The 46766-nt window shown below is 71.7% G+C and carries 48 protein-coding genes and 2 pseudogenes; 29 read left to right on the top strand and 21 right to left on the bottom strand.

Annotation, left to right across the window (positions count from 1 at the left end):
• Positions 1 to 88: 88 nt before the first annotated feature.
• Positions 89 to 502 (bottom strand): VOC family protein, encoded by a 414-nt coding sequence (locus CG719_RS34545; RefSeq protein WP_100572658.1) that lies wholly within the window; start codon positions 500 to 502, stop codon positions 89 to 91.
• 242 nt (positions 503 to 744) lie between these two features.
• On the opposite strand from CG719_RS34545, the gene CG719_RS34540 reads away from it, so the two are divergent.
• The 8 genes from CG719_RS34540 (at position 745) to amaP (ending at position 6301) form a co-directional block, all read left to right on the top strand.
• Positions 745 to 2343, top strand: coding sequence for an ABC-F family ATP-binding cassette domain-containing protein (locus CG719_RS34540; RefSeq protein WP_100572657.1), 1599 nt, complete (start codon positions 745 to 747; stop codon positions 2341 to 2343).
• A 334-nt stretch (positions 2344 to 2677) separates the two neighbouring features.
• The gene (locus CG719_RS34535) at positions 2678 to 2899 is read left to right on the top strand and encodes a helix-turn-helix domain-containing protein (RefSeq protein WP_029385158.1); all 222 of its coding nucleotides are present in this window, start codon (positions 2678 to 2680) and stop codon (positions 2897 to 2899) included.
• Positions 2900 to 3030: 131 nt separating this feature from the next.
• Positions 3031 to 3834 (top strand): enoyl-CoA hydratase/isomerase family protein, encoded by an 804-nt coding sequence (locus tag CG719_RS34530; protein ID WP_100572656.1) that lies wholly within the window; start codon positions 3031 to 3033, stop codon positions 3832 to 3834.
• A 79-nt stretch (positions 3835 to 3913) separates the two neighbouring features.
• The gene (locus tag CG719_RS34525; RefSeq protein ID WP_199836894.1) at positions 3914 to 4405 is read left to right on the top strand and encodes an Asp23/Gls24 family envelope stress response protein; all 492 of its coding nucleotides are present in this window, start codon (positions 3914 to 3916) and stop codon (positions 4403 to 4405) included.
• A gap of 81 nt (positions 4406 to 4486) precedes the next feature.
• Entirely contained in the window at positions 4487 to 4669 is a 183-nt protein-coding gene (locus tag CG719_RS34520; RefSeq protein ID WP_100572655.1) for a hypothetical protein, read from the top strand.
• Between the two features lie 6 nt (positions 4670 to 4675).
• A complete protein-coding gene (locus CG719_RS34515; protein WP_100572654.1) occupies positions 4676 to 5050 on the top strand; it encodes a hypothetical protein in 375 nt (124 codons plus the stop codon).
• Positions 5047 to 5718, top strand: coding sequence for a DUF6286 domain-containing protein (locus CG719_RS34510; RefSeq protein WP_100572653.1), 672 nt, complete (start codon positions 5047 to 5049; stop codon positions 5716 to 5718). Before CG719_RS34515 ends, CG719_RS34510 begins: the two co-directional genes overlap by 4 nt.
• 4 nt (positions 5719 to 5722) lie before the next feature.
• Positions 5723 to 6301 (top strand): alkaline shock response membrane anchor protein AmaP, encoded by a 579-nt coding sequence (amaP, locus tag CG719_RS34505; protein WP_100572652.1) that lies wholly within the window; start codon positions 5723 to 5725, stop codon positions 6299 to 6301.
• 22 nt (positions 6302 to 6323) lie between these two features.
• On the opposite strand, the gene CG719_RS34500 is transcribed toward amaP, so the two are convergent.
• The 4 genes from CG719_RS34500 to CG719_RS34485 all read right to left on the bottom strand — a co-directional run bounded on the left by CG719_RS34500 (position 6324) and on the right by CG719_RS34485 (position 9268).
• Positions 6324 to 7079: an SDR family oxidoreductase gene (locus CG719_RS34500; protein WP_100572651.1), complete on the bottom strand. Its 756-nt coding sequence runs from the start codon at positions 7077 to 7079 to the stop codon at positions 6324 to 6326.
• Between the two features lie 58 nt (positions 7080 to 7137).
• Positions 7138 to 7929 carry an SURF1 family cytochrome oxidase biogenesis protein gene (locus tag CG719_RS34495; protein ID WP_100572650.1) on the bottom strand — a complete coding sequence of 264 codons (792 nt, stop codon included), beginning with the start codon at positions 7927 to 7929 and terminating at the stop codon, positions 7138 to 7140.
• Between the two features lie 49 nt (positions 7930 to 7978).
• On the bottom strand, positions 7979 to 8212 hold the full coding sequence (locus CG719_RS34490) for a hypothetical protein (RefSeq protein WP_100572659.1): 234 nt from the start codon (positions 8210 to 8212) through the stop codon (positions 7979 to 7981).
• Positions 8213 to 8290: 78 nt separating this feature from the next.
• A complete protein-coding gene (locus tag CG719_RS34485; RefSeq protein ID WP_100572649.1) occupies positions 8291 to 9268 on the bottom strand; it encodes a DEDDh family exonuclease in 978 nt (325 codons plus the stop codon).
• Positions 9269 to 9421: 153 nt separating this feature from the next.
• On the opposite strand from CG719_RS34485, the gene CG719_RS34480 reads away from it, so the two are divergent.
• Positions 9422 to 10132 (top strand): VIT1/CCC1 transporter family protein, encoded by a 711-nt coding sequence (locus CG719_RS34480; protein ID WP_100572648.1) that lies wholly within the window; start codon positions 9422 to 9424, stop codon positions 10130 to 10132.
• Between the two features lie 33 nt (positions 10133 to 10165).
• Here the strand turns inward: CG719_RS34480 and CG719_RS34475 are convergent, their stop codons facing one another.
• The 4 genes from CG719_RS34475 to CG719_RS34460 all read right to left on the bottom strand — a co-directional run bounded on the left by CG719_RS34475 (position 10166) and on the right by CG719_RS34460 (position 15918).
• Positions 10166 to 11173, bottom strand: a complete 1008-nt coding sequence (locus CG719_RS34475) for a CopD family protein (protein WP_100572647.1) — start codon at positions 11171 to 11173, stop codon at positions 10166 to 10168.
• A 155-nt stretch (positions 11174 to 11328) separates the two neighbouring features.
• Entirely contained in the window at positions 11329 to 12708 is a 1380-nt protein-coding gene (locus tag CG719_RS34470) for a CoA transferase (protein WP_100572646.1), read from the bottom strand.
• A 38-nt stretch (positions 12709 to 12746) separates the two neighbouring features.
• Positions 12747 to 14279 carry a S8 family peptidase gene (locus CG719_RS34465; protein WP_100572645.1) on the bottom strand — a complete coding sequence of 511 codons (1533 nt, stop codon included), beginning with the start codon at positions 14277 to 14279 and terminating at the stop codon, positions 12747 to 12749.
• 91 nt (positions 14280 to 14370) lie between these two features.
• Positions 14371 to 15918: a S8 family peptidase gene (locus CG719_RS34460; RefSeq protein ID WP_100572644.1), complete on the bottom strand. Its 1548-nt coding sequence runs from the start codon at positions 15916 to 15918 to the stop codon at positions 14371 to 14373.
• A gap of 260 nt (positions 15919 to 16178) precedes the next feature.
• Here CG719_RS34460 and CG719_RS34455 point away from each other — a divergent pair, with 260 nt between their 5' ends.
• The 3 genes from CG719_RS34455 to moaA all read left to right on the top strand — a co-directional run bounded on the left by CG719_RS34455 (position 16179) and on the right by moaA (position 19316).
• The gene (locus tag CG719_RS34455; RefSeq protein WP_100572643.1) at positions 16179 to 16535 is read left to right on the top strand and encodes a DUF485 domain-containing protein; all 357 of its coding nucleotides are present in this window, start codon (positions 16179 to 16181) and stop codon (positions 16533 to 16535) included.
• Positions 16532 to 18163: a solute symporter family protein gene (locus CG719_RS34450; RefSeq protein ID WP_100572642.1), complete on the top strand. Its 1632-nt coding sequence runs from the start codon at positions 16532 to 16534 to the stop codon at positions 18161 to 18163. Before CG719_RS34455 ends, CG719_RS34450 begins: the two co-directional genes overlap by 4 nt.
• A 163-nt stretch (positions 18164 to 18326) precedes the next feature.
• Positions 18327 to 19316 carry a GTP 3',8-cyclase MoaA gene (gene moaA, locus CG719_RS34445; protein ID WP_100572641.1) on the top strand — a complete coding sequence of 330 codons (990 nt, stop codon included), beginning with the start codon at positions 18327 to 18329 and terminating at the stop codon, positions 19314 to 19316.
• On the opposite strand, the gene CG719_RS34440 is transcribed toward moaA, so the two are convergent.
• Together CG719_RS34440 and CG719_RS34435 are read right to left on the bottom strand one after the other, a co-directional pair.
• The gene (locus tag CG719_RS34440) at positions 19313 to 19546 is read right to left on the bottom strand and encodes a hypothetical protein (protein ID WP_100572640.1); all 234 of its coding nucleotides are present in this window, start codon (positions 19544 to 19546) and stop codon (positions 19313 to 19315) included. The genes moaA and CG719_RS34440 overlap by 4 nt on opposite strands.
• 211 nt (positions 19547 to 19757) lie before the next feature.
• Entirely contained in the window at positions 19758 to 20156 is a 399-nt protein-coding gene (locus CG719_RS34435; RefSeq protein WP_100572639.1) for a DUF3099 domain-containing protein, read from the bottom strand.
• Positions 20157 to 20415: 259 nt separating this feature from the next.
• Here CG719_RS34435 and CG719_RS34430 point away from each other — a divergent pair, with 259 nt between their 5' ends.
• Positions 20416 to 20706, top strand: coding sequence for a GlsB/YeaQ/YmgE family stress response membrane protein (locus CG719_RS34430; RefSeq protein WP_100572638.1), 291 nt, complete (start codon positions 20416 to 20418; stop codon positions 20704 to 20706).
• A gap of 89 nt (positions 20707 to 20795) precedes the next feature.
• Here the strand turns inward: CG719_RS34430 and tyrS are convergent, their stop codons facing one another.
• The 3 genes from tyrS to CG719_RS34415 form a co-directional block, all read right to left on the bottom strand.
• Positions 20796 to 22064, bottom strand: coding sequence for a tyrosine--tRNA ligase (tyrS, locus tag CG719_RS34425; RefSeq protein WP_100572637.1), 1269 nt, complete (start codon positions 22062 to 22064; stop codon positions 20796 to 20798).
• Between the two features lie 77 nt (positions 22065 to 22141).
• Positions 22142 to 23536, bottom strand: a complete 1395-nt coding sequence (locus CG719_RS34420; RefSeq protein WP_100572636.1) for a TldD/PmbA family protein — start codon at positions 23534 to 23536, stop codon at positions 22142 to 22144.
• Between the two features lie 82 nt (positions 23537 to 23618).
• Positions 23619 to 25142 carry a TldD/PmbA family protein gene (locus tag CG719_RS34415; protein ID WP_100572635.1) on the bottom strand — a complete coding sequence of 508 codons (1524 nt, stop codon included), beginning with the start codon at positions 25140 to 25142 and terminating at the stop codon, positions 23619 to 23621.
• A 316-nt stretch (positions 25143 to 25458) separates the two neighbouring features.
• Between CG719_RS34415 and fabG the strand changes: the two genes are divergently transcribed.
• From fabG to CG719_RS34400, 3 genes are all read left to right on the top strand, one after another.
• Positions 25459 to 26178, top strand: coding sequence for a 3-oxoacyl-[acyl-carrier-protein] reductase (fabG, locus tag CG719_RS34410; protein ID WP_100572634.1), 720 nt, complete (start codon positions 25459 to 25461; stop codon positions 26176 to 26178).
• A 5-nt stretch (positions 26179 to 26183) separates the two neighbouring features.
• Positions 26184 to 26951, top strand: a complete 768-nt coding sequence (fabI, locus tag CG719_RS34405; RefSeq protein WP_100572633.1) for an enoyl-ACP reductase FabI — start codon at positions 26184 to 26186, stop codon at positions 26949 to 26951.
• A 209-nt stretch (positions 26952 to 27160) separates the two neighbouring features.
• On the top strand, positions 27161 to 27511 hold the full coding sequence (locus tag CG719_RS34400) for a hypothetical protein (protein WP_100572632.1): 351 nt from the start codon (positions 27161 to 27163) through the stop codon (positions 27509 to 27511).
• Here CG719_RS34400 and CG719_RS34395 read toward each other — a convergent pair.
• Entirely contained in the window at positions 27489 to 28181 is a 693-nt protein-coding gene (locus CG719_RS34395; protein WP_100572631.1) for a FadR/GntR family transcriptional regulator, read from the bottom strand. The two genes, CG719_RS34400 and CG719_RS34395, sit on opposite strands and share 23 nt — an antisense overlap.
• A gap of 82 nt (positions 28182 to 28263) precedes the next feature.
• On the opposite strand from CG719_RS34395, the gene CG719_RS34390 reads away from it, so the two are divergent.
• From CG719_RS34390 to CG719_RS34380, 4 genes are all read left to right on the top strand, one after another.
• Positions 28264 to 29613: a CynX/NimT family MFS transporter gene (locus CG719_RS34390; protein WP_442802768.1), complete on the top strand. Its 1350-nt coding sequence runs from the start codon at positions 28264 to 28266 to the stop codon at positions 29611 to 29613.
• A gap of 50 nt (positions 29614 to 29663) precedes the next feature.
• Positions 29664 to 29783 (top strand): SGM_5486 family transporter-associated protein, encoded by a 120-nt coding sequence (locus CG719_RS37270; RefSeq protein ID WP_267895383.1) that lies wholly within the window; start codon positions 29664 to 29666, stop codon positions 29781 to 29783.
• 253 nt (positions 29784 to 30036) lie between these two features.
• Positions 30037 to 30246, top strand: coding sequence for a hypothetical protein (locus CG719_RS34385; protein WP_100572629.1), 210 nt, complete (start codon positions 30037 to 30039; stop codon positions 30244 to 30246).
• Between the two features lie 120 nt (positions 30247 to 30366).
• Positions 30367 to 30885, top strand: coding sequence for a SixA phosphatase family protein (locus tag CG719_RS34380; protein WP_100572628.1), 519 nt, complete (start codon positions 30367 to 30369; stop codon positions 30883 to 30885).
• A 35-nt stretch (positions 30886 to 30920) separates the two neighbouring features.
• Here the strand turns inward: CG719_RS34380 and serB are convergent, their stop codons facing one another.
• Together serB and CG719_RS34370 are read right to left on the bottom strand one after the other, a co-directional pair.
• A complete protein-coding gene (serB, locus tag CG719_RS34375) occupies positions 30921 to 32129 on the bottom strand; it encodes a phosphoserine phosphatase SerB (RefSeq protein ID WP_100572627.1) in 1209 nt (402 codons plus the stop codon).
• A 157-nt stretch (positions 32130 to 32286) separates the two neighbouring features.
• Positions 32287 to 34113: a streptophobe family protein gene (locus CG719_RS34370; RefSeq protein WP_199836893.1), complete on the bottom strand. Its 1827-nt coding sequence runs from the start codon at positions 34111 to 34113 to the stop codon at positions 32287 to 32289.
• A 243-nt stretch (positions 34114 to 34356) separates the two neighbouring features.
• Between CG719_RS34370 and CG719_RS34365 the strand changes: the two genes are divergently transcribed.
• Entirely contained in the window at positions 34357 to 36897 is a 2541-nt protein-coding gene (locus tag CG719_RS34365; RefSeq protein ID WP_100572625.1) for an ABC transporter ATP-binding protein/permease, read from the top strand.
• An 82-nt stretch (positions 36898 to 36979) separates the two neighbouring features.
• On the opposite strand, the gene CG719_RS34360 is transcribed toward CG719_RS34365, so the two are convergent.
• On the bottom strand, positions 36980 to 37699 hold the full coding sequence (locus tag CG719_RS34360; protein ID WP_100572624.1) for a transglycosylase SLT domain-containing protein: 720 nt from the start codon (positions 37697 to 37699) through the stop codon (positions 36980 to 36982).
• Positions 37700 to 38172: 473 nt separating this feature from the next.
• Here CG719_RS34360 and CG719_RS34355 point away from each other — a divergent pair, with 473 nt between their 5' ends.
• The 3 genes from CG719_RS34355 to chpE all read left to right on the top strand — a co-directional run bounded on the left by CG719_RS34355 (position 38173) and on the right by chpE (position 40354).
• Positions 38173 to 39318 (top strand): GAF domain-containing sensor histidine kinase, encoded by a 1146-nt coding sequence (locus CG719_RS34355; protein WP_100572623.1) that lies wholly within the window; start codon positions 38173 to 38175, stop codon positions 39316 to 39318.
• Positions 39311 to 39952 carry a response regulator gene (locus CG719_RS34350; RefSeq protein ID WP_100572622.1) on the top strand — a complete coding sequence of 214 codons (642 nt, stop codon included), beginning with the start codon at positions 39311 to 39313 and terminating at the stop codon, positions 39950 to 39952. The genes CG719_RS34355 and CG719_RS34350 overlap by 8 nt, the downstream gene beginning before the upstream one ends.
• 156 nt (positions 39953 to 40108) lie before the next feature.
• Complete coding sequence (chpE, locus tag CG719_RS34345; RefSeq protein WP_100572621.1) at positions 40109 to 40354, top strand: chaplin ChpE; 246 nt, start codon at positions 40109 to 40111, stop codon at positions 40352 to 40354.
• Between the two features lie 114 nt (positions 40355 to 40468).
• Here chpE and CG719_RS34340 read toward each other — a convergent pair whose 3' ends face one another.
• A complete protein-coding gene (locus CG719_RS34340) occupies positions 40469 to 41257 on the bottom strand; it encodes a hypothetical protein (RefSeq protein ID WP_100572620.1) in 789 nt (262 codons plus the stop codon).
• A 155-nt stretch (positions 41258 to 41412) separates the two neighbouring features.
• Here CG719_RS34340 and CG719_RS34335 point away from each other — a divergent pair.
• The 3 genes and pseudogenes from CG719_RS34335 to CG719_RS34325 form a co-directional block, all read left to right on the top strand.
• Positions 41413 to 41943: pseudogene (locus CG719_RS34335) on the top strand (ABC transporter ATP-binding protein); the annotation flags it as partial.
• Positions 41944 to 42261: 318 nt separating this feature from the next.
• Positions 42262 to 42693 (top strand): NfeD family protein, encoded by a 432-nt coding sequence (locus tag CG719_RS34330; RefSeq protein ID WP_100572618.1) that lies wholly within the window; start codon positions 42262 to 42264, stop codon positions 42691 to 42693.
• A gap of 141 nt (positions 42694 to 42834) precedes the next feature.
• Positions 42835 to 43776, top strand: a complete 942-nt coding sequence (locus CG719_RS34325; protein ID WP_100572617.1) for an SPFH domain-containing protein — start codon at positions 42835 to 42837, stop codon at positions 43774 to 43776.
• Between the two features lie 74 nt (positions 43777 to 43850).
• On the opposite strand, the gene CG719_RS34320 is transcribed toward CG719_RS34325, so the two are convergent.
• Positions 43851 to 44357 carry an HNH endonuclease gene (locus CG719_RS34320; protein WP_100572616.1) on the bottom strand — a complete coding sequence of 169 codons (507 nt, stop codon included), beginning with the start codon at positions 44355 to 44357 and terminating at the stop codon, positions 43851 to 43853.
• A gap of 164 nt (positions 44358 to 44521) precedes the next feature.
• Positions 44522 to 45061 (bottom strand): YbhB/YbcL family Raf kinase inhibitor-like protein, encoded by a 540-nt coding sequence (locus CG719_RS34315; protein WP_100572615.1) that lies wholly within the window; start codon positions 45059 to 45061, stop codon positions 44522 to 44524.
• A 138-nt stretch (positions 45062 to 45199) separates the two neighbouring features.
• Here CG719_RS34315 and CG719_RS34310 point away from each other — a divergent pair, with 138 nt between their 5' ends.
• Complete coding sequence (locus tag CG719_RS34310; protein ID WP_100572614.1) at positions 45200 to 45808, top strand: DNA-3-methyladenine glycosylase; 609 nt, start codon at positions 45200 to 45202, stop codon at positions 45806 to 45808.
• Between the two features lie 299 nt (positions 45809 to 46107).
• Positions 46108 to 46228, top strand: a pseudogene (locus tag CG719_RS34305) (DNA-3-methyladenine glycosylase); the annotation flags it as partial.
• Positions 46229 to 46766 lie beyond the last annotated feature (538 nt).

Raw genomic sequence — 46766 nt, 5'->3', positions numbered from 1 at the left:
TGGTCGGGCCAACCAGAGCCACCTCAACCAGCCGGAAAACAACCTAAATCACCGGTATTGGCCCTAGGCCCCCGGGGCCGCGGAGCGGTCAGCCCTCGACGCGGGGCGCGTACGTGCCGAAGCTCCAGATGTTGCCCTCGACGTCCCGGGCCAAGTAGTCCCGGGAGCCGTAGTCCTGGTCGGTCGGGGGCATCAGGATCTCCGCGCTGTGGTCCGCCGCGTGCCGGTGGTGGGCGTCCACGTCGTCCACCACGACGTACACCCCCGCGGGGCCCGCGCCGCGCATCGCCTCGTCGAAGCGGCCGCCGCGGCCCTTCGAGCCCAGCATCACCGCGCCGTTGCCCTGCACCAGCTCGGCGTGGTGCACGAGGCCGTCCTCGCCCTCGTACACCGCCAGTTCCGTGAAGCCGAAGGCCTCCGTCAGCTGCTTGACGGCCGCCTTGGCGTCCGCGTACAGCAGCGTCGGGTAGATGCTCGGGCGTTCGCCGGCCGTGTCCGCCATGCCGATCACTTCCCTGTGAGTCGATGCGCACCGACGAGTGCGGTGCGCCGCCCAGTCTGGCACCGGCCACTGACAGCGCCCCGGCGCGAACACACCCGGAAAAGCGCTTGCCCACCCCCGTTAGAATGTCCCCCATGGCCATTCTCCTCGTGCATTAGACCGCGGGTACGTCCTCAGCCGCCCACCCGCCTCCCTCCCCCGAGCTCTACGAGCAGGGGGCGCCCCAGCCCTGGAGTCTGTCCGTGATCTCCGCCTCCGGCATCGAGCTGCGCGCCGGTGCCCGCGTCCTCATCGAGTCCGCCACCTTCCGCGTCGCCAAGGGCGACCGCATCGGCCTGGTCGGCCGCAACGGCGCCGGCAAGACCACCCTCACCAAGGTGCTGGCCGGCGACGGCATCCCGGCCGCCGGCACCGTCACCCGCTCCGGTGAGGTCGGCTACCTTCCGCAGGACCCCCGCACCGGCGACCTCGACGTGCTCGCCCGCGACCGCGTCCTCTCCGCACGCGGCCTGGACACGCTGATCCGCAAGATGCGCGACAACGAGCAGCGCATCGCCACGGGCAAGGGCTCCACCCGCGAGAAGGCGCTCAAGCAGTACGAGCGCCAGGAGACCGAGTTCCTCACCAAGGGCGGGTACGCCGCCGAGGCCGAGGCCGCCACCATCGCCGCCGCGCTCAACCTGCCCGACCGGGTGCTCGGCCAGCCCCTGCACACCCTCTCCGGCGGTCAGCGCCGCCGGATCGAGCTGGCCCGGATCCTGTTCTCCGACGCCGACACCCTGCTCCTCGACGAGCCCACCAACCACCTCGACGCCGACTCGATCATCTGGCTGCGCGACTACCTGAAGACCTACCGCGGCGGCTTCATCGTCATCTCCCACGACGTCGACCTGGTCGAGACGGTCGTCAACAAGGTGTTCTACCTGGACGCCAACCGCGCCCAGATCGACGTCTACAACATGGGCTGGAAGCTCTACCAGCAGCAGCGCGAGGCCGACGAGAAGCGCCGCAAGCGCGAGCGCGCCAACGCCGAGAAGAAGGCCGCCGCGCTGCACTCGCAGGCCGACAAGATGCGCGCCAAGGCCACCAAGACGGTCGCCGCGCAGAACATGGCCCGCCGCGCGGACAAGCTGCTCAGCGGCCTGGAGGCGGTCCGCCAGTCCGACAAGGTCGCCAAGCTCCGCTTCCCGGAGCCGGCGCCCTGCGGCAGGACGCCGCTGACCGCCGAGGGCCTGTCGAAGTCGTACGGCTCCCTGGAGATCTTCACCGACGTCGACCTGGCCATCGACAAGGGGTCGAGGGTGGTCATCCTCGGGCTCAACGGCGCCGGCAAGACCACTCTGCTGCGGCTGCTCGGCGGCGTCGAGCAGCCCGACACCGGCGAGGTGATCGACGGCCACGGCCTCAAGCTCGGCTACTACGCCCAGGAGCACGAGACCCTGGACCCGGACCGCACGGTGCTGGAGAACATGCGCTCGGCCGCTCCCGACATGGACCTCGTGGAGGTCCGCAAGGTGCTGGGCTCGTTCCTGTTCTCCGGCGACGACGTCGACAAGCCGGCCGGGGTCCTCTCCGGTGGCGAGAAGACCCGCCTGGCACTGGCGACCCTGGTCGTCTCCTCCGCCAACGTCCTGCTGCTCGACGAGCCCACCAACAACCTCGACCCGGCCAGCCGCGAGGAGATCCTCGGCGCGCTGCGTACCTACAAGGGCGCCGTCGTCCTCGTCACGCACGACGAGGGCGCGGTCGAGGCGCTGCAACCGGAGCGCATCATCCTGCTGCCGGACGGCGTCGAGGACCTGTGGGGCGCGGACTACGCGGACCTCGTCGCCCTCGCCTGACCGACAGGCGATCAACGGCGTATGGATCATTCAGCCCATTGGTGATCCACCATCTGTGTGAGATCTCCTCGTATCGAGGTGTGTCCTCCATCGATTTCGCGGCCGAGCCCTTATGTGCCAAGGGCTCGGCCGTCGTGCGTCCCTGACCAGGCACTTCGCGGAAGAACCCGAACGGCGGTACGGGCGCCGAGGCGCGGAATGACGGATTCCGCTTGTGGGGATGTGCTCCTGTCGTCACGGGTGGGTCTCACGGACCTTGCCGAATGGGTGGCCATCGGGCCCCGGAGGGGTGATCATGAGGGGACCAGAGCGCACTTCCCATGAGGAGGCACGGGTGGCCGAGACTCTGAAGAAGGGCAGCCGGGTGACCGGCGCCGCGCGCGACAAGCTCGCGGCAGACCTGAAGAAGAAGTACGACGCCGGTGCGAGCATTCGGGCGTTGGCCGAGGAGACCGGCCGCTCGTATGGCTTTGTTCACCGGATGCTCAGCGAGTCGGGTGTCACGCTCCGTGGGCGTGGCGGGGCGACGCGGGGCAAGAAGGCCCCGTCGGCCTGAAACCGCGGGCGGCCCACGGCTTTCGACGGTGACCACCCGGTCGGTTCTCCGATCGGCCGGGTAGTTACTGTGCAGTCACTTATGATGCCCGCGAGGGCATCCACGATGACCGCACCCGTCGGAGGCGCACCATGGTCCCGCCCGAGCACGACCTCGATCCGGTACTCGACAAGGACGGCGTACGGCTCACCGTCGACGACTCGATCGCCACGGTGACGCTGACCAACCCGGCCAAGCGCAACGCGCAGAGCCCTGCTCTGTGGCGGGCGCTGACCGAGGCCGGTCGGCTGCTGCCGGGCTCCGTCCGCGTCGTGCTGCTGCGCGGTGAGGGCAAGTCCTTCTCCGCGGGGCTCGACCGGCAGGCGTTCACGCCCGAGGGGTTCGACGGCGAGCCGTCGTTCCTCGACCTCGCACGTGGTTCCGACGCCGAGCTGGACGCGACCATCGCCGAGTACCAGGAGGCGTTCACCTGGTGGCGGCGCAACGACATCGTGTCCGTCGCCGCGGTCCAGGGGCACGCCATCGGGGCGGGCTTCCAGCTGGCATTGGCCTGTGATCTGCGCGTCGTCGCCGACGACGTGCAGTTCGCCATGCGCGAGACCAGTCTCGGGCTGGTCCCCGACCTCACCGGCACGCATCCGCTGGTGGGCCTGGTCGGCCAGGCCCGCGCGCTGGAGATCTGCCTCACCGGCCGGTACGTGGGCGCCGCCGAGGCGGTGAACACCGGGCTGGCGAACCTCGCCGTGCCCGCGGACCAGCTCGACGCGACCGCACGGGACCTGGCCGCGGCGCTCCTCGCAGCGCCCCGCGACGCCGTGGTCGAGACCAAGGCGTTGCTGCGCGGTGCCCGGGAACGGTCGTACGAGGAGCAGCGCGCCGCCGAACGCGAGGCGCAGGCCCGGCGGCTGCGGGACCTCGCCGGCACCGGCGACTGACGGCGCCGCCGCACCGGGCGCGCGATCGTTCCCGTCCGCCTACCGTGGTTCGGGACGGCGACCGAAAGGACGTACGGCGATGACCATGGAACAGGACCGGACGAAAACCTCCGAGGGCGAGCGGGAGGTACCGGAGACCACCGCGACCCGCAGGGCACAGGCGACCCGGCGCGGCCTGGGAGACCCCGCCACCCGGGGGCGGACCACCATCGCCGACGGGGTCGTGGAGAAGATCGCCGGGATGGCCGCGCGCGACGTGGTCGGGGTGAGCGCCATGGGCGGCGGGTTCGCGCGGACCTTCGGGGCCGTGCGCGACCGCGTCCCGGGCGGTACGAAGTCCGTGACCCGCGGCGTGAAGGCCGAGGTCGGCGAGGTGCAGACCGCGCTCGACCTGGAGATCGTCGTCGACTACGGCGTGTCGATCATCGACGTGGCGCGGGCGGTCCGGGAGAACGTGATCGCGTCGGTGGAGCGGATGACCGGTCTCGAGGTCGTCGAGGTCAACATCGCCGTCAGCGATGTCCAACTGCCGGAGGAAGAGGAGGAGGAGATCGAGCCGCGCCTCCAGTGACCCACCGGTCACCACGGCGGCGAAGGACCGAGGGCGAGCGGACGACGGCCCGGCGACGGCCGAGGAGTTGAGGAGCGCGCAATGAGCATGGCCGTGGCCGGCATGATCGCCGGTATGGCGCTGGGCTTCGCCGGGTATTTCGGCGGCTTCGGCGCCTTCCTGCTGGTGGCGGCTTTGGGCGCCGTCGGCTTCGTCGTCGGCCGGTTCCTGGAGGGGGACCTGGAACTCGGCGACTTCTTCCGCCCCCGTGACCGCCGGAGGTGACCCCCGGTGAACGGTGGGAACGGCGAGCCGGGCACCGTCCCGGCCGGCCTGCTGCCCGGCGACCGCGGAGCGACGACGATCGCCGACCGTGTCGTCGCCAAGATCGCCGCCCGTGCGGCCCGTGAGGCGCTCGGTGCCCTGCCGCCGGACGCCGCGCCGCCGGACGCCACGGTGGTGGTGCGCCACGACGTCGCCCGCGTCCGGATCGTCCTCGACCTCCCCTACCCCAGCGACATCGGCGCGTGCTGCGGTGCGGTGCGTCGCCAAGTGGTCGAGCGGGTAGGCGCGTTGGTGGGAATACAGGTGCCGGAGGTCACGGTCCTGGTGGAACGGCTGCATCCGGCACCCGCGTACGGCACGGCACAGGGGAGGACGCGATGAGCGAGCCCCAGGGCTCCGAGGGCACCACACAACGCCTGCCGGTCATCGAGAAGGACGACACCCTCGGGTGGCCGGCCGCCCCGGACACCGGCGGCCCCCCGCCCGTCCAGGACGGCGGGGACGGCCGCGGCGGCCGGTTCTGGTCGCCGCGGCGGGTGCCCGCGGGCATCGTCGCCCTGCTGCTCCTGATCGTGGCGGGCGCCTTCCTGTACGACATCGCGGCCGTCCGCGCCGGCCGGCCCGGACTGCGCTGGCGCCGGGAGCTCGCCCGGCAGCTGGCCGAGCGACCGCTGGACGACACCTGGGTGCTGGTCGGCGCGGGTGTCACCGCGCTCCTCGGCCTGTGGCTGCTCGTGCTGGCGGCCACTCCGGGGCTGCGCCACCTGCTGCCCATGCGGCGCACCCATCCCGACGTGCGGGCCGGGCTGCACCGGGACGCCGCCGCGCTGGTGCTGCGCGACCGGGCCATGGAGATCGCCGGCGTGCGGTCGGCGCGCGTGCGGCTGCGCCGCCGCAGGGCCGACGTACGCGTGGTCTCGCACTTCCGGACGCTGGAGGAAGTGCGCGCCGACCTGGACACCGTGCTCACCGAGGCGGTCCGGGGCCTGGGCCTGACCCGGCCGCACGCCTTGACGGTGCGCGTCACGCGGCCCGGACGGAAGGGGTGAGGACGTGCGCGGGATCGTCCACAGGGTGCTGACCGGGCTCGTCGGTCTTGTGCTGCTGGTGGTGGGCGGATCGGTGCTTGCCGTGGGGATGGGCGTACGGCCGCCCTCGTGGTGGATCCACCGCGGCCGGCACGACGTCCTGCTGAGCGCCGCCGAGCGGACGCGGTGGCGGGAGGCCGGCTGGTGGTGGCCCGCCGTTCTCGGCGCCCTGGCCGTCCTGGTGCTGCTGGCCCTGTGGTGGCTGGCCGCGGTGGTGCGCCGGCGGCGGCTCGGCGAGGTGGTCGTCGACACCGGGGACGGCGAGACGGCCCTGCTGCGGGGCCGGGCCCTGGAGAACGTCCTGGCCGCGGACGCCGAGCAGCCCGACGGCGTCGCCGGCGCCCAGGTCCGTCTGACCGGCCGCCGCGGCGCCCCCAGGACCCATGTGCGGCTCCTCCTGGAACCCCATGCGGACCCGGGAGCGGTCCTCGACCACCTCACCGGCCGGGCCCTCGTCCACGCCCGGGACTCCGCCCGTCTCGCGGCGCTTCCGGCGGAGGTGCGGTTGAGGGCGGTGAGGCATCGCGCGGAGCGAGTGAGCTGACCCGGCCCGGTGTGGTGCCGGCTCAGAACCCGTGCCGGGCACCGCCGTCCACCGGCAGCATCACACCGGTGACGTAGGAGGCGGCGGGCGACAGCAGGAACGCGGCCGTACGGCCGAACTCCTCCGGCGTGCCGTACCGGCGCAGCGGCACCCGGGACTCGGCGGCCGTCCGTGTCGCCTGCGGGTCCGCGGACAGCGCGTCCAGCTCGCGCACGCGGTCCGTGTCGATGCGGCCCGGCAGCACACCCACGACCCGGATGCCCCGCGGTCCCAGCTCGTCGGCGAGGGACTTGGCGAACCCGGCCAGGCCGGGCCGCAGCCCGTTGGAGATGGTCAGCCCCGCGATCGGCTCGTACACGGACCCGGAGAGAACGAACCCGACGACCCCGCCCGGTTCCAGCTCGGCCGCCGCCGCGCGGGCGAGCCGCACCGCGCCGAGGAACACCGACTCGAACGCGGCCTGCCACTGCTCGTCGGTGTTGTCGGCGACGAAGCCGGCCGGCGGTCCGCCGACGCTCACGAGCACGCCGTGGAAGCCGCCGAAGTGCTCCCGCGCCGCCGCGATCAGCCGCGCCGGCGCGTCGGCGTCCGCGTTGTCCACGGCCACCCCGACGGCGTTCGGCCCCAGCTCGGCCGCCGCCGCGGCGACCCGCTCGCCGTCCCGCCCGGTGATGACCACCTTCGCGCCGTCGGCGACGAGCTCGCGCGCGGTGGCGTTGCCCAGTCCGCGCGTGGAGCCGGTGACGACGTACACCCGGTCCTTCAGTCCAAGATCCATGGCCCCTATCCTGCCCGGTCGCTCCGGCACGGGGCGAGGCCGACGGGGACGACCGCCGCTACACGGCGGCGGGTTCCGCCTCCGGCGCGGCTTCCTTCGCCGCCGCCTGCGCGCGCTCACGTGCCTCGCGGCGCAGCAGCACCACCCAGCCGACCGGGACGCCCGCCGTGAACAGCCACCACTGGATGGCGTACGCCAGGTGCGGGCCGATGTCGCTGTGCTCCGGGTCGGGCAGCAGTTGCGGGCTGCCGCCCTGCGGCGCGGGCGAGGTCAGCTGGACGTAGCCGCCGAGGACCCGCTTCCCGAGCCGCTCGGCCTGCTGCGTGCTGCTGATCAGCATCACCTGACGGTCGGGCAGGCCCTTGACGTCCTTGATGCCGCTCGCCGCGGTCGTCTCGTCGGGCATCAGCCGGCCGGTGACGGTGATCTCTCCGCGCGGGGGTGCCGGGATCTTCGGGAACTCCGTCTGCGAGGCGTCCGTGGGGACCCAGCCCCGGTTGACCAGGAGGACCCTGCCGTCGTCCAGGACGAAGGGGGTCAGCACGTGGTAGCCGATGTCGCCGTTGTCGTTGGTGCGGCGGCGCACGACCTCCTCGTCCGCGGTGTCGAAGTGCCCCTTGGCGGTGACCCTGTGGTACAGGTCGGCGTGCTTCACGGTGGCGCCGGGCGAGGTCAGCGACTCGGCCGGCACCGGCCGCGCGGCCAGCGACTCGGTGATCACCTGGTTCAGCGCGACCTTGTGCTCATGGCGGTGCAACTGCCAGAAACCCAGCCGGATCATCGTCGGGATCAGCGCGATCGCGAGGATGGTGAGGATCACCCACTGGCGGGTCAACAGGAAGCGGTACACCCCACGACGGTACCTCCGCGGCCGTGGGGTGTTTTCGGCAGGGGTGTCCTCAAACGCGGTCGACGATTCCGACCCTCCCCTCGGCGCGGGCGCAGTGCGCGCCGCAGTACCAGTGCCCCTCGACCTCGACGCCCTGACCGATGATCTGGACACGACAGTGCTCGCAGATCGGTGCCATGCGGTGGATCGCGCAGGCGAAGCAGTCGAAGACGTGCACCGAGTTCTGTGCGTGCACCTCGAAGGTCATTCCGTAGTCATTGCCGCATACTTCACATCTCGCCATGCGCCACAGGGTGAGCCGTGCCCGCGGCGCGGGCGAGCGGACCATGGGCGAGTCGCCCGGTAATCACCCGTACGCCCGTCAGCGGCCCTCCGCCGGTTCCACGTCCCTGAGCAGCTGCCCGAACGCCGCCTCGTCCACCACCGGAGTGCCGTGCTGGCGTGCCTTGACCACCTTCGACGTGCCCGATTCCGGGTCGTTCGTCACCAGCAGGCTGGTCAGCCGGGACAGGCTGGTGGACACGTGCAGTCCGGCCTCGGTGGCCCGGTCCTCCAGCAGTTCGCGGTCGGTGGAGGTGTCCCCGGAGAAGGCCACCCGCATGCCCTGCTTGAGGGGCTTGCCGTCCTCGTACCGACCCGGGTTGGGGTACGGGCACGCGGGCCGCTTGCGTGAGGCGCGCCAACTGGCCGCGCGGTAGCCGCCCGACTGCTGCCGGGGCACCGGCCGGTCCGACCACTCCGTCAGCGGCCGGCACTCCAGCAGCGGCAGCCGCACGCCGCCCGCCGCCGCGGCCCGCAGGCTCGGCCTGAACGCCTCGGCCAGCACGCGCGCGTCGTCCAGCGCGTGGTGCGCCCGCTGCTGCACGACGCCGAAGTGCGCCGCCAGCGACTCCAGCTTGTGGTTGGGCAGGGGCAGGGCCAGCTCCTTGGCGAGCGCGATGGTGCACAGCCGCTGCCGCACCGGCGCCTCGCGCTCCGCGCGCGCGTACTCCCGCGCGATCATCTGCCAGTCGAACACCGCGTTGTGCGCGACGAGCACCCGGTCCGCCAGCCGCGCGGCGAACTCCTCGGCGATCTCCGCGAACAGCGGAGCGCCCTCCAGGGCCTCGCTCGTCAGTCCGTGGATCCACACCGGTCCCGGGTCCCGCTCGGGGTTGACCGTCGTGTACCAGTGGTCCTCGACCTCGCCGCGCGCGTCCAGCCGGTAGACCGCCGCGGAGATGATGCGGTCGTCGCGGGCCAGGCCGGTGGTCTCCACGTCAACGACCGCGTATCCCTTCGGATACGCGGCCGGCCACGGTGTGGGGGGCAACCCTGCGAGCGTGCGGTCTTCGAGCATGGTCACTGAGGATACGGGCCGCGACCGACAGCCTCGCCCACCGGGCGCCCGGCAGAGGCGGCGAACGGCCTCCCGGAGGACCGGGGGTGCGCCTCACGGGACATCAGGAACCGTGCGGGGACAGGACGGACGAACCGTGCGATCCTCCGTCCTGTGACGGAACCAACGCATCACGAGCCGCACGGCAGCGCGCTCGGCGCGCGGCTCAACTGGCTGCGGGCGGCCGTGCTCGGCGCCAACGACGGCATCGTGTCCACCGCGGGACTCGTCGTCGGTGTGGCCGGTGCGACGGACTCCCGTCCGGCACTGCTGACCGCGGGGCTCGCCGGTCTGCTCGCCGGGTCCATGTCGATGGCGGCGGGGGAGTACGTGTCGGTGTCGACCCAGCGGGACTCGGAGATGGCCGCGCTGGCCCTGGAACGAAGGGAGCTGCGCGAGCAGCCCGAGGCGGAGCTGCGGGAGCTGACCGACCTGCTCCAGGCCCGGGGTCTGACGCGTGACGTGGCCAGGGAGGCGGCGGAGCAGCTCACCGAGCGGGACGCGCTGCGGGCACACGCGAGCGTGGAGCTCGGCATCAACCCCGACGAGCTGACCAACCCGTGGCATGCGGCCGGGGCGAGCTTCCTGGCGTTCACGGTCGGCGCGCTGCTCCCCCTGCTGGCGATCGTGCTGCCGCCGGCGGCCTGGCGGTTGGGTGTCACCGTGGTGTCGGTCCTGGCCGCCCTCGTCCTCACCGGCTGGAGCAGCGCCCGCCTGGGAGCGGCCGCGCCCGGCCGGGCGGTGCTGCGGAACGTGGCCGGCGGGGCGCTGGCCATGGCGGTGACCTATGTGGCCGGGACCCTGCTGGGCGCGGTGGGGGCCTGACGCCCCTTCGTCCGACGGGCCGGACGGGTCCGCTCACCAGCGGATCGGCAGCGGCAGCGCCGTCAGCAGCCCCGACACCGCGACGACCGCGCCGAGGACGGCGACCTCGGCGCGCGCGGGGGCGTACGCGGTCAGCGGGTCGGGTGCCCTCCGCAGCCTGATCCGGGCCCACAGGGCGAGCAGGGCGACACCGGCCACGAGGACCACCTTGGCGAGCAGGGTGCGGCCGTACGCCGTCGCCGTCAGCTGATGCAGCACCGTGTCCGCCGGCATCCGGCGCAGTGTGCTGCACACACCCGTCGCGGTCACCCCGGCGAGCGCGGCGGCCGCCACGCGCGCGTAGCGGCCCAGCAGGGCGGCACCCGCCGCGGCCCCGTGCCACAGCCGCAGTGTGCGCAGCGCGTGCAGCAGACCGCCCACCCACAGGGCGCCGCAGACCAGGTGCACGACGGCCAGCGAGGAGCCGGCGAGTGGGGTGCTCTCGGTCCCGGGGTGCGCGCGCAGCGCCTCGGCCACGACCACCGCGGCGAGCGGCCACAGTTGCGTCGCCGGGCGCCGGGAGAGCGCGCACAGGCCGGTGACGAGGAACGCGTTGACCTCCAGCAGGGCCAGTGCCCCGTCGCGGGTCCGGTGCAGGCCGCCCACGTCGATCTGGGCGGGGCTGTGCGGGACCAGGTTGCCGGTGGCCACCACGGAGGCGAGGCCCAGGGCGGCGAGGAAACCGGCGGCGGCCGCGCAGAGGGCCCAGCTGCGAGGACGTCCGGCCGGCGCACCGGGTACGCGGTCGGCCAGCCGGTTCACGAACAACTCGCCGACGGGGACGCAGAGGGCCGCGAACAGCACTGTCCGCAGCACCGCTATGCCGCCGGCTCCAGGTGCCGCCGCCTCACCGGTGCCGTGCAGGACGGCGGACGGGCCGAGCAGGGGTATGAGGGCGGCGAGCGCCACCAGGACGAGGACGGCGGCGGCCCGGACCGTCGCGCCGCGCCGCCCGGTCCCTCGCGCGTCCCCCGTCCCGGCGGCCGGTCGTATGAGCGTCACCCAAGGATCTTCACCAACCACCCCGAAAGGGGCAAGCGCGCACGACCAAGTGGGGGAGCCCGATTCCGCCCGCACCGCCGTGCGCGCTCCGTCCCGGGCGGCTCCCGGGGGCACGTGCCGTCACATGCCCCGTGTCCGCGTGCCGCCCGCTTCGGTCAGGTCCAGATGGGTGCGTCCGTGCCCCAGGGCCCCGGTGGGCGGGGCCAGTTCGTCGGGGCGTCGGTGAAGGCGACGGGTGGACGGGCGTGGCGCAGGCGGCCGAGTCGGCTGGCCGTTTCGTCCAGCCAGGGGCCGGGGCTGTCGTAGGCCGGGCCCCGCACGGTGTCCGTCGCGGGGGCAGGTCCGGTGCCGGGCCGCGTCAGCCAGGATGCCGTGCGGGCCAGGGCCAGTCGTACGACCCGGGTGCCGCCTTCCCGCGTCTGCTCGGTCAGGGCGCGCAGCACCGCCGCCGCCAGAAGGTAGCCCGTGCCGTGGTCCAGGGCCTGCGCGGGCAGGGCCCCGGGCTGCTCCGGCGACCCCTCGGTCGCGGCGATTCCGGTGGCGGCCTGTACGAGGCTGTCGAAGCCCCGGCGTCCGCCCCAGGGTCCGTAGCGGCCCCACGCCGACAACTGCGCCACGACCAGTCCGGGCCGCCGTTCGGCCAGCGCCTCGGGGGAGAGCCCGAACCGGTCCAGGGCGCCGGGCCGGTATCCGGTGACCACGACGTCCGCCTCGGCGAGCAGTTCCTCGAAGAGGGCCCGGTCGACCGCGAGGTCCAGTACCGCCGACCGCTTCCCGAAGCCCGTGTCCGCGTGCAGGCCGGCCTCTTCGGGACGGTCCGGCGCGTCCAGGCGCAGCACGTCCGCGCCCAGCAGGGCGAGCGTGCGGGTGGCGACGGGACCCGCGAGCACCCGGGTCAGGTCCAGGACGCGCAGCCCGGCGGCGGGCAGCAGGGGAGTACTCGCGACGGGCGGCAGTACGCGCGCGTGTGCCTTGTCCAGCCGCTCCCGCTCGACCAGCGGCCGGGCGGCGACGGCGACTCCCTGTTCGTGCGCGGCCCATTCCCCGGGGGTGCGCAGTGCGACGGCGAGGCCTCCGGCCGCGTACACGGCCTCCTCGACCTCGTGCGCGGACCGCTCGGCGAGTACGGAGGCGACCCGGTCCACGTCGTCCGGCACGTCGAGCGCCCGGAGCAACGACTCCCGGTGGTGCGGGTAGTTGGCGTGCGTGCGCACCCAGCCGTCCGCCGTCCGCCAGAACCGCGACAGCGGCGCGAAGGAGACGGGTGCCTTCCCGTCCACCAGCAGACGCCGTTCACTGAGGAACGCCGTGGCCACGGCGCCGTCGTCCATGTGAACCGCCGGCACCGCGGCGAGCCCTGCCCGTTGTGCGCCGAGTTCGGCGGCGGCCAGGGCGCAGGCGGACACGCACGTGCGTGCCAGTTCCCGTACGGGAAGGCGCGCCGGGAGCGCGCCTTCCCGCTGCACGGTGGTGACCCGCGACAGGAGGGCGGGATCGCCGCCCAGCGCGGACCACGCGTAGGTGATGTCAGTCATGACCGCACTATGCGGTGACCGGCCGACATCTCCCGTGTCTACTTGGTCACGGCGTTGAGGGCGTTGACCATGCCCTCGCCGTAGAAGGCGTTCTTGCCCTTGCCGCCCTTGCACTCGGCGTCGATCTTGCCGTCGCCGTTGATGTCGTACGGGGTGGTGCACTCCATCTTGTCGGCACCCTGGGTCAGCAGCGCCTTCACCTGGTTCGGCTTGGCGTCCGGGTGGGTCGACTTGATGAGCGCGGCGACGGCGGCGGCGTGCGGCGACGCCATCGAGGTGCCGGCCATGTAGCCGTACTGGCCGCCCGGCAGGGTGCCGAGGATCCGGCCGTCGACGGCGGGGGCGGCGGGCGTCTGGTAGCGGGTCGAGTCGCCGCCCGGCGCGGTGACGTTGACGACGCCCTGGCCGTAGTTGGAGAACGACGACTTGATGCCCTTGGCGCCGACGGAGGAGACCACGACGGTGCCCGGCAGGTTGGCCGGGATGTCCAGGCACTTCTTCGGGTCGATCACCCGGTCGCCGGGGGTGGTGTCGTTCGGGCTGCCCGGGTCGAGGATGGTCTTCCCGGCCAGGTCCCAGTTGTCGTTGCCGGCGGCCGCGACGTTGACCGTGCCCTTGCCCTCCGCGTACTTCGTGGCCCGCGACACGGCCTCGACCAGAGCCTTCTGGTCGGGGTCGTCGGTGCAGTTGAAGTTCCACGGGTCGGTGTAGTAGCTGTTGTTGGTGACGTCCACGCCGTGCTCGGCGGCCCAGATGAAGCCGCACACCACGGCCTCGGTGTAGAACCAGCCCTGCGGCGTCGACACCTTGATGCCGGACACCTTCACACCCGGGGCGACACCGACCATGCCGACGCCGTTCTTCGCGGCGGCGATCTCACCGGCGACGTGCGTGCCGTGCGAGCTCTCGCCCTTGTTCGGCCGCCAGGCGCCGTCCGCCGTGTTCGGCTTGCCCGACACGCAGTTCACCGAGGCCGCCCGGTTGAAGTTGGCGGCGAGGTCGGGGTGGGTGTCGTCCACACCGGTGTCGATCACGCCGACCGTGACCTTGGAGCTGCCCAGGGTGACCTCGTGGGCCTTGTCCGCCTTGATCATCGGCAGGTCCCACTGGAGGCCCTGGAGCGGCTCCTGGCCGGTGGCGGACGCCTCGGTCGCCGCCGCCAGCTCCGCGCCGGTGAGCACCTCCGGCGCCCACATCTCGGTGGTGGACTGCGGGGACAGCGGAGCGGTCCGGGTGGCGCCGGCCGACTCGACCCCCTTGTCCTTGCGTATCTCCTTGGCGAACCCGGCGTTCGACGAGTGGACGACTATGACGCCGATCTGGTCGTACGCGATGACGACCGAGCCGCCGGCCTTGCCGATCGCCGTCTGAACGGCCGCGGAGCTGTGGCCGGGACGGACGTTGACGACGTAGCTCAGCGCGTCGCCGTCGGCGGCGGCGGAGATGCTCGCAGCGGCCGCCTGCGGACCGGCCTCGGTGGCGGAGGCCACGTTCGGCAGGAAGGCGAGAGCGGAGGCGACGGCCATCCCGAGCGGGATGGTGACGGTACGCCGGTTGAGGCGAACGCTCATGTGAACTCCAGTGTTTCGAACCATTGCGGTGCGGCATGCCCGAGGCATGCGAGGCGTGGGGGGCGCTTGTGGAAGTGACGGACCGTGCCGGTCACTTGATCGCGCGGAGCGCGTTGACGAGGCCGAAGCCGTAGAACCCGTTGCGGTTCTTGTTGCCCTTGCAGAACGAGTCGACGACGCCGTTGCCGTCCGGGTCGTAGGGCTCGACCGGGCACCCCGGGTTGTCCGCCTGGGCCTTGAGAAGGGCCAGCAACTGGGCGGGCTTGGCGTTCGGGTGGGCCGACTTCAGCAGCGCGGCGACACCGGCGACGTGCGGAGCGGCCATCGACGTGCCCTGGAGGTAGCCGTACCGGCCCTCCGGCATGGTCGACAGGATGCGGCCGTTGCCCGACGGGGTGTCCGGGATCTGGTACTTGTCGCCGCCCGGTCCCGCGACGTCGATGACGCCGTCGCCGTAGTTGGAGTAGTACGACTTGAGGGTCTGCACGCCGGTGGCGGCGACCGTCACCACACCCGGCAGCTGCGCCGGCACGTCGAGGCACTTCCTCGGGTCGATCGTGCGGTCGGCCGGGGTCGTGTCGTTCGGGCTGGATGTGTCGAGGATCGACCTGGCGGCCAGGTCGTGGTTGGAGTTGCCCGCGGAGGCCACGCTCAGGGTGCCCTTGCGCTGCGCGTACAGCTGGGCCCGGCCGACCGCGTCCAGGACGGCCTTCTGGTCGGCGTCGTCCTTGCAGTTGTACAGCCACGGGTCCACGTAGTAGCTGTTGTTGGTTATCTGCACGCCGTGGTCGGCGGCGAACACGAAGGCGCAGACCACGCTCTCCGGGTAGAACGTCTCGGTGTCCGGCTCGGCCACCCGTATCCCGGAGACCTTCACACCCGGCGCGACGCCCGCGACGCCCGTCCCGTTGCGGGCGGCGGCTATCTCACCCGCGACATGCGTGCCGTGGTAGTGGTCGGGGCTCGCGGGCCGCCAGGCGCCCGGCGAGGTGTCCGCCTTGCCGCCCACACAACTGGCCGACTGCTTGGCGGAGAAGTTCGGCGCCAGGTTCGGGTGGGTGTCGTCGACACCGGTGTCGATCACGGCGACGGTGACCTTCGGGCTGCCCGGGTTGATCGCGGCGGCCTTGTCGGCGCCGATGGCCCGCAGGTCCCACTGCTCGGCCTCGAGGGGTTCCTGGGCGACCTGGCCCTTCGGGTGCTTCGACGGCTCGGCGGCCTTCTTCAGCCGTGCGACCTCGGCCGCGGAGAGGTACTCCACCGCCCCCTCGTCCGTGGTCTCCGACGCGCGTAGAGGCGCGGTGCGGGTGGCGCCCGCGGAGTCGACCCCGTGGGCCCCGCGGATGGTCCTGCCGAAGTCCGGGTTCGCGGAGCGGACCACGATGACGCCGATCCTGTCGTACGTCGTCACGATGGTGCCGCCGGCCGCGGTGATGGACCGCTGCACCTGGGCGATCGTGTGGCGGTCCGTCCCGGTGTTGACGACATAGGCCATGACCGGCGCGTCCTTCGCCTGCGCCGCCGAGGCCGCGCGAGGTGCCGCCGACGCCGCCGAGGGCAGGAAGCCGAGCGACGCGGTCAGCGACAGCGCGATTGGCGCGGCAAGGGCGAGGCGGCGTCTGGAACGCAGATGAGCCATGGGGTCCCCACATCATCCGGGTACAGGCAGGCAAGGGCCGCAGGTGGGCGGCCCCGCAGGTACATGACGGGTGGTGCAGGGTGAAGCTATCTTGCCGCCTCCCCCACCAGCAATGACTTAGCAATGACTTGTTCAGACCGGTTGCGAAACAACCAACAGGACTTGAACCGGTCACCGCGTGGCGCCGTGGACCTTGGGCGGGGAACCGAAGCACGATCGGGCCCCCGTCCCAACCGCATCCGACACGCGAGGAGACCGACGTGGCCACCGAGACACCGCCACCCTCGAAGACCCAGGCCCCACTCCCGACCACCGAGGAGTTCGTCGCGGTGCGGGACAGCGCGGAGTTCGACGAACTGCGCCGCTCCTACCGATCCTTCGCCTTCCCGCTGACCGTCGCCTTCATCGCCTGGTACCTGCTGTACGTGCTGCTCTCCAACTACGCCGGCGGCTTCATGGGCACCCGGCTGTTCGGGAACATCAACGTCGCCCTCGCCCTGGGCCTCGCCCAGTTCCTCACCACGTTCCTCATCGCCTGGTGGTACGCGCGGCACGCCGCCGCCAAGCTCGACCCCAAGGCCGAAGCCATCAAGTCCCGGATGGAGGGCACCGAATGAGCCCCGCGACCGCACCCGTGCTGACCCTCGCGGCCGGTGAGGCGAGCCAGCACCGGCCGCTGATCATCACCCTGTTCTCGGTGTTCGTCGTCGCGACCCTCGTCATCACCGTCTGGGCCGGCCGGCAGACCAAGGACGCCGCCGACTTCTACGCCGGCGGACGGCAGTTCACCGGCTTCCAGAACGGCCTCGCCGTCTCCGGCGACTACATGTCCGCCGCGTCCTTCCTCGGCATCGCCGGCGCCATCGCGCTGTTCGGCTACGACGGCTTCCTGTACTCCATCGGCTTCCTCGTCGCCTGGCTGGTCGCCCTGCTCCTGGTCGCCGAACCGCTGCGCAACTCCGGCCGGTACACCATGGGCGACGTACTGGCCTACCGGATGCGCCAGCGCCCGGTCCGCACCGCCGCCGGCACCTCCACCATCGTCGTGTCGATCTTCTACCTGCTGGCCCAGATGGCCGGCGCCGGCGTCCTGGTCTCCCTGCTGCTCGGCATCACCAGCGACGGCGGCAAGATCGGCATCGTCGCGCTGGTCGGCGTGCTGATGATCGTCTACGTCACCATCGGCGGCATGAAGGGCACCACCTGGGTGCAGATGGTCAAGGCCGTCCTGCTCATCGTCGGTGCCCTGCTGCTCACCTTCCTGGTCATGCTGAAGTTCAACTTCAACATCTCCGACCTGCTCGGCAAGGCCGCCGCCAACAGCGGCAAGGGCACCGCCTTCCTGGAGCCCGGACTGAAGTACGGCGCCACGGGCACCACCAAGCTCGACTTCCTCTCGCTCGGCATCGCCCTGGTCCTCGGCACCGCCGGTCTGCCGCACATCCTGATCCGCTTCTACACCGTCCCCACGGCCAAGGCCGCCCGCAAGTCGGTGATCTGGGCGATCGGCCTGATCGGCGCCTTCTACCTGATGACCCTCGCGCTCGGCTTCGGCGCCGCCGCGCTCATCAAGCCCGACGAGATCATCGCCTCCAACAAAGCGGGCAACACCGCGGCGCCACTGCTCGCCCTGCACCTCGGCGGCGTCGACTCCAGCTGGGGCGCCATCCTGCTGGCGTCCATCTCCGCCGTCGCCTTCGCCACGATCCTCGCCGTCGTCGCGGGCCTGACCCTGGCCTCGTCGTCCTCCTTCGCCCACGACATCTACGCCAACGTCATCAAGAAGGGCACCGCCTCCGAGAAGCAGGAGCTGACCGCGGCCCGCTGGGCGACCGTCGGCATCGGCGCGGTCTCGATCGTCCTGGGCGCCCTCGCCCGCGACCTGAACGTCGCCGGACTGGTCGCGCTCGCCTTCGCCGTCGCCGCCTCCGCCAACCTGCCCACGATCCTCTACAGCCTGTTCTGGAAGCGGTTCACCACCTCCGGCGCCCTGTGGTCGATCTACGGCGGCCTGGTCAGCGCGGTCGGCCTGGTGCTGTTCTCACCGGTGGTGTCGGGCAAGCCGACGTCGATGTTCCCCGACGTCGACTTCCACTGGTTCCCGCTGGAGAACCCGGGCCTCATCTCCATCCCGGTCGGCTTCCTGCTCGGCGTCGTGGGCACCCTCCTGTCCAAGGAGACGCCGGACGACGGCAAGTACGCCGAACTGGAGGTGCGCTCCATGACGGGCACCGGAGCGCACTGAGCGCCCACCCGTCCAGGCCGGCCGCGTCGTAGGTCCCTACGACGCGGCCGCGCCGTATCTCGTGACTTCCGGCGCTGTCGTTGTCAGTGGTGTCACGTAGGCTCACAAATGACGGGAACTCCGCGTGGTACGCCACATGGACCGAGACGAGGGAGGGGGCCACATGCTCATCGACACCTACGGCCGGGTGGCCACCGACCTGAGGGTCTCGCTGACCGACCGGTGCAACCTGCGCTGCTCGTACTGCATGCCGGAAGAGGGCCTGCAGTGGCTGGCCAAGCCGACCCTGCTCACCGACGACGAGATCGTCCGCCTGATCGACATCGCCGTCACCTCCCTCGGCATCACGGAGGTCCGCTTCACCGGCGGCGAACCCCTGCTGCGCCCCGGCCTGACCGGCATCGTCGAGCGGGTCGCGGCCCTCGCTCCCCGTCCCCAGATGTCCCTCACCACCAACGGCATCGGACTGAAGCGCACCGCGGCCGCCCTGAGGGACGCCGGCCTGGACCGGGTCAACGTCTCCCTGGACACCCTGCGCCCGGACGTCTTCAAGGCGCTCACCCGCCGGGACCGCCACCACGACGTCATAGAGGGCCTCGAAGCCGCCCACGCGGCCGGCCTGACCCCGGTGAAGGTCAACACCGTCCTGATGCGCGACCTGAACGCGGACGAGGCCCCGGACCTCCTGGCCTGGGCGGTGGAGCACGACTACGAGCTCCGCTTCATCGAGCAGATGCCCCTGGACGCCCAGCACGGCTGGAAGCGCGAGGGCATGGTGACCGCGGCCGAGATCCTGACCTCGCTGGGCACCCGCTTCGAACTGACCCCCGAGAGCGTCGGGGAGCGCGGCTCGGCCCCGGCCGAACGCTGGATCGTGGACGGCGGCCCGCACCGCGTCGGCGTGATCGCCTCCGTCACCCGCCCGTTCTGCGCGGCCTGCGACCGCACCCGCCTCACGGCCGACGGCCAGGTCCGCACCTGCCTGTTCGCCACCGAGGAGACGGACCTGCGCGCCGCGCTGCGCTCCGGCGCCCGCGACGAGGAGATCGCCGACATCTGGCGGGTGGCGATGTGGGGCAAGAAGGCGGGAGCGGGCCTCGACGACCCGTCGTTCGTCCAGCCGGAGCGGCCGATGTCGGCGATCGGCGGTTAGGCGCCGCCGTCCGCGCCCTCGTCCGGCGCATCCCACTCGCCGAAGGGGACCACGTCCTTCAGGAAGCCGCGCACACCGAGGAACTGCGACAGGTGCTCCCGGTGCTCCTCGCACGCCAGCCACGTCTTGCGGCGCTCCGGTGTGTGGATCTTCGGGTTGTTCCAGGCCAGCACCCACACGGCGGCCACACGGCAGCCCTTGGCGGAGCAGATCGGGGTTTCGTCGGTCACGGGTTCATCTCACAGCCACGGCACACAAGGCGACGCCGAGCAGCCACGGGGGGAGCTGCCCGGCGTCGGTCTGTCGCTCCGACGGGGGATGCGGAGCGCGTAGGAAGTATGTCACGGGTAACCCACAGCCCGGCACCGGAACAACATGATTGATCTGAGCTTTTCCTGAGCTTCCCGAGAGGCTGCCGTCCGGCCGCCGGGACGGTCCAGGTCAAGCGCTCTCACGCGGCTCGCGCGCGGCCCCGGCAGCGGTGTCACCCGCGGTGTCCTCCGTGGCGGACCCGGCGAAACCGTCGTCGGCGCCCGGCGGCGTGATCATCGGTTTCGGCGGCATGGCGACGAACGTCGACGGCAGTTTGGGCGCGCCCTCCCGACCCGCGTTCGCGATGACGACGGCGATGTAGGGCAGCACGGCCCCGAGCACCAGCGCCACGATCGCCACGTACCGTTCGACGTTCCACAGCGCCACCGCGAGGATCACCGACGCCGTACGGATCGACATCGAGATGACGTACCGGCGCTGCCGGCCGCGCACGTCCTCCTGAAGGCCCGTCCGGGCTCCCGTGATCCGGAACACCTGGGCATTGCCCTCGCCGTGCTCTTTCCGCATCACCCGTCCACCATTCGCCCGTATCGGACAACTCCCCGGCCCGCGTCCGGTCCGTGACCGGTCGGGACAACGGCCCGCACGCACTCCACGTTACGCCGCGTTCCCGGCGCCCACGAGGGCGGGGCCGCCGTTCTGCCTGCGTCAACGGCCCTCGGCCCGCGTCCCCGCGGCCTCCGGCGGCCGCGCCCGGGGTGCGACGCGGCGAAGCCGCCCCGACACTGGGCGTAACGCTCACGTCGAGCGGGACGAGGAGGCAGCCATGGGCTGGTTGTGGGCGATCATCGTGGGACTCGTGCTGGGGCTGATCGCGAAGGCGGTCATCCCGGGCAAGCAGCACAGCCCGCTCTGGCTCACCACGATCTTCGGCATGCTCGGCGCGACCGTCGGCAACGCGGTCGCCCGCACGGTCGGGGTCGCCTCGACCCGCGGCATCGACTGGAGCAGGCACTTCTTCCAGCTCGTGGCGGCGATCATCATCGTCTTCGTCGGCGACATGGCGTACATGGCACTGTGGGGCAACAGGAAGCGGGAAGAGGCCCAGCGGGCCTAGGCTCCGCGCCGTTCCGCGGGACGGCCGAAGGGGCGGGCCACCGGAAAAACCGGGTGGACCGCCCCTTCATGCCTGAGCCGCGTCCGGGCTCAGCCGCTCGTGACCTCGACCGCCGCGAGGTTCTTCTTGCCCCGGCGCAGCACCAGCCAGCGGCCGTGCAGCAGGTCGTCCTTGGCGGGGACCGCGTCCTCGGCGGTGACCTTGACGTTGTTCACGTAGGCGCCGCCCTCCTTCACCGTGCGGCGCGCGGCCGACTTGCTGGGCACCAGGCCGACCTCCGCGAGCAGGTCGACCACCGGGCCGAGCTCGGCGACCTCGGCGCGCGGCACCTCCGACAGCGCCGCCGCCAGGGTCCGCTCGTCCAGCGCGGTCAGCTCGCCCTGCCCGAACAGCGCCTTGGACGCGGCGATCACGGCGGCCGTCTGCCCGGCGCCGTGCACCAGCGTCGTCAGCTCCTCGGCCAGCGCGCGCTGCGCGGCCCGGGCCTGCGGGCGCTCCTCGGTCTGCCGCTCCAGTTCCTCCAGCTCCTCACGGGACTTGAAGGACAGGATGCGCATGTAGCGGGAGATGTCACGGTCGTCCACGTTCAGCCAGAACTGGTAGAACGCGTACGGCGTCGTCATCTCCGCGTCGAGCCAGACCGCGCCGCCCTCGGTCTTGCCGAACTTGGTGCCGTCCGCCTTGGTCATCAGCGGCGTCGCGAGCGCGTGCGCCGCCGCGTCCGGCTCCAGGCGGTGGATCAGGTCGAGGCCCGCCGTGAGGTTGCCCCACTGGTCGCTGCCGCCCTGCTGGAGCGTGCAGCCGTACCTCCGGTAGAGCTGGAGGAAGTCCATGCCCTGGAGGATCTGGTAGCTGAACTCGGTGTAGCTGATGCCCTGGTCGGACTCCAGGCGGCGGGCGACGGAGTCCTTCGTCAGCATCTTGTTGACCCGGAAGTGCTTGCCGATGTCCCGCAGGAACTCGATCGCGGACAGGCCCTGCGTCCAGTCGAGGTTGTTCACCATCACGGCGGCGTTCTCGCCCTCGAAGGACAGGAACGGCTCGATCTGGCCGCGCAGCCGGTCCACCCAGCCGGCCACCGTCTCCGGGTCGTTCAGCGTGCGCTCGGCGGTCGGGCGGGGGTCGCCGATCAGGCCCGTGGCGCCGCCGACCAGCGCCAGCGGCCGGTGTCCGGCCTGCTGGAGCCGGCGCACGGTGAGCACCTGCACCAGGTGCCCCACGTGCAGTGACGGCGCCGTCGGGTCGAAGCCGCAATAGAACGTGACGGGACCGTCCGCGAGCGCCTTGCGCAAGGCGTCCTCGTCGGTGGACAGGGCGAACAGCCCACGCCACTTCAGCTCGTCGACGATGTCCGTCACGGTTCTCGTGTCTCCTAGATGCGGCTCGGTGCGCGCTCGGTGCTCTTCGGGCAGTCGGGTGACAGCCGACTACGAGGTTATACGCCCTGACTGACAGAGCTCATGTTGAATTCCGGGACGCGCAGCGCCGGCATCGCGGCCCGGGTGAAGTAGTCGCTCCACTCCCTGGGCAGCGTCTTCTCGGTCCGCCCGGCCTCCGTCGCCCGGCCCAGCACGTCCACCGGCGACTCGTTGAACCGGAAGTTGTTGACCTCGCCGGTGACCTCGCCGTTCTCCACGAGGTACACACCGTCCCGGGTCAGGCCCGTGAGCAGCAGCGTCGCGGGGTCCACCTCGCGGATGTACCACAGACAGGTGAGCAGCAGCCCCAGCTCGGTGTCCGCGACCATCTCCGCCAGCGAGCGGTCCTCGCCGGCGTCCAGGATCAGGTTCCCGGCCGCCGGCGCGACCGGCAGCCCGGTCAGGGCCGCGCTGTGCCGGGTGGTCAGCAGATGCCTCAGCTCGCCGCCGGCGATCCACTCCGTCGGCGCGACGGGCAGCCCGTTGTCGAACACCGACTGGTCCTCGCCCGAGGAGTGCGCGACCACGAAGGGGGCGCACTCCAGTCCGGGCTCGTGCGGATCGCTGCGCAGGGTCAGCGGCAGCCCGGTCAGCTTCGCCCCGACCCGGGTGCCGCCGCCCGGCTTGGAGAACACCGTGCGCCCCTCGGCGGCGTCCCGGCCCGAGGACGACCACATCTGGTAGATCAGCAGGTCCGCCACCGCCGTCGGCGGCAGCAGCGTCTCGTACCGCCCGGCGGGCAGCTCGATCCGGCGCTCCGCCCAGCCGAGCCGTTCGGCCAGCTCCGCGTCCAGCGCCGCCGGGTCGACGTCCTTGAAGTCCCGCGTGGAGCGCCCGGCCCACGCCGAGCGGGTGCGGTCCGGGGACTTGGCGTTCAGCTCCAGCGTTCCGGCCGGCTGGTCGTGGCGCAGCCGCAGGCCCGTCGACGTGCCCAGGTAGGTCGACACCATCTCGTGGTTGGCGAAGCCGTACAGTTCGCGGCCACCGGCACGCGCGCGTGCGAACGACTCGCCGAGCGCCGGCGCGAAGTCCGCGAAGACCGCGGAGGAGGTCTCGGCGGGCGCGTCGGTGAAGCCGGGGGACTGGGGTACGTCCGTGACCAGCGGCTGGGCGTCCTCGGCGGGCCCGGCCCCGCGTGCGGCGGCCTCCGCGGCCCGCACCAGCGGCTCCAGCTCGTCCTCGGTCACGGCGGTCCTCGACACCACGCCCGAGGCGGTGCCTTCCCGGCCGCCGACGGTCGCGATCACGGTGAGGGTGCGGCCGCGCGTGACACCGTTCGTCGTCAGCGCGTTGCCCGCCCAGCGCAGATTGGCGGTGGACTGCTCGTCGGCGATCACGACGCACCCGTCGGCCCGGGACAGAGCGAGGGCACGCTCGACGACCTCGTGCGGCTTGCTGGTACGCGGGCTCATCGACCGGCCTCCTGCGTGGTGTTGAGACTGTGTTTTCCCGGGGGATAACCCCCGGACCCCCAGCCGGCTCCGGACCTGACGCTCATCGACCGGCCTCCTGCGTGGTGTTGAGGATGTTGACGCCCTTGAAGAGGGCCGACGGGCAGCCGTGGGAGACCGCCGCGATCTGGCCCGGCTGTGCCTTGCCGCAGTTGAAGGCGCCGCCCAGCACGTACGTCTGCGGGCCGCCCACAGCGGCCATGGAGCCCCAGAACTGGGGGGTGATGCCCTGGTAGGCGAAGTCCCGCACCTGCCCGTCGAGGCGGCCGTTGCGGATCCGGTACGCCCGCTGACCGGTGAACTGGAAGTTGTAGCGCTGCATGTCGATCGACCAGGACCGGTCCCCGACGACGTAGATCCCGCGGTCGACGCTCCCGATGAGATCCTCGGTCGACAGCCCCGCCGGGTCCGGCTGGAGCGACACGTTCGCCATGCGCTGCACGGGCACATGGCCCGGGGAGTCGGCGAAGGCGCACCCGTTGGACCGCTCGAACCCGGTCAGCCGCGCGATCCTGCGGTCGAGCTGGTAGCCGACCAACGTGCCGTCCTTGACCAGGTCCCAGGACTGCGCCTCGACGCCCTCGTCGTCGTAGCCGACGGTGGCGAGTCCGTGCTCGGCGGTGCGGTCGCCGGTGACGTTCATCAGCTCGGAGCCGTACGGCAGCTTGCCGAGCTGGTCGAAGGTGGCGAAGGAGGTGCCCGCGTAGGCCGCCTCGTAGCCGAGGGCCCGGTCCAGCTCGGTGGCGTGCCCGATGGACTCGTGGATGGTCAGCCACAGATTGGAGGGGTCGACGACCAGGTCGTAGACGCCCGCGTCTACGCTCGGCGCGCGCATCTTCTCGGCGAGCAGCCCGGGAATCCGCTCCAGCTCGTCCTCCCAGTCCCAGCCGGTGCCGGTGAGGTACTCCCAGCCGCGTCCGACGGGCGGGGCGAGGGTGCGCATCGAGTCGAACTCGCCGCTGGAGTCGTCCACCGACACGGCGGTGAGCTGCGGATGCAGCCGCACCCGCTGCTGCGTGGTCACGGTCCCGGCCGTGTCGGCGTAGAACTTGTTCTCGTGCACGGTCAGCAGCGAGGCGTCGACATGGTCGACCCCGTCGGCGGCGAGCAGCCGCGCGCTCCACTCGGCGAGCAGCGCGGACTTCTCCTGGTCCGGCACGGAGAACGGGTCGATCCCGTACGAGGACACCCAGGTCTTCTCGGCGTGCACCGGCTCGTCCGCCAGCTCAACGCGCTCGTCGGATCCCGCCGCCTTGATGACCTGCGCCGAGAGCTTGGCCATCGCGACCGCCTGCGAAGCGACCTTGGCGGCCGCGTCCGGCGTCAGGTCGACCCCGGAGGCGAACCCCCAGGTCCCGCCGTGCACGACCCGCACCGCGTACCCGAGGTCGGTGGTGTCCGACGAACCGGCGAGCCGGGCGTCCCTGAGCCGCCAGGACGCACTGCGCACCCGCTCGAACCGGAAGTCCGCGTGCTCGGCCCCCAACGAACGCGCGCGTGCCAGGGCGGCGTCGGCGAGGGGACGTAGGGGCAGGGCGAGAAACGACTGATCGACTTCATGGGGCACGGGCGGGCTTCCCTTCGAGGTGCTCTCCTGTGATGGCCGTCGCGGGCAGTGAATCACGTCCCGTGCGCCGTGTTCCTCCGAGTAAGCGCCGCGGTACCGCGGGAAGGGGTGGACCTTTCGGCGCACCTCCCGGCACGGTGGACCGACCAGGACGTACCGACTGTAGGAACCCGACAGGAGCCGGGGAGCGCCACTGTCGGTGCCCGATTGCCCGCCGGCGTGGCCGGACCGATAGGTTTTCGGTGACGCCGCCTGTCATCGAGGTGTTCGGGCGGGTTGTCGGAATGCTTCAGACCGCTATCGAAAGGGTGATCCGTTGAGCCGCTCGGTTCTCGTCACCGGAGGCAACCGGGGCATCGGCCTCGCCATCGCCCGCGCGTTCGCCGAGGCCGGCGACAAGGTCGCCATCACCTACCGTTCGGGGGAGCCGCCGGCCGCCCTCGAGGAACTGGGCTGCCTCGCCGTCAGGTGCGACATCACCGACCCCGAGCAGGTGGAGCAGGCCTACAAGGAGATCGAGGCCGAGCACGGCCCCGTCGAGGTCCTCGTCGCCAACGCCGGCGTCACCAAGGACCAGCTCCTGATGCGCATGTCCGAGGAGGACTTCACCTCGGTCCTCGACACCAACCTCACCGGCACCTTCCGTGTCGTGAAGCGGGCCAACCGCGGCATGCTGCGCGCCAAGAAGGGCCGTGTCGTGCTGATCTCCTCGGTGGTCGGTCTGCTGGGCTCGGCGGGGCAGGCCAACTACGCCGCCTCCAAGGCCGGCCTGGTCGGCTTCGCGCGGTCCCTCGCCCGTGAGCTGGGCTCGCGCAACATCACCTTCAACGTCGTCGCCCCCGGTTTCGTCGACACCGACATGACCCGGGCGCTCTCCGACGAGCAGCGCGAGAACATCATGGGCCAGGTGCCGCTCGGCCGGTACGCGCAGCCCGAGGAGATCGCCGCGGCGGTGCGGTTCCTCGCCTCCGACGACGCCTCGTACATCACTGGAGCCGTCATCCCCGTTGACGGCGGACTGGGAATGGGTCACTGATCACCATGAGCGGAATTCTCGAGGGCAAGCGCGTCCTGATCACCGGTGTGCTGACGGAGGCCTCCATCGCCTTCCACGCGGCCAAGCTGGCCCAGGAGCAGGGCGCCGAGGTCATCCTCACCGCCTTCCCGCGGCCCACGCTGACCGAGCGCATCGCCAAGAAGCTGCCGAAGCCCGCCAAGGTCATCGAGCTCGACGTCACCAACGACGAGCACCTGGGCCGTCTGGCCGACGTCGTCGGCGAGGAGCTCGGCGGCCTCGACGGCGTCGTCCACTCCATCGGCTTCGCGCCGCAGGACGCGCTCGGCGGCAACTTCCTCAACACGCCGTTCGAGTCGGTCGCCACCGCCATGCACGTCTCGGCGTTCTCCCTGAAGTCGCTGACCATGGCCTGCCTGCCGCTGATGCAGAACGGCGGCTCGGTCGTCGGCCTCACCTTCGACGCCCAGTACGCCTGGCCGCAGTACGACTGGATGGGCCCCGCCAAGGCCGCCCTGGAGGCGACCAGCCGCTACATGGCGCGCGACCTCGGCAAGCAGAACATCCGCTGCAACCTCGTCTCCGCCGGCCCGCTCGGCTCCATGGCCGCCAAGTCCATCCCGGGCTTCAGCGAGCTGGCCTCGGTGTGGGACACCCGCGCCCCGCTGGAGTGGGACCTGAAGGACCCCGAGCCGGCCGGCCGCGGCATCGTGGCGCTGCTGAGCGACTGGTTCCCGAAGACCACCGGCGAGATCGTCCACGTCGACGGCGGTCTGCACGCCATCGGCGCGTGACGCTGCCGCTGAGCCTCAGCGACGTGTGAGGGCCCGTACCCCGAGGGGGTGCGGGCCCTCCGCAGTTGCCCGGGGTTGTCCTCCGCGGCCGGTTGGACGGTTCACCCGGTCGGGGCACTCGGCCGGGCAGGCGGCGTGTCGGGTGTGCACGCTGAAAGTCCGCCCTCGCCTCGCGTTCTCCTTCGCAGGACGGCCGAGGAGGTTCCGCTGTGCGTCTGCTCCGCGGCGCGGCCCCGCTGATCGTGGCCGTCGCCCTCGCGCTGTCGCTGCCGTACGGGTCGACGCCTGACACACGCGCGCGTGCCGGTCCGCCCGCGGCGCCGGAGCCGTTCGGCGCCGGCTGCCGCACCACCGTCTCCGGCTCCGAGGTGACCGCGTACTGCCACAACCCGTATCCCGGGACCGACCGCGTCAGCCTGCACGTCGAGTGCGACCACTGGTGGGACATCGGCAGCGACGGCTCCCCGGTGGCCGCGGAACCCGCGCAGACCGTGCGGATGACCGGCCGCTGCTGGAAAGAGGTGCGCTCGGCCTGGGTCACTCACCAGCGGGCGGGGTGAACCGGCCCGGACGGCACAGCAGCGGGTAGCTCGCGGCCTCGGCCGCGGCCGCCTCGGCGTCGCCCGCGCGGATCGCGTCGAGCAGCCGGGTGTGGTCCATGTACGTGTCCGGCGTCAGCGTCGCGCCGATGTCCGCGCGCAGCCAGTCCCGCAGCACCTCGCCCAGATCCGCGTACGTCGCCGTCATCACGTCGTTGTGGGAGGCAGCCACCACCGCCAGATGGAAGGTGGCGTCCGCGGACACGAACGCCTCCGTGTCCCCGGACTCCCAGGCCTCCTCGCGGCGCAGGAACTGCGCGTGGAGCTGCTTGAGGTCCTTGTCGGTGCGCCGCTGGGCGGCCAGCCCGGCCGCGGCCGACTCCAGCGCGGAGCGCAGTTCGGCGATGTGCCGCGGATCGGCCTCGGCGAACCTGCGGTGCATCACGCCCGCCAGCTCGCTGGTCGCCGCGACGTACGTGCCCGAACCCTGGCGGATGTCCAGCAGGCCGTTGTGGGCCAGCGCCCGGACCGCTTCGCGGACCGTGTTGCGGGCCACACCGAGCTGTTCCACCAGTTCCGGCTCCGTCGGAATGCGGGAGCCGACCGGCCACTCGCCCGTGGTGATCTGGCTGCGCAGTGCGGCGATGACCTGTTCGGACAGCGCCGACCGGCGCGGATGGCTCAGTGGCATGGCTCACCTTCGCACGCGGGACCCGGGGGCGGAGTCCCCGGCCGTCGACAACCAATCATCCCATGATTCTATGATGGGTCTCATGCCACGCGAGGAAACGACCCGGACGACGACACCGACGACCGAACGCACCCCGGCCCCGACCGCCGCTTCCCGGTCCGTCCCGGAACCGGAACCGCACGGAGCGCGGGCCTCCGGCGCCACCACGCGCGCGTGGACCACGCGCCTGCTCGTCGTCGGCCTCGTGCTGACCGCGCTGAACCTGCGCCCCGCCATCACCAGCCTCGGCGCGCTCCTGGAGGAGGTCCGCCAGGGGCTCGGCATGAGCGGCAGCGTGGCCGGGCTGCTCACCTCCGTGCCCCCGCTCTGCTTCGCCGTCTTCGGCGTCATGGCCCCCCGGCTGGCCCGCCGCTTCGGACCGGCCGCCGTGGTGTGCTCGGGCATGGTCGCCATCGCCGCCGGACTGGTGATACGGCCCTACGTGGGCAGCACGGCCGCGTTCCTCGCCGCCAGCGCGCTGGCCCTCATGGGCATCGCCGTCAGCAACGTCCTGATGCCGGTCATCGTCAAGCGCTGGTTCCCCGACCGGGTCGGCACCATGACCGGGCTGTACTCGATGGCGCTCGCCCTCGGCACCTCGGCCGCCGCCGCGGTGACCGTGCCGCTGACCGGGGCGCTCGGCGGCAACTGGCGGTCCGGCCTGTCGGTGTGGGCCCTGCTCGCCGCGGCGGCGGTACTGCCGTGGCTGCCGCTGGTACGGGGCGCCCGGTCCGCCGCGCAGGCGCAGGCCCGCACCGACTCCGCGCCCGGGGAACCGCCGCGCGCGCGGGAGGCGCAGGCTCCGACGCTGCGCATCGCCCGGAGCCGCACCGCCTGGGCGCTGGCCGTCTTCTTCGGACTCCAGGCAACCGCCGCCTACATCACCATGGGCTGGATGGCGCAGATCTTCAGGGACGCGGGGGTGCCCGCCGGCAAGGCCGGGCTGCTCCTCGCCGTCACCATGGTGATGGGCGTGCCGCTGGCCTTCGTCATCCCGCGCCTGGCCACCCGGCTGCCCCACCAGGGCCCGATCGTGCTGGTGCTCGGCGTCTGCGGCCTGGCCGGCTACGCCGGTCTCTACCTCGCGCCCGCCGCCGGCTCCTGGGCCTGGGCCCTGCTCCTCGGCATCGCCAACTGCGCCTTCCCGCTCGCGCTCACGATGGTGGGCATGCGGGCCAGGACCGGCCCGGGCGTCGCCCAGCTGTCCGCGTTCGCCCAGAGCACCGGCTACCTGATCTCCATACCGGGTCCGCTGCTCGTGGGCGTGCTGTACCAGAGCAGTGGCGGCTGGGGGCTGCCCATCGCGCTCATGGCCGGCCTGATGGTGCCGCAGATGGTGGTCGGCTACCTGGCGGGCCGCGACCGCACGGTGGAGGACGAGGCGGCGCGCTGAGGCGGCCCCCGGGGGCCGCGTTCCGGACGAAGGGTGCGAGACTGGGGCGCATGCAGCCTGTGCTCGACCCGAACCCCAAGGACGGCCAGCGGAAGATGCTGCTCGTCCTCGGCGCTTTCTTCGCCATCTTCGTGATCATCGCCATCGTCGCGACCCTCGCGGCGCCGTGACCCTCTGCCGCCGCGGCCCCCGCGCCGCGGCGGCCGCAGCTTTCCCCGTGCCGCAGGTGAGTCCTGTGGCGTCCGCCCGCCGGTGAGGCCCGTCCTCAGGGTCGATGGTGGGGTTAACCCCCCATCCCCTAGGGGGTGAGGGTCAGGGGCAAGTGGGTGGATCACCGGATGGGCCGGAGAGCACGGATTCCGTAGCTTCGAGATGTGACCGCGCGAGGCGGTCCGCGGACCTCGGAGACCAGCGGAGGCGATCATGTCGGCCCGTACGCACACCCGGCCCCACCCGGCGACCACGGGCGCCGGCGTCGACTCCCGGCTGCCGTGGTGGGCCCTGGCCCTGCCCGTGCTGGCCTTCGTCGCGCTGCTCCTCCTGATACGCAACCCGGCGGACGCCCAGGCGGTGGGCGGCGACCCCACCATCCCCCAGCTCCTGCGGCACGCCCGGGAACTGCTCGCCCTCTGACCCCCCGCGGGGGCATCCGGTCGCCCCTCCCGCGCAGGTCCTCGTGCCACCCACCCCGCCCGGGAAGCCGCATGTCAACTCCCTGCGCCCCCCAACCTGTTTCATGCGAAGCTGGGACCCATGAGCGTCGCAGAACCCCGCAGGATTGTTCTCTTCCGGCATGCGAAAGCCGACTGGCCGCAGGTGACCGACCACGAACGACCACTCGCCGAGAGGGGCCGCACGGACGCCGCGGTCGCCGGCCGCAGGCTGGCCGGCACCGGTGTCTCCTTCGATCTGGCCCTGTGCTCGACCGCGACCCGAACCCGCGAGACCTGGAAGCTCGCCGTCCACGAGCTGCCGCACCGGCCGAAGACCGTCTACGAGGAGCGGGTCTACGACGCCTCGCCCGGCGAGCTGATCACCGTGCTCAACGAGACGCCGGACGACGCGCGGAATGTGATCCTCATCGGCCACAACCCGGGCATCCAGGGTCTTGCCGAGGTGCTGTCCGGCGCGGCCGAGGGCGACGCCCGCGAGCGGATGAGCCGGCGTGGGTTCCCGGCCGCCGCGTTCGCCGTGGTCTCCTTCGAGGGATCCTGGAAGGCCCTGGAGCCGGGCGTGGCCACGCTGCTCGACTACTGGGCGCCGTCGGAGTAGCCCGACGACGGTGCGGGAGGGGCCGGCGGGACCGCTCAGCCCTCCTCGTGGGCGTCCGCGGCCTCGACCTCCTCGCGGGTGACTCCGAGCAGGTACAGGACGGTGTCGAGGAACGGCACGTTCACCGCCGTGTGCGCCGCCTCCCGCACCACCGGCTTGGCGTTGAAGGCGACTCCGAGGCCGGCCGCGTTCAGCATGTCCAGGTCGTTCGCACCGTCACCGATCGCGACCGTCTGCGACAGCGGGACACCCGCCTCGGCGGCGAACCGGCGCAGCAGCCGCGCCTTGCCCGCCCGGTCGACGATCTCGCCGGTGACCCGGCCGGTCAGCCTGCCGTCGACGATCTCCAGGGTGTTGGCCTGCGCGAAGTCCAGTCCGAGCCGCTCCTTCAGATCGTCCGTGACCTGGGTGAAGCCACCCGAGACGACGCCGACCTGGTAGCCGAGCCGCTTGAGCGTACGGATCAGGGTGCGCGCGCCCGGCGTCAGACGCACCTCGCTGCGCACCTTGTCCACCACGGAGGCGTCCAGCCCCTCCAGCAGCGCCACGCGGGCGTGCAGGGACTGCTCGAAGTCCAGCTCGCCGCGCATCGCCGCCGCCGTCACCTCGGCGACCTTGTCCTCGCAGCCGGCGTGCCCGGCGAACAGTTCGATCACCTCGTCCTGGATGAGCGTGGAGTCCACGTCCATGACGACCAGGCGCTGCGCCCGCCGGTGCAGACCCGCCCCGACGACCGCGACATCGACACCGAGTGCCGCGGCCTCCGTCGCCAGGGCGGTGCGCAGCGGCCCCGTCTCCACGCCGGACACCGCGAACTCCACTGCTGTCACCGGGTACTTGGCCAGCCGGAAGATACGGTCGATGTTGCCGCCGGCCCGGGTGATCCGGGCGGCGATCCGGGCGGTCGCCTCCGCGGTGAGCGGGTGGCCGAGAACGGTGACCAGGGAGCGCCCGAGACCGCGCGGCCGGTTGTCGCCGTGGCCGGAGATGATCTCCGCCTGCATTCTCATCGACTCGGCCCAGCTGTGCACGGTGGCCCGCAGGTCGCCTTCCAGCCCGGCGGGCGGCTGCGTGACGAGCGCGCACAGCACGATGCGGCCACGGGTGACGACCTGCTCGATGTCGACGACGTCGACGGAGTAGGCGGCGAGGGTGTCGAAGAGACCGGCCGTGATGCCCGGCCTGTCCTTCCCGAAGATCTTGACGAGAAGGGTGGGATCGGCAGAGGTCTGCGAAGCGCTCATGGTGCTTCCACCGTATCCGGCACCCAGTGCCCCCTGCCCCTCAGGTCCGCCTGCCGGACAGCGAACAACAGATGTCCACGGGACGACGACCTGGCTGCCACCCGCCACCCGCCACCCGCCACCCGCCACCCGCCACCCGCCACCCGTCGTCGGGCGGTCATTTCTTCGGGGGCCGGGGCGGCCTCGGCGGCAAAGGCGGCGGATCGCCGTCCGGTGCTCCCGGCGACCCCGGCGACCGAGGGGGCCGCGGAGGCCGTCCGGGCGGTCGCGGGGGAGGAAGGGGCTGGGGCTGCACGGGACCGGCCACCGTCGGCGCCCCGTACATGTCGTGCCCCGAAGCAGCCGGCCGGGCCCGCTCACCGCTGCCCGGCGCGGCCGGCTCCGTGCGGTCGGCCGGCCCTCGGTCCTCGGGCGGGCGGGTGTCCTGCGGGGATCGCAGCCCGTCCGGCAGGAGCAAGTACGGGTTGGTGGACGGGTTCGGTGGGCGGTACGGCGCAGCCGGGGCGTAGGGGGTGCCGCCCGCGGGTCCGGGCCGCACCTCGTGGCCCGGGTGTTCCACGGCTGCGGCCGGCCCCGCCTCGCCCCGTGCCAACGGTGCCGCGCGGCTGCCGGCGGCTCCCGCCGCCGTGGCCAGCAGGGCACCCACGGCGCCTGCGCCGGCTCCCCACACGGCGCCGAGCAGCAGGGCCGTGCCCAGGTGGCCGCGCAGTTCCACCCCGGCGCCGAACACGTCGAGGCCGAGGACGGACAAGGACGCATCCGCGGACACCTCCGTCAGCCACGCGAGCAGCGGCAGCGTCAGCGCGGTGGCGATGCCCAGCCGCAGCGCGCACCGTCCCGCGAAGCCGAGAGCGTCACGGCGGACCGGAGCGGCCCCCGCCGGTGTGCGTACCGCCGTCAGTACGCCCGCCAGCAGCATCGCCAGCGCCGCCGCGACACCCAGCAGCCACACCCGGCCGTCCAGGCCGGCCAGCCGGGACAGCGTGACCGGCTGGTCGGAGTGCGCGGTCAGCAGCCTGTCCAGGGGGTCCGGCAGGACCCCGGCCAGTCCGCCCGTCGCCTTGCCGTCCCAGGGGACGAAGAGACCGACCGGGATGCCGAGCCAGACGCCGTTGGGGGTGCCGAGCAGTGCCGCGCCCGCGACGCGCCGGGGGTGGTCGTCGCCGATCGCCGCGTACGCGGCCGCCGCGAGTCCCGCCGCCACGGCGGCCATCAGCACCGTGACGAGCGCCGACACGGCCGGCCGCACCACCCGGTGCACGGCCTCCCAGCCGCGCGGCAGCGGCGTGCGGCGCGATGCGAGCAGCGCGATCAGCAGGACCCCGGCCGACCAGCCGAGCCCGCCCAGCAGGGTCGGCGCCGTGTCGACGGTGAAGCCGACCGCGGCCTTGGCGCCGATGAGCCCGCCGACGCGGTCGGGCAGGAGCCCGCCGATGTCCCCCAGGTCACCGAGCCCGGGAATGCTCACGCCACCGGATCCCGCGCCGCCCGGCAGCCTGCCGAGCCCGAGCGCACCCCCGTCGATCGTGACGACGTCGTGCCCCGCCCAGGCAAGCCCGCCCAGCACCGCCACGAACAGCGCCACCACCGCGCCTGCCCGGGCCAGGAGTTCGGTCGGCGCGATCACAACTCCCGCCGTGCGCAAGGACCGTAGGAAGAGCCACGACAGCAGCAGCGCACCGACCAGGCTCACCCCGAGTGGCGTGATCTGGAGGGCCGTGTGCGCCTCGGCGCCTTTCAGGCCGAACGCGGACACATCGCCGGACGGCGTGACCGAACCACCCGCCCCAAGTGCCACCACCGCGGCGGTCATCGGCCCCAGCGAGCCCGACGCGTCGGCCCGCAGCAGGTGCAGACCGAGCGCGGCCGTGCCCGCCATGCCGGTCAACGCCCAGCTCACGCAGGCGATCGCGGACAGCAGCACGTCGAGCCACGGCAGGCGCGCACCGTGCCTCACGGTCCCGACGCCCATGGCAGCGCTCATGGCAGACCCCCCGATCCGCGGCGCGGCCCGGCCGCCGCGCATGTCCCCCCTCGCGTGAAATACCACTCTGCGGCCGGGTTTCAACCCCGTCGGCGAAAAGGCGGCCGAAGCGGACGTAGACACTCTTCACAAGGCCCGGCTTTCGGTCAGTGGGCTGAGCCTGAAATAGTTCCCCCCGATGTTCGACATCCCTAGACTCCCCGCGACGGGGGCAAATCGGGGGACAACTCAGTGGGGCATGGAGTGCCGGAACTCGTACTGGAAACCAATGGACGGACCTGGACGCTCGACCCGTCCAGGTCCTACGCCCTGGGACGCGATCCACAGGGGGACATCGTGTTCGACGACGCCAGGGTCTCCTGGCGTCACGCCACGGTCAGCTACAACGGCCGCAGTTGGGTCATCGAGGACCACGGCAGCACCAACGGCACGTTCGCGCAGGGCCGTCGGGTCAACCAGCTGGAGCTCGGACCCGGTTCGGCCGTGCATCTCGGGAACGCGACCGACGGGCCCGTGCTGAGCCTCGCCGGCGCCGCGGCCCCGGCGGCGACCCCGCAGGCCCAGCCGCAGCAGCAGCCGTACGCGGCCCAGGGCGCGAACCCCGGCTGGGCGCAGCAGCAGGAACCGCGGCCGCAGACACCGCAGGCCGACTGGCAGCAGCCGGAACCACCGCAGCCGCAGCAGGGCCCGCGGACGCCGTCGATCCCGCAGCAGCAGGGCGGTCCCGGCAGCGCCGCGGGGGCGCCGCCGGCTTACGGCGACCGCAGCCCGACGACCTTCCACCAGTTCTCGCTCGGCCGCGTGATGCGCATCGGCCGCGCCCTGGAGAACGACCTGGTCGTCTCCGACCTCCAGGTCTCCCGCAACCACGCGGAGTTCCACGCCACACCCGACGGCCGCTTCGAGATCCGCGACCTCGGCTCGCACAACGGCACGTACGTCAACGGCCACCCGGTGCCCAAGGGCGGCACGGTGCAGCTCGGCCCGACGGACATCGTCGGCGTCGGCCACTCGGCGTTCCGGATCGTCGGCGACCGGCTCGAGGAGTTCGTCGACACCGGTGAGGTGTCCTTCTCCGCCCGCCACCTGACCGTGACGGTCGACGGCGGCAAGCAGATCCTCAGGGACGTCTCCTTCGGCCTCCCGGAGAAGTCGCTGGTCGGTGTCATCGGCCCGTCCGGTTCCGGCAAGTCGACCCTGCTGAAGGCGCTCACCGGCTACCGGCCCGCCGACCAGGGCGAGGTCCTCTACGACCACCGCAACCTCTACAAGCAGTTCGCCGAGCTGCGCCAGCGCATCGGCCTGGTCCCGCAGGACGACATCCTGCACAAGGAACTGGCCGTGAAGAAGGCTCTGAAGTACGCGGCCAAGCTGCGCTTCCCGGCCGACACCACGGCGGCCGAGCGCGAGGCCCGCATAGACGAGGTGCTGCGCGAGCTGAAGCTGGACGTCCACAAGGACAAGAAGGTCACCTCCCTGTCCGGCGGCCAGCGCAAGCGCGTCTCGGTGGCGCTGGAGCTGCTCACCAAGCCGTCGCTGATCTTCCTGGACGAGCCGACCTCCGGTCTCGACCCGGGCATGGACCGCGACGTCATGCAGCTGCTGCGGGGACTCGCCGACGACGGCCGCACGGTCCTCGTCGTCACCCACTCGGTGGCCGAACTGGCCCTGTGCGACAAGCTGCTGGTGATGGCGCCGGGCGGTGCCGTGGCCTACTTCGGCCCGCCGGAGGAGGCGCTGAACTTCTTCGGCTACGACACCTGGGCCGATGTGTTCTCCGCCTTCGAGAACTACCGCGACTACGACTGGGCCGGCCGCTGGAAGGGCTCGCAGCACTACCAGATGTACGCCGCGGACATCGACGCCGTCGAGCCGCAGTCCGTACACATGCCTCCGCCGGCCATCAAGCCGCCCAAGCCGCAGGGCTGGGGCTCGCAGCTGATGACCCTGATCCGGCGGTACGTGTCGGTGATCGCCTCCGACAAGGGCTTCCTGGCGCTGTCGGTGATCCTGCCGGCGGTGCTCGGCGCGGTCAGCCTGCTCATCGACCACAACCGAGGTCTGCTGGTCAACGAGCAGATCAACCGGACGACGGGGCTGCACGTCCCGAACGGCACGGCGACCACGGTGCTGCTGATCCTCGCGGTCGGCGCCTGTTTCGCGGGCGCCGCGAACTCCGTCCGCGAGCTGATCAAGGAACGGGTCATCTACGAGCGGGAACGCGCCACCGGCCTGTCCCGCTCGGCGTACCTGATGTCCAAGGTGATCGTGCTCGGCGCGGTCACCGTGATCCAGGGACTGATGGTCGGCCTGATCGGCTTCTCCAGCCGCGAGATCCCCGAAAAGGGCCTGATCCTGGGCAGCGCCACGCTGCTCGAGCTGTGCCTGCCGATCATGGCGCTCGGTTTCACCGCGATGATGTTCGGCCTGGTCATCTCCTCGCTGGTGAAGACCGCCGAGAAGACCATGCCGCTGCTGGTGATGTTCGCCATCGTCCAGGTCGTGTTCACCGGCTGTCTGTTCACGCTGAACGGCACCATGGGCGTCAACCAGTTCTCGTACCTGATGCCGTCGCGCTGGGCGGTGGCCGCCGCCGGTACCACGCTGGACTTCAACAACATCGCCCCGAACACCGACGACCCGACCAGCACCGACCCGCTGTGGAACCACACGGCCTCCGCCTGGACCCTCGACATGGTCATGCTGATCGTGCTCGGCGTCGTGTGCGGCTTCCTGGTGGCGCGCTTCCTGCGCCGCCACGAGCCGGAGGTCATGCGCAAGTAACCGCGCCGCGGCACGGCACGAAGGGCGGCACCCCGCAACGGGGTGCCGCCCTTCCGCGTCTCGTCAGAGGTCCGCGCCGGCCTCAGTACGCGCTGTTGACGTTGTCCATCGAGCCGTACCGGTGCGCCGCGTAGTTCGCGGCGGCGGTGATGTTGGCGACCGGGTCGTAGATGTTCCACGACGTGCCGGGGACGTGGTACGTGCGGAAGGTCGGGTCGATGACCTGCAGCAGGCCCTTGGACGGGATGCCGTTGCGGGCGTTGATGTCCCAGTTGTTGATGGCGTTCGGGTTGCCCGAGGACTCCCGCATGATGTTGCGGTGCAGGCCGCTGTAGGAGCCGGGGATGTTGTGCTGCTTCATGACGGCGAGCGCCTGCCGGATCCAGCCGTCCAGGTTGTTGCCGTAGTGGGTGGAGTACGCGACCGTCTGCATCTGCGGGCGCTCGGCGGACCGGCTCGCGGCCTGCTTGGCCTGGTGCGCGGACTTGACCTTCTGGGCGGCCGCGGCCTTGTGCAGGGCGGCGGTCCGGGCCTGCTGCGTCACGACGGCCTGCTTCTTGGCCGCGATGGCCTGGACCTTCACGCTCTCGCCCGCGAGCTGGTCGGTGACGCTGGCCTTCACGCCCTGGATCGGCTGGGTGCCGAGCTGCACCGGGGCGGCGGCGACACTGCTCGTCGTCTCGGCGTGGCCGGGCGCGGCGGAGAGGGCGACGGCGGCCGCTCCGAGGACGGCGACGCCGGCGACGGCGATCTTGCGGGGCTGGGCCAGGGCACGACCGGGAAGGCGGAAGTTTGCGGGCATGGCGAAATAGACCTCTTCGAGTAGCGCGGAGGTCGCTCTCCGGACTGCGGGAGGGGGTCCGTCCCACACAAACGCCGCGAGCGGAAACCCGCGGCGTTGAGCGACGAGAGCAATTCTTAGCTGCCGCAAAATCCGGTGGCAAAGGTGTGACGTACGAAGCCGGATAGTGGAGCGGAACGGACAAAACGGGACAGACTAGAGCGTCTGTGCCGTTCGCGACGGGCCCCTCTGTCTCCTATGTCCGTTCGTACGTGACCTGCGTCCTATGGGTGCCCTCACACCGGGGCGGAGGTTTTCTCACCCGTCGTTGCCACCGCAACGCTCTCGGTGAGCGGATTCCCGGCGACCCGACATGGTGCGCGCCCGCGTCCGGGGACCGTCCCGTACCGGTCGCCGGACCTAGGTCCAGCGGCCTGGGTACGGCCGTCGCGGGGCCGATCCGGACCGTCATCCCCCGCCGGTACCGTGAGGACATGAGTCAAGGCCCCAGGTCAGGTCTCGCCGCGGTGAGTTCCGCGCTGCTGGCCATGAGCAGACACCTCGAGGTGCGCGACGTCCTGAAGACGATCGTCGCCTCGGCCCGTGAACTGCTCGACGCGCGGTACGCCGCCCTCGGCGTACCGGACGACCACGGCGGCTTCGCCCAGTTCGTGGTCGACGGGGTCAGCGAGGAGCAGTGGCGGGCCATCGGCCCGCTCCCGCGCCAGCACGGCATCCTCGCCGCGATGCTGAGCGAGGCCCGGGTGGAGCGCCTCGCGGACCTGCGCGAGGACCCGCGCTTCGAGGGCTGGCCCGCCGCCCATCCCGAGATGTCCGACTTCCTGGGCCTGCCGATCCGCGACGGCGACGAGGTCATCGGCGCCCTGTTCCTGGCGAACAAGAACGGCGTGAGGCACGAGGGCGGCTGCGGCTTCACCGAGGAGGACGAGGAACTGCTCTCGATCCTCGCCCAGCACGCCGCGATCGCCCTCACCAACGCCCGCCTCTACGAACGCAGCCGCGAACTGACCATCGCCGAGGAGCGTTCCCGCCTCGCCCACGAACTGCACGACGCGGTCAGCCAGAAACTGTTCTCCCTGCGCCTGACCGCCCAGGCCGCCACCGCCCTCGTCGACCGCGACCCGGCACGAGCCAAGGGCGAACTGCAGCAGGTGGCCGCGCTCGCCGCCGAGGCCGTCGACGAACTGCGCGCCGCCGTGGTGGAACTGCGCCCCGCCGCCCTCGACGAGGACGGCCTGGTCGCCACCCTCCGCACCCAGATCCAGGTCCTCGACCGCGCCCACAGCGCGCGTGTCACCTTCACCGCCCGCGGCATCCGCGCCCTGCCGGCCGCGCAGGAGGAGGCCGTGCTCCGCGTCGCCCAGGAAGCCCTGCACAACGCGCTGCGGCACGCGCGGGCGGACCATGTTGACGTCACCCTGGACCGCCGCGGCGGCGGCGCCGTCCTGCGGATCACCGACGACGGCACCGGCTTCGACCCGAAGGCGGTGCGCCGCGCGGGCCGCCACCTCGGCCTGGTCTCCATGCGGGACCGGGCGAGCGGGGCCGGCGGACGACTGACGGTGGAATCGGTGCCCGGCAAGGGCACCGCGATCGAGATGGAGGTCCCCGGTGGCTGACCCGATCAAGGTGCTGCTCGTCGACGACCACCAGGTGGTCCGCCGGGGCCTGCGCACCTTCCTGGAGGTGCAGGACGACATCGAGGTCGTGGGCGAGGCGGCGGACGGCGCCGAGGGAGTCGCCCGCGCCGAGGAGCTGAGGCCCGACGTCGTCCTCATGGACGTCAAGATGCCCGTCATGGACGGGGTCGAGGCGCTGCGCCGGCTCCGCGAACTCGACAACCCCGCGCGCGTGCTGATCGTCACCAGCTTCACCGAGCAGCGCACGGTGGTCCCGGCGCTGCGCGCGGGCGCCGCCGGGTACGTCTACAAGGACGTGGACCCCGACGCGCTCGCCGGCGCCATCCGCTCGGTGCGCGCCGGGCACATCCTCCTCCAACCGGAGGTCGCGGGCGCCCTGTTGTCCCAGGAGGAGAGCAACTCCGGCCAGGGCCGGGGGACATCGCTGACGGAGCGGGAGCGGGAAGTGCTCGGTCTGATAGCCGACGGCCGCTCGAACCGCGAGATCGCCCGGGCCCTGGTGCTCTCCGAGAAGACCGTCAAGACCCATGTGTCGAACATCCTGATGAAGCTCGACCTGGCGGACCGCACCCAGGCCGCGCTGTGGGCCGTGCGCCACGGCCTGAGCGGGTGATCCCGCCCGCCGAGGGCAATTCGGAGGGTCCTGCTCCGGACTGAGATTCATACCGTCGTGGGAATGTCCCCCGGATGGCGCAACCTCCGTGCGGCCCGGCCGTTCTCCAGTGCGTGCCGCGGCGCCTGCCGCGGCGATCACCAGGAGGGGGCAGAAGTGAAGAACCTGAAGAAGGCAGCGGCCGTGACGATGGTGGCCGGGGGGCTCGTGGCCGCCGGTGCGTCGATGGCCTCCGCCACCGACGGCGCCTGGGCCGGCGGCGCCGCCAAGGGCTCCCCGGGCGTCGTCTCGGGCAACGTCGTCCAGGCCCCGGTCCACATCCCGGTCAACGCCGTCGGCAACAGCGTGAACGTCATCGGCGTCCTGAACCCCGCCTTCGGCAACCTCGGCCTCAACCGCTGAGGCCGCCGAGCCCGGTGAGGCCCTGAGCCCACCACGGCCGACGGCCTCCCGGCTCCCCCCGGGAGGCCGTTTCGCGGTCCGCGCGCAGCCTGGACGCCCGTCGCGGCCGTCGCGTCAGCGCGCCCCTCTCTCCCGCTCCTCGAGCACCGAGTTGTACGCCGCCACCTGCGCCCGTCGAGCCGTCCGCTCCACCGGCCGCAGCGCGTCCCCACGCGCCGCCATCTCGGACGCGCTCACCGCACCCCCGTGCCCGTTCCCGTACGCCAGCGAGACCAGCAGCGCCACCCGCCGCGCCAGCTCCAGCACCCGCACCGCCCGTGGCGGATATCCCGGCGCCAGAACCTCCGGCCCCCGCTCGGCCCGCGCCCGGTACGCGTCGATCGCCGCCTCCGCCACCGGGCCCGATCCGGCCACGTCCAGCCGCGACAGCACCGACGTCGCCTCCCGCAGCGCCTCCGCGAGCTCCCGCTCGGCCTCGCCCAGCGACGGCACGTCGGCCTGCGGCGCCTCCCGCACCGGCAGCACGTGCCACAGCACCTCGGCGTGCACATCGCCCTCGGGCCCGGCCTCGTGCACCTCGGGCACCAGCCCGAAGGCGGCCCCGTGGCAGAGCACCGCCTCCCCGGCCTCCAGCGCCCGCGCGTTGAACTCCGGCGGCCCGCTCAGCCCCAGCGGATGCCCCGGCGCGGGCAGCGCCACCCGCAGCGCGTCCACCCCGAGCCGGCGCAGCCGCCCCAGCGCCAGCGTGAGCCCGACCGGACCCGACTCACCGGGCAGCCCTTCCACGCGATGGACGGCGTCGTCCCCGACGATGGCGAGCACGGCGTCATCCGGCGAGACATATCCGGACAAGAGGGAGTTTCCCCAAGCGGCGAGGCGTCCAGAGCGCGGTTCCGAGAGCATGCCTCCACCCTAAGGACCGGACCGATGGAACAGCCCGCCCGGCTTGTGGCGTAGATTCGGTGAGGGCTGCGTGCGCCCACCGGCGCGGCGGACCCAGCCACAGGCGTACGCGATGCCGAGACCGGCGGCACACTGCAAGGGGAGACAACGCGCTCATGAGCGATGTTCTGGAGCTTCAGGACGTATCCGTGGTCCGTGAGGGCCGGGCTCTCGTGGACCAGGTCTCCTGGTCGGTCAAGGAGGGGGAGCGCTGGGTCATCCTCGGCCCCAACGGCGCCGGCAAGACCACCCTGCTCAACGTCGCCTCCACCTACCTCTACCCCAGCAGCGGCACCGCCACTGTCCTCGGCGAGACCCTCGGGAAGCCCGGGACCGACGTCTTCGAGCTGCGCCCCCGCGTCGGCGTGGCGGGCATCGCCCTCGCCGAGAAGCTCCCCAAGGGCCAGACCGTCCTCCAGACCGTCCTGACCGCCGCGTACGGCATGACGGCCGGCTGGCAGGAGGAGTACGAGGACATCGACGAGCAGCGCGCCCGCGCCTTCCTCGACCGCCTCGGCATGAGCGACTACCTGGACCGCAAGTTCGGCACCCTCTCCGAGGGCGAGCGCAAGCGCACCCTGATCGCCCGCGCCCTGATGACCGACCCCGAGCTGCTCCTGCTCGACGAGCCCGCCGCCGGTCTCGACCTCGGCGGCCGCGAGGACCTGGTCCGCCGTCTCGGCCGGCTCGCCCGGGACCCGATCGCCCCTTCGATGATCATGGTCACCCACCATGTCGAGGAGATCGCCCCCGGCTTCACCCACGTCCTGATGATCCGCCAGGGCAAGGTCCTCGCCGCAGGCCCGCTGGAGCTCGAACTCACCTCCCGCAACCTGTCCCTGTGCTTCGGCCTCCCGCTCGTCGTCGAACAGGCCGGTGACCGCTGGACCGCCAAGGGACTTCCGCTGTCCTGAACACCGCTCCGCACCCTGTCCGCCGCCACCGCCCCGGCCTAACATGACCATGTGGACAACATCGACGCATGGGTCTGGTGGCTGGTCGGCGCGGCGGCGCTCGGAATCCCGCTCGTGGTCACAGCGATGCCGGAGTTCGGCATGTTCGCGGTGGGCGCGGTCGTGGCCGCGGCCGTCGCGGGCTTCGGCTTCGGCGTCGTCGCCCAGGTGCTCACCTTCGTCGTCGTCTCGGTTGCCCTGATCGCCGTCGTCCGGCCCATCGCGGCCAGGCACCGCCGGCAGCGGCCCGAACTGGCCACGGGGGTGGACGCGTTGAAGGGAAAGCAGGCCGTCGTCCTGGAACGCGTCGACGGCTCCGGCGGCCGTATCAAGCTCGCCGGGGAGATCTGGTCGGCACGCGCGCTCGACACCGACCACGCCTACGAAGTCGGCGAACAGGTCGACGTCGTGGACATCGAGGGCGCCACCGCCGTCGTCATGTGACCTCGCACCAAAGGCGACAACGCAAGTGGACCGAACAGGCCACGAGTTGGGCCACGGTCTGTCAGACTCGACCAGCAAGATCTTCAACAACCGCAAGATCTTCCGAAAGAGCCGAGGCGGAGAAGGGTACGGGCAGCAACGATGGCACCGGTCATCATCGTCCTGATCATCCTGGTGGTGTTGGTCTTCATCGCCCTGATCAAGACGATTCAGGTCATCCCACAGGCGAGCGCCGCCATCGTCGAGCGCTTCGGCCGCTACACACGGACACTGAACGCGGGCCTCAACATCGTCGTCCCGTTCATCGACACCATCCGCAACCGCATCGACCTGCGTGAACAGGTCGTCCCGTTCCCGCCGCAGCCGGTGATCACCCAGGACAACCTGGTCGTGAACATCGACACCGTCATCTACTACCAGGTGACCGACGCCCGGGCCGCCACCTACGAGGTCGCCAGCTACATCCAGGCCATCGAGCAGCTCACCGTCACCACCCTGCGCAACATCATCGGCGGCATGGACCTGGAGCGCACCCTGACCTCCCGCGAGGAGATCAACGCGGCCCTGCGCGGCGTCCTCGACGAGGCCACCGGCAAGTGGGGCATCCGCGTCAACCGCGTCGAGCTCAAGGCCATCGAACCGCCCACCTCCATCCAGGACTCGATGGAGAAGCAGATGCGCGCCGACCGTGACAAGCGCGCCGCGATCCTCCAGGCCGAAGGTGTCCGGCAGTCGGAGATCCTCCGCGCCGAGGGTGAGAAGCAGTCCGCGATCCTGCGCGCCGAGGGTGAGGCCAAGGCCGCCGCCCTGCGTGCCGAGGGCGAGGCCCAGGCCATCCGTACGGTCTTCGAGTCCATCCACGCCGGAGACCCCGACCAGAAGCTGCTCTCCTACCAGTACCTCCAGATGCTCCCGAAGATCGCCGAAGGCGATGCCAACAAGCTCTGGATCGTGCCCAGCGAGATCGGCGACGCCCTCAAGGGCCTGTCCGGAGCCATCGGCGGCTTCGGCCTGGGCGGCGCCCCGAGCGGCGGCAACGCCCCCGCGGCCACCGAACGCCGCGAGAAGCCGTCCATCGACTGACCCGCCCGGTCAGCCACGGCAAGTGGGGCCCGCCATCGTGACAAACCACGAAGGCGGGCCCCACTGCCGTCGAACTAGGCTGCCGACCGGGCCAGCCAGGAGGGAAGCGCCTCGAACTCCTCCTGCCCCAGGGCCAGAAGCATCGCGTCCGCGGGGGTCGGCTCGAACGGCTCCCGCAGCAGCGGCATTCCCGCCTGCTCCGGAGTCCGGTCCGCCTTGCGGTGGTTGTCCTCCGCGCACGAGGCCACCGTGTTCAGCCAGGTGTCCTGCCCGCCCCGCGAGCGCGGCACCACGTGGTCCACGGTCGTCGCGCGCCGCCCGCAGTACGCGCACCGGTGCCGGTCCCGTATCAGCACACCCCGCCTCGACCACGGAGCCTGTCTTCGGAACGGCACCCGCACATACCGGCACAGCCGGATCACCCGGGGCGCGGGGATGTCGACCTGCGCGCCACGCAGCCGCAGCTCCGGATGGGTCTGCTCGACCACGGCCTTCGACTGGAGCACGAGCACGACCGCCCGGTTCAGCGTCACCGTCGACAGCGGCTCGAAGCTCGCGTTCAGCACCAGCGTGTCCCGCATCCCGGCCCACCTCCCAAGAACGCCGGCCCACCCCCTGGCGGGCTGGATCAACTCTGGCCGGGCGCGCCGGGATGGACAACGCAATAAAAATGCCCGCTCCCGGCCACGTTCAAGACCGGAAGCGGGCAAACGTTCAGTGAACGGCGGCCTGCGCGCCGCGCGGCTCAGCCCTCGGCGGGGTTCTCGTACTCACCGATCAGCCGGGCGCGCGCCAGCGTGTGGAAGCGCAGATTGAAGCCCACCACCGCGGGCGAGGCGTCCGAGTCCGGACCGAGCCTGTCCTGGTCCACCGCGTACACCGTGAACACATACCGGTGCGGTCCGTCCCCGGGCGGCGGCGCGGCACCGCCGAAGTCCTTCGTGCCGTAGTCGTTGCGCGCGTGCACCGCGCCCTCGGGCAGCCCCTCGAACTTGCCGCCGCCCGCACCCGCCGGCAGCTCTGTCACCGAGGCCGGGATGTCGAACAGCACCCAGTGCCAGAACCCGCTGCCCGTCGGGGCGTCCGGGTCGTAGCAGGTCACGGCGAAACTCTTCGTCTCCGGAGGGAAACCCGCCCAGCGCAGCTGCGGGGAGGTGTTCCCGCCCGCGTGGACCTGAGCGTCCCCGAGCGTCGCGCCCTCCCGGACGTCGTCGCTCGTGACCGTGAAGGACGGCACGGGCGGATGGAAGTCGTGGGGGAGCGGCCGCCGCTTGTGCTCGGTCACCTCGGTACCTCCTGATCGGTTCCTGGATGATTCCCGATCAATGATCCCACCTGCCTCGACTACGCTCGTGAGCCGTGATCGCGCCCACGTCCCTTACGCCGCTGTCTACTTCACCTACGGCATGTCAAGGCGGTCAGCATGAACGTTGACCTCGCCCACCCTGCTGAGCAAGTCGCCCCCAGGCTGCTCGGTGCCGTCCTCACCCACGAGACCCCCGAGGGAATCGTGAGCATCGCCATCACGGAGACCGAGGCGTACTCCGGTACGGCTGACCCAGCTTCCCATGCCTACCGAGGTCAGACACCCCGTAACGCCGTCATGTTCGGACCCGCAGGACACCTGTACGTCTACCGGTCTCACGGTCTCCACTGGTGCGCCAACGTCGTCACCGGGACGGAGGGCATCGCCTCAGCTGTCCTCATCCGGGCAGGCAGGGTCGTCGAGGGGGAAGACCTGGCACGCAAGCGGCGAGGAGCGAAGGTCGAGAGCCCACGTCTTGCGCGGGGTCCGGGGAACTTCTGCCAGGCGCTCGGTATCACGGCAGAGCACAACGGCACAGACCTGCTGACGGATGCCTCGGTCGTGCTGTCCGAGGGCGAGCCGGTACCCGCTGCGCTCATCCGGGTGGGCCCTCGGGTGGGTGTGAGTAAAGCCCACGACTGGCAGCACCGCTTCTACCTTGCCGGTGATCCAACGGTCTCGGCGTACCGGCTGAGCCCGAGAGCCAAGCCGTCCGCCCGAGCCTGAGCCGCTGCGCGCCTGGCTCGCGGCCCCCTCGGTGAGTCGGCTGGGAAGTCGGGCCCGAAGACGCGTAACCGCTCGCGACCGTGGCGCGTGACACCCCGCGCGTGCACTTCGCCGCCGATGGGCCGATCGGCACGGACACGCAGGCTCCGGTCCCGGCCGGCTGGCCGCGCTGCTGGGCGAGGGCAGCAAGTTGTTGTCCGACCAGAGCCCGCGCAACCGATAGCACGCGCCAAGGTGATGGGCCTTGTGTCGCCTCGTTCCGGTGCCGCCTGCGCCCGCCGCCTCTCGGCCCGCAACGGCCCCGCACCGGAGTGGCCGGCGAGGGCGGCAACGGCGCCGTCCACCCGTGGCGCTTCTGGGCCGCCGACGACCCGACGGAGCCCGTACCGGGCCCATGCGCCGAGGCGCCGTCGAAGCTGACAGCGGGAGTTGACTCGCCCGCGGAAGGTGCGTAATGTAGCCCGAGCCGCTGAACCGGGTACGGCGATCGCCTGCAGCCGGAGCGGCCAATCCACTACCTACCGACAACCCCTTCGACGGGGTCGTCTTCGGTGCGCCCGCGTACCCGAATTCGAACTCGCGGGACTCGATTATGAGTCGCCAGGGAAATCGGCTAACGTAGTGAATGTCGAAAGGCCGACGGGCGTAAGCTCGAAAGCCAAAAGACAAACCCCGCTGACTGGGAGTCAGGTCGAGAAAAGATCTGATAGAGTCGGAACCGCCGGAAAGGGAAACGCGAGAGCGGAAACCTGGAAAGCACCGAGGAAATCGGATCGGAAAAAGATCTGATAGAGTCGGAAACACCGAAGGGAAGCCCGGAGGAAAGCCCGAGAGGGTGAGTACAAAGGAAGCGTCCGTTCCTTGAGAACTCAACAGCGTGCCAAAAATCAACGCCAAATATGTTGATACCCCGTCTCCAGCATCCGCTGGGACGAGGTTCCTTTGAAAAAACACAGCG

The organism is Streptomyces sp. CB01373, from assembly GCF_002803075.1.
Classification (GTDB): domain Bacteria; phylum Actinomycetota; class Actinomycetes; order Streptomycetales; family Streptomycetaceae; genus Streptomyces.
Note: the sequence above shows the minus strand (reverse complement) of the source record. Positions and strands in the feature narration are given on the sequence as shown.

Excerpts from the sequence above, each read along its gene's own strand:
- CG719_RS34545 (WP_100572658.1), bottom strand. The coding sequence starts at position 502 with ATGGCGGACACGGCCGGCGAACGCCCGAGCATCTACCCGACGCTGCTG.
- CG719_RS34530 (WP_100572656.1), top strand. The coding sequence starts at position 3,031 with ATGGTCCCGCCCGAGCACGACCTCGATCCGGTACTCGACAAGGACGGC.
- CG719_RS34525 (WP_199836894.1), top strand. The coding sequence starts at position 3,914 with ATGACCATGGAACAGGACCGGACGAAAACCTCCGAGGGCGAGCGGGAG.
- CG719_RS34520 (WP_100572655.1), top strand. The coding sequence starts at position 4,487 with ATGAGCATGGCCGTGGCCGGCATGATCGCCGGTATGGCGCTGGGCTTC.
- CG719_RS34510 (WP_100572653.1), top strand. The coding sequence starts at position 5,047 with ATGAGCGAGCCCCAGGGCTCCGAGGGCACCACACAACGCCTGCCGGTC.
- CG719_RS34500 (WP_100572651.1), bottom strand. The coding sequence starts at position 7,079 with ATGGATCTTGGACTGAAGGACCGGGTGTACGTCGTCACCGGCTCCACG.
- CG719_RS34490 (WP_100572659.1), bottom strand. The coding sequence starts at position 8,212 with ATGGCGAGATGTGAAGTATGCGGCAATGACTACGGAATGACCTTCGAG.
- CG719_RS34485 (WP_100572649.1), bottom strand. The coding sequence starts at position 9,268 with ATGCTCGAAGACCGCACGCTCGCAGGGTTGCCCCCCACACCGTGGCCG.
- CG719_RS34470 (WP_100572646.1), bottom strand. The coding sequence starts at position 12,708 with ATGACTGACATCACCTACGCGTGGTCCGCGCTGGGCGGCGATCCCGCC.
- CG719_RS34465 (WP_100572645.1), bottom strand. The coding sequence starts at position 14,279 with ATGAGCGTTCGCCTCAACCGGCGTACCGTCACCATCCCGCTCGGGATG.
- CG719_RS34460 (WP_100572644.1), bottom strand. The coding sequence starts at position 15,918 with ATGGCTCATCTGCGTTCCAGACGCCGCCTCGCCCTTGCCGCGCCAATC.
- CG719_RS34450 (WP_100572642.1), top strand. The coding sequence starts at position 16,532 with ATGAGCCCCGCGACCGCACCCGTGCTGACCCTCGCGGCCGGTGAGGCG.
- moaA (WP_100572641.1), top strand. The coding sequence starts at position 18,327 with ATGCTCATCGACACCTACGGCCGGGTGGCCACCGACCTGAGGGTCTCG.
- CG719_RS34435 (WP_100572639.1), bottom strand. The coding sequence starts at position 20,156 with ATGCGGAAAGAGCACGGCGAGGGCAATGCCCAGGTGTTCCGGATCACG.
- CG719_RS34430 (WP_100572638.1), top strand. The coding sequence starts at position 20,416 with ATGGGCTGGTTGTGGGCGATCATCGTGGGACTCGTGCTGGGGCTGATC.
- CG719_RS34420 (WP_100572636.1), bottom strand. The coding sequence starts at position 23,536 with ATGAGCCCGCGTACCAGCAAGCCGCACGAGGTCGTCGAGCGTGCCCTC.
- fabI (WP_100572633.1), top strand. The coding sequence starts at position 26,184 with ATGAGCGGAATTCTCGAGGGCAAGCGCGTCCTGATCACCGGTGTGCTG.
- CG719_RS34395 (WP_100572631.1), bottom strand. The coding sequence starts at position 28,181 with ATGCCACTGAGCCATCCGCGCCGGTCGGCGCTGTCCGAACAGGTCATC.
- CG719_RS34390 (WP_442802768.1), top strand. The coding sequence starts at position 28,264 with ATGCCACGCGAGGAAACGACCCGGACGACGACACCGACGACCGAACGC.
- CG719_RS37270 (WP_267895383.1), top strand. The coding sequence starts at position 29,664 with ATGCAGCCTGTGCTCGACCCGAACCCCAAGGACGGCCAGCGGAAGATG.
- CG719_RS34385 (WP_100572629.1), top strand. The coding sequence starts at position 30,037 with ATGTCGGCCCGTACGCACACCCGGCCCCACCCGGCGACCACGGGCGCC.
- CG719_RS34380 (WP_100572628.1), top strand. The coding sequence starts at position 30,367 with ATGAGCGTCGCAGAACCCCGCAGGATTGTTCTCTTCCGGCATGCGAAA.
- serB (WP_100572627.1), bottom strand. The coding sequence starts at position 32,129 with ATGAGCGCTTCGCAGACCTCTGCCGATCCCACCCTTCTCGTCAAGATC.
- CG719_RS34370 (WP_199836893.1), bottom strand. The coding sequence starts at position 34,113 with ATGAGCGCTGCCATGGGCGTCGGGACCGTGAGGCACGGTGCGCGCCTG.
- CG719_RS34360 (WP_100572624.1), bottom strand. The coding sequence starts at position 37,699 with ATGCCCGCAAACTTCCGCCTTCCCGGTCGTGCCCTGGCCCAGCCCCGC.
- CG719_RS34355 (WP_100572623.1), top strand. The coding sequence starts at position 38,173 with ATGAGTCAAGGCCCCAGGTCAGGTCTCGCCGCGGTGAGTTCCGCGCTG.
- CG719_RS34340 (WP_100572620.1), bottom strand. The coding sequence starts at position 41,257 with ATGCTCTCGGAACCGCGCTCTGGACGCCTCGCCGCTTGGGGAAACTCC.
- CG719_RS34325 (WP_100572617.1), top strand. The coding sequence starts at position 42,835 with ATGGCACCGGTCATCATCGTCCTGATCATCCTGGTGGTGTTGGTCTTC.
- CG719_RS34320 (WP_100572616.1), bottom strand. The coding sequence starts at position 44,357 with ATGCGGGACACGCTGGTGCTGAACGCGAGCTTCGAGCCGCTGTCGACG.
- CG719_RS34310 (WP_100572614.1), top strand. The coding sequence starts at position 45,200 with ATGAACGTTGACCTCGCCCACCCTGCTGAGCAAGTCGCCCCCAGGCTG.